Below are 57,399 nucleotides of genomic sequence, written 5' to 3'. Positions count from 1 at the left end.
CGAGCGGGGAGTGCGGTCTTCGGTCGTGCGGATCGCCAACATCGCGCACAGTACGACCGATCGGTCCGGCTTCCTCGTGCAGCTGATCGCGCTCGCGCAGGAGAAGGGCTACGTCGGCTACCCCGGCGACGGCGCGAACCTGTGGAACGCCGTGCACGTCCGCGATGTCGCCTCTTTGTTCCGCTTGGCGTTGGAGAAGGGGACGGCCGGTAAATATTGGCACGCGGTCGGGGAGGGGGCCATCCCGCTCCGCGAGATCGCCGAGGCCATCGGCAGCCGTCTGGGCCTGCCCGTCGTGAGCGTTCCCGCCGACGTACTGATGGTGCCGGGGTACTTCGGGTTCCTCGCGCACATGGTCACGCAGAACTATCCGGCGTCCAATCTCATCACCCGCCGGGCTCTGGGCTGGGAACCCGCCCACCCCGGCCTGCTCGCCGATGTGGACAACGGCCATTACTTCCCCGCCACCTGACGGCACGAACCCGCATCGCGACGAGTCCGGCCGATGACAAGGGTTCGGCTCTTCTGGAGGGACGGAATATGACGACTGTGGGATTCATCGGGAGCGGAAACATCGGCGGTGCCATCGCGCGGCTCGCCGTCGCGGCCGGGCACCAGGTCGTGCTCAGCAACTCGCGCGGTCCCGAAACGCTCGCGGACACGGTTGCGGAACTGGGTCCGCGGGCGTCCGCGGCGACGAGCCGGAAGGCCGCGGAGGCCGGTGACATCGTCGTGGTCACGGTGCCGGTCAGCGCCTTTCCCAGCCTGCCCGCCGCGCCACTGGCAGGGAAGACGGTCATCGACACGTGCAACTACGGCCCCGAGCGTGACGGGCGCATCCCCGAGCTCGACAGCACGTCGCTCACGTCGAGCGAGCTGCTGCTGCGGTACATCCCGGACGCCGTGCTCGTGAAAGCGTTCAACAACATCTTCTTCGAGCACCTGCTGTCCCTCGCCCGCCCGGCAGGGGCGGCGGACCGCTCGTACCTGCCGGTCGCCGGGGACTCCGCGTCGGCGAAGGAGACGGTGAACGAGTTCATCGGATCCCTCGGGTACGGCGTGGTGGACGCGGGACCGCTGGCCGATGGCTGGCGGCAGGCTACGGGCACGCCGGTGTGGGGGACCCCGTACGGGCCGTTCTCGGACGAGAAGGGACAACCGGCCGGCGAGGACGCCGTCCGCGCGGCACTGGCCACCGCAACGCGGTAGCCGTGAGCTGGCGCGGTCGCGGTACGGTCCGGTCGTGTCTGATTCCGGGTCTTGCTCCGGGTGCGCTTCCGGCCCGGACCGGGCTCACCCTCGGCCGGAGCCGGGCACCCGCACGTGCGCGCACCGGCCCGTGTCCGCGTCCACCTGCCACCCGGCGGCGCGCAGCGCGTCCGCGTAGGCGCCGATCTCCGCGGTGAACCACCCCCCGTCCTCCCGCTGCGAGCGTCGGGCCTGGCCGTGGTACACGTACAGGAGCCGCCCGCGCGGCTCCACGTAGAAGCCCCGGGGTTCCCCCACCGCCGTCCAGTCCACGGGCGCGTGCCCGGCCGCCTGCAACACGGCCACCGCCCGGAGCACCTCGGGGGGCGAGCCCTCCCACGCCGGTGTCCCCTGCCCGCCCCACCACTCCCTGCCCGGCGCCTCCACGGGCGCGGCCTCGCCCCGTGCCCGCCGCGCCAGGGCCGCGTCCAGCCCGGCGCGGGAGGCCAGGACCCCGCGCTGGATGCCGTACTCGTTCCCGGAGCGGTGCGCCAGCCCCTGGGACTCGCGCTCCTCCAGGTAGTCCAGGTGCTCGCGCAGCGCGGCCAGACCCGCCTGCGTGATGCGGAAGGCGTAGCCGCGGCTGGGGGGATCGCACGCGGCGAGGAGCCCGGTGTCGATCAGCCACTCCCGGCGCCGCCGGTCGCCGACGGAGGTGCGGTAGGCGAGGATGTGCGGTCTGGCGCCCAGGTCGTAGAGGTCGACGAAGCGGGCCGGGGTGAGGCGGCCGGGCATGGGGGTCTCCATCGTGTCGGGGTCGGTGGTGGGGCCTGCGCCCGGGTGCGGCGGAGGCGGCCACCGCCACCTTGGCCCGTCCCTCCGACAGTCCGCACCCGGCCCCGGTCCGCCCGGGAGGTCGGGGCTGCGCGGCCACGGTCGCAGGGTGTCCCGTGGAGCGCGGCACGGGGCGCCGGCGTGCGGACCGGCCTCCGGGAAGGCCGCACCGACCTCGTCGGGGAGACCTCCCACAGCCGGGATGGCTACTTCGTGTAGTTGTAGACGGTCGCGCGGGAGACGCCGAGCCGGTCGGCGATGAGCTGTGCGGAACTGCGGGTCTCGAAGAACCCCTCTCGATGCAGCTGCCGGACCAGTTCGCGCTTCTGGTCGCGGTTGAGGCCGCGGGGGGTGCTGGAGCGCTCGGCGGCGAAGGAGTCGATGGCCGACCGGAGTTCGCGGCCGGTGCGGTCGCGCAGCGTCTCCAGGCCCTCGCCCCGGTGTTCGACGCCGGTGGCGACGAGGTTGGCCAGGGTCAGCGCCAGCGGGGACAGCGTGCTCACATCCAGGTTCAGGCACAGGGCGGCGACGTAGCGCCCGTCGGCGTTCTTGATGCCGATCGAGGTGCTCTTGGCCGGGCGTCCGTCGGGGAACCTGTTGCTGTAGTTCTGGATGACGCTGGGGTAGTCGGGGTCCTCGATGCGGCGCAGCCCCAGTTCGGTGGCGGAGTCGCCGACCTGGCGCCCGGACAGGTTGTTCTCGATGGCGCGGATGGCGCTGTCGGGCCGGCGCAGGTCGTGCAGGACGACTTCGCACAGGCCCGGGAACATGCGCCCGACGGCGACGGCGATGCGCTCGGCCTCCCGTATGAGGTGCTCGTCCTCCTGATCGGGGTGTTCGTCGGTGGGATCGTCCTGGGAGGGGTGTGTCATCGCGCTCTCCTTTCCTGTCAGGGCTCAGTCGGCGGGCCCGGTGAACACCGAGGCCATCTTCTCGGTGGACTTCAGCCCCGCACCGGTGAGCACGACCACGGTCGTCTCGCCCGGCGCGATGTCGCCGGTCGCGACGAAGTGGTCGAGGGTCGCCGCGGCGACGCTGCTGGTCGGCTCGGCGTACAGGCCTCGCGCGCTCAGTGCGCGGACCGCGGCGTGGATCTGCGCTTCGGTGACGGCGCAGGCGGCGCCGTCGGAGCGGCGGATGGCCTCCACCGCCTCAGGCAGCCGGACCGGGTGGGCGATGGACGCGCCCTCGGCGATTGTCGGTACCCGCTCGCCGCGCTGGGCCGAATCGATGCCGTTGAACGTATCGGCGATGGTCGCCCAGTGCTCGGGCTGCCCGACGAACAGGCGCGGGCGCCTGTCGATCTGGCCGGCGCGGAGCAGCTCGCCGAAGGCGATGTCGCACCCGATGACGTTGCTGCCCGCCCCGGCCACCAGGACGACGTTGTCGGGTGCGGTGAAGCCGAGGGACTCCCACATCTCGTAGGCGATGGTCTTGGTGCCCTGGAGGAACATGGGGTGCCAGTTGTGGCTGGCGTAGGGGACCTGTTCCGACTGGCGGATCGCCTCGTCCGAGACCTCGTCGCGGGTGCCGCCCACGAGCTCGATCTCCGCTCCGTAGGCGCGGGCCTGGAGGATCTTGGCCTGCGAGGTGGCGGCGGGAACGATGATCCTGGCGCGGATGCCGGCAGCGGCGGCGTAGGCGGCCACCGCGGAACCGCCGTTGCCCGAACTGTCCTCCAGCACGCGGTCGACGCCGTGTGCCGCCAGGTGGGACATCATCACCGATACGCCCCGGTCCTTGAAGCTGGAGGTCGGGTTGAACCACTCCAGCTTGAAGTGGACGCGCCGACCGGCCCAGTCGACCGGGACCATCGGCGTGCACCCTTCGCCCAGGCTCACCCGGCGGGCGGCCGGGACGGGCAGGGCCGCGTGGTAGCGCCACAGGGAGCGTTCGGCGGTGTCGATCTGCTCCGGACGCAGGCCCGGCAGCGCGCTGACGGCGAGGGGGCCGCCGTCCTCGCCCCGCCAGCGGGGACCGTCCAGGGAGTAGCGCTTTCCGGACCGGTCGTACAGGTCGGGGGCGGTGGCGGCGGAGTGCTGTTCGGCGTTCATGGACGGTTCCGGCTTCTCCTGGTTCGGCGTGCCGTCGCCGGGTCTCACGACCCGGCAGGCACCCTGCCACTCCCATGTTAGAAGAAATTTCTAAATGTGAACTGAGAATCTAGATGTTCGTCGATGGGGTCCGGACAGCTCCGGCACGTGCTTGTACAGGGTCGAGCGGGACACCCAGAGCAGGCGGGCGATGGAGGCCACCGAGTTGTCGGGGCGGCTGAGCAGGTCGCGGGCGTGGCGGATCTGCTCGTCGTCCATGGCCGGAGGACGCCCGAGGCGGGTGCCTGCCGCGCGGGCCGCAGCCAGGCCCTCGCGGGTGCCCTCGACGATGAGTTCGCGGATGGACCCGGCCAGGGCGGCGAAGACGTGGAACACGAGCCTGCCGCCGGGGGCGGTGGTGTCCAGCGCTTCGTGCAGGGATCGGAAGCCCACCCCTGCGCGGCGCAGATCGCCCCCGAGGGTGATCAGATCCTGGAGCGAGTGGGCCAAGGGGGTCGTCGGGGATCGCGAGGGCGGTGCCCATCCCCGGGTGTACGAAAACGGTGCCTGCGGAGTAGATGAACACCCCGAGTTTCCGACACGTTTTTCCGCCACTTCGGGGTCCGGTCCGGCGCCCTCCGGGGTCGTTCCGGCCGACTGTCCGGAAAACGATCGTTCCTCGCCACCGACGAGCGTCGAGAACGCGGCTCTCCCCCCGTCCGCCCGGGCTGGCCAGGAGCGTCACCGTCGTTTGGCGGCTGGTGCCTCGTTCGTTAACGGCACCCCGCGTTCGGTGAAAGCGGTAAAGCGTTCATACAGGGCGATGGTCTGTGGGGGGCGGGGGCCGGGGGATCTGTCGCCGCCTCCACGTGGCCGGTGCGACGAGATCGAGCGCGGACGCCCGGCTCACGCGCGAGGCGGGGCCGACTCGACGGTGTTGGCCGTGGGTGTGGACGGGAAGCGGGCCGTGCCGAACAGGGGCGCCGCACTACGCACTTCACGCGGGAGACCTACCGGGTGGTGATCTCGGGCAGGGTGGCCGTGGCTGTCTTCTAGTCGATGCCCCAGAGCCGTGCGGTGCCGTCGTCGCTTCCGGTGGCGAGGGTGGTGCCGTCGTGGTTGAAGGCCACAGCGCGCACCCAGTCATCGTGGTGGAAGGTTTGGACGGGGGTGGGTCGGTTGGTGGTGGTGTCCCAGAGTCGTGCGGTGCCGCCGTAGCTGCCGTCGCCGCTTTCGGTGCCGGTGCCGGTGGCGAGGGTGGTGCCGTCGTGGTTGAAGGCCACAGCGCGCACCTGGCCGTCGTGGTCGAGGGTTTGGGTGGGGGTGGGTCGGTTGGTGGTGGTGTCCCAGAGTCGTGCGGTGCCGCCGTAGCTGCCGTCGCCGCTTTCGGTGCCGGTGCCGGTGGCGAGGGTGGTGCCGTCGTGGTTGAAGGCCACAGCGCGCACCTGGCCGTCGTGGTGGAAGGTTCGGACGGGGGTGGGTCGGTTGGTGGTGGTGTCCCAGAGTCGTGCGGTGCCGTCGTCGCTTCCGGTGGCGAGGGTGGTGCCGTCGTGGTTGAAGGCCACAGCGTTCACCCAGTCATCGTGGTGGAAGGTTCGGGTGAGGGTGGGTCGGTTGGTGGTGGTGTCCCAGAGTCGTGCGGTGCCGTCGTCGCTTCCGGTGGCGAGGGTGGTGCCGTCGTGGTTGAAGGCCACAGCGTTCACCCAGTCATCGTGGTGGAAGGTTCGGGTGAGGGTGGGCTGGCTGGTGGTGGTGTCCCAGAGCTGCGCGGTGCCGCCGTAGTTGCCGTCGACGGTTTCGGTGCCGGTGCCGGTGGCGAGGGTGGTGCCGTCCTGGTTGAGGGCCACAGCGAGCACCTGGCCGTCGTGGTGGAAGGTTTGGGTAGGGGTGGGTCGGTCGGTGGTGGTGTCCCAGAGCTGTAAGGTGCCGTCGTCGTTTCCGGTGACGAGAGTGGTGCCGTCGTGGCTGAAGGCCACAGCGTGCACAAACGCACCGATCGGTAGCACCATGTACCCATCGAAATGGAGCACCGAGGTCGTTCCCATGAGTAGCACCACCGTTGCGAGGGTGACCGCACCATGCAACCATCGGCGACCTTGAGAACCGGACCGCCGGCGAATGTCGAGCCAGCGGGGGATGACTCCTCGGGCCGGGGGTGGTCGGCGCTTTGAAGGCCATTGTTCGGCGAGGTGTGTGCGCAGCAGTTCATGGCGGAGCTGATAAGCAGGACCTACTTGACGAAGGACTCCTTTTTCGTGTGCTGTGCGCAGGAAGCGCATGAGGCGCCAGGGAAGCCTTCCTCGACAGGCGAGCCACAGTCGGGCGACCGTGTACGAAAACCATGCCGAGCCGGATCCCACAAGGACCACCGCCATGATTGCGAGCCCGACCACGCCACTTGTCACCCAATCGACAAGCGTAAGGTCGGTGATCCCCCAATCTTCGATGGTGATGTCGGCGTTCCGCCGATCGTCGATGGTGAGGTCGGCGTTCCGTCGATCTTCGTCAATGGTAAAAGCGAGGAACCCCAACGCAGTGAGGGCTCCGCTCGATAGCGCTGCTGTGAGGAGTGCTGTGCGATCACTGCGGAGTACAGACGCCGGAGAACTCGCCTTGCGCTCCTCTACGGGCGCTGCCAGCCATCGAACGATGCCCATGGGTATACCGATCATGGCGGCTGCGAATGCGTAAGGGGTAATATTAAACTCGTCGAGACCGTAACTCATTATCTCAAGCGTGACCCACAGTGCCGAGAATGACAGGCCCAATAACAACCCTGCCGTCAGGCTGGGCAGGAGGCGGCGTAAATTTGGTGTGCTGCTTTTTGGAGTTCCCGCGCGGAACCCCAGCAGGTTGATGACCAGTATCGCCTGACAGGCCAAGAGGGCGACAGGAATGGCACTCAACCATGCCTCGCTGTTGAACGTCCTCAGGTGAAAAATTGTTGTGGCGATAGTGACGGCGGCGTCGCCCAAAAAACTATGATCAGTCATCCTCGCCCCGAGGACCACAAGGATGCCGAGAGTGCAGAGGGCGGCGATCAGGAATTGGACTCCTGCAAGCGTGTCGCTGAGCGTGCTGAAACGGCCACGATGTGCCCTCGGCTGCTCGGATTCTTTTAGGGAGCGTACGGTACGCAAACCCCCCAAGAAGCCCACGGCGGCTCCCAGGGCGGCTCCCGCCCCGGTTGCGTAAGCCATAGATTCCCAAAAGACGCTCGTAGGGGTGATATACGAGTCCGTCGAACTGTGCGAGGCCGCAGTGATCCCGAGCAGAAGCGATCCACACAGCGTTGACACAAGGGTGATGAGCAAGAGGATCAGCCATCGTGGCACGGCTCGAGTCAGGTGCCACCATTCGAAGTCGGGGCCGCCTTGCTCATGCAGGTGGTTCGACAGGAACGACAGCCAGTATTGCGCCTTGTCGTGCTCGCCGGCGGTGAATACCGTAGGAAGGTATTTCTTGAGGAGATGGCTTGTTATCTCCGGCGTCGTCGTGAAACCGGTGAGCTCTTCAGGGGGACTGCTCGATGGCCGATAGATCGAACGGGCCAAGTTGATCATCAGTGGGGTCGACAGGGCATGGGCGAGTGGCCCGCGGGGTTCCCTGCGGATCCGATCGATGACCACACTCCAACGGTGTGAGTTCGCGACCTCCGGCTCCGTCAGATAGGCAGCGGTGTCTTCGACGCGGATGGGTTCGATGTCGACGACGGCGGCGTGCGCAAGGGCGCCACGGTCGTGGACGGCCTGTGCGAATTCGGCACTGCGGCAGGTCAATACCATCCGCAGACCGATTTCCGCGGCACGGTCGAGATCGGCCAGCGCTGTGCTCAACACGGAACGGGGCATCTCGTCCAACCCGTCCAATACCGGGACAATGCGACGGTCCAGGAGCAGGGCGGATACCTGGTCCGTGTTGAAGGTGCCGTTCGCGCCGAAGTCGAGGTAGTCCTCCGTTATTCGACGGACGCACCAATCCTCGATCCGCTCGGCCGGATCCCACCCTGCCACCGACAACAGGACCGGCACGGGACCCCGATCCGTGTCCTGCTCGATGACGGCCAAGGTGAACAAGGCCGCCAGAGTGCTCTTCCCCGCGCCCGGTGGCCCCAGTACCACCAACTGCCGACGTGACATGTCCTGGAACGCCGAGGCGAGAGCGTCCGCCGAGCTCAGGTCACCGACTGTTCGGACCAGTTCTCCTCGGATGGGGTCGGTATTGGGTCGCTCAGTATCTGAATATGCCCTCTCGACGGGACTCGAGGTCGGTCGCCATCGCAGATGAAGGGGCCGCGGTCGGTGTAAGCCCCGGTGGGACGTCTCGTTCCGCCATTGTGTTCGGACCTGGTTGCGCAAGCGGTTCAGTGCCGATTGGGGAGGGTCACTTCCGCGCGCTCTCTTCCACAGGACCCATATGACAACGAGGAGGACGGCGGTACCGAGCGCCACCACTCCAGCGGTGACCGCAAGGCGCTTCTCAGGGACGATGTTCCATGCGCCCACTGCCAGGGCGGTGGTGGCTGCAAAGGTGATCAGGGCACTTGTGGCAGGCCAGAAAAGACCGGGGCGATGGGGAGCGTGAAGGTGGATATCACCATGAATACTGCCGGTTTGTATCACATGGCCTGAAATAGTCCCTGCTGTCTCGTTGTGTATGGTTGGGCGAGAAGATGCCCGTTTGCTCGGCTCAGGCATCCACTGTTCCTCCATGTCGGCTGCGCTCAAAGGCTGAGATCAGTTCGAAAGCGACCATGAGCGGAACAAGACCGGTGTAACCACAACGGGAACGGAAAGACCGGGCCGTGGCGGCGGCCTCCGCCGCTGCGGTGGTGCCGCTGATCGTTGTCGCTTTGCCGGAGGTGTCCGGGCCTTTGCCGACGGTGAGTCCTTCACCGAACCACAGCGCGCCCCCCAGTACAGCCAGAGCCGTGTAGGTTGCCGCCCAATCCCGCTCCGTCTTGTCCATGTGACCGATTGTGGCGTGGAAGCCCCTGCCCGGTAAGGGGTTTCGGCGGTATCGGCCGCATCCGGCCTGTGGAGCTGAACGGGCGCGCGCGGAGGCGGCCATGGGGCCATGGCGGGCGGACGCGGGTGAGCAACCGCTGGTCGGCCGCGCTGCGTTCGGCGACCACGGCGGTATCGAATACGGGCCTGTCCAGGCCCGGCCGCCGCCCCGGCCCCCTCCACAGGAGGTCGACGCGGGCCCGGACCGCTTCGGCGGTCCGGGCCCGGTGAGCCCTTTGGTGGACCGCGACACCGGTATCGGCGCCGGTCGGACCCGAGACCAGGTCGGCTCGCCCCTGGGCGCGTGGCCGCGTACCGGGCGGCTCAGGCGAGCACCGGAACCCCTGAGCCCTCTGTCGCGGCCGGGTAGTCGGTGTACCCCTCCGCGCCTCCTCCGTACAGGTTCTCCGTCGGCGGCCCCGCGAGCGGAATGCCCTCGGCCAGGCGTGCGGGCAGGTCCGGGTTGGTCATGAACAGGCGGCCGAGGGCGACCACGTCCGCGTGTCCGTCCCGTACCAGCCGCGCCCCCTCGTCGGGACTGCTCGGGGTCGGGCCGTTCGTGTTGGCGACCAGGGTTCCCGACCAGCGTGTCCGCAGGTCCGCTATGGCTCCGTACCCGCCGTTCTCCAGCACGTGCAGGTAGGCGAGGCCCAGGGGGTCCAATGCGTCGACCAGCGCGCGGTAGGTGGTGCGCGCGTCGGCCTCGGCGAGCTGGTTCTCGGCGTTGTCCGGCGAGATGCGCAGGCCCACGCGGTCCGCGCCGACCTCGGCGGCGACCGCCTCGACGACCTCCGTCGCGAACCGCAGGCGGCCGGTGACCGAGCCGCCGTACCCGTCCGTGCGCAGGTTGGTGTTGTCGGCGATGAACTGCTGGATGAGGTAGCCGTTCGCGCCGTGGATCTCGACGCCGTCGAAGCCCGCCCGGATCGCACGCCGGGCCGCGGAGGCGAAGTCCCGCACCGTCCGGGCGATCTCACCGCCGGTCAGCTCACGCGGGGTCACGTGATCGAGCAGCCCGTCCCGGGTGAAGATCTGCTTCCCCGCGATGGCGACGGCCGAGGGGGCCACCGGCAGTTCGCCGTCCGGCAGCGTCAGCGGGTGCGTCATCCGTCCCACGTGCCACAGCTGGGCGAAGATCGTGCCACCCTCCGCGTGCACCGCGTCCGTCACCTCCCGCCAACCGCGCACCTGTGCGTCGGTCACCAGTCCCGGGATGCCGGGGCCGCCCTTGGCGAGCGCGTTGACGTACACGCCCTCGGTGATCAGCAGCCCGGCTCCGGAGCGCTGCCGGTAGTACGTCGCCGCGTGCGGGCTCGGCACCCCCGTCACGTCGTCGGCCCGGCCCCGTGTCATCGGGGCCATCGCCACCCGGTTCGCCAGTTCCAGCCGTCCCGCCCGGTACGGCTCCAGCAACTCCCGCATTTCCCCTCCCTCTTCCGGCATTCCCGTGTCCCGCACCCGTTCTGTCACGACCCCGGCGTTCATGCGGCGCTCCGGTCCAGCGCGATGACCTCGACCTCGATCTGCCAGTCGGGCTGGGCCAGTGAGACGACCTCGACGAGGGTGTCGGCGGGGTAGGGCTCGGACAGGAACTCGCCGCGCAGCGTGATCACGTGCGGGAGGTTCGTCGCCATGTCCCGTACGAAGATGCCGACCTTGACCACGTCCGTGAAGGCCAGGCCGGCCGCCTCCAGCACCCGTCCGACGTTCCTGAACGCCTGCCGCCCCTGCTCAAGGAACCCGCCCTCGACGGTCGTCCCGTCCTCCTCGAAGCCCGCCTGTCCGGACACGTACACGAAGCCCCCGGCCCGGACGGCCTGCGATATCCGGTACGGCGCGTACCAGTCCGGCGTGGTCGCGATCTTCTCGACGTGCCCCACGGTGGCCGCTCCCTCTTCGCTGGACATGCTTCTCCCCTGTCTCGGCGGTGCCCGGAACCGGGCCCCAACGATGGCGTTACGGAACGTTTCGTAACGCCTTGGAGGCTAGGTCATCCCGGGGCGGCTTGTCAAAACGAAACGTAACGTCACGCGCGCGGTAGGGTGTGGTCCATGACCTCTGCCCCGAACAGTGAACGGCGTAGCGAGCGCGCCCGCCGGGCGATCCTCGACGCGGCGTTCGACCTGGTGAGCCGCAAGGGCTTCGCGAAGGTGACCATCGAGGGCATCGCCGCCCAGGCCGGCGTGGGCAAGCCCACGATCTACCGCTGGTGGAGCTCCAAGGGCGCGGTGGTGCTGGAGGCGATGAACGAGGAGCTCGGCGACGACTTCTCCTTCCCCGACACCGGGGACATCGCCGCCGACCTCACGACCCAGATCACCGCGGTGAGCCAGCGACTGGTCACCGGCAGGATGAGCGAGGCCTTCAAGGGCGTCATGGCCGAGGCGCAGAACGACGCCGCGCTGATGAAGGCGTTCCGCGAGACGATCCTCGAGCCCAGCATCGCGGAGTGCCGTGCCCGCCTGGATTCCGCCGTCGCAGCCGGGCAGCTCCGCTCCGACGTGCCCACCGACGTGATGGTCGACCTCTTCTACGCGCCGGTCCACTACCGGCACTTCCTGGGCTTCGGCGACGACGCGGTCAGGCGCAGCGCCGATCTCGTCCAGGACGTCCTGCTCGGCCTGCGGCCGCGGACGGACGCGGGATGAACGGTCGGCGTCCGGCCGCTGTGCGTCGGGGCGAAGTGCCGCCAGGGGGTTGAAGCGGGTGCGCGCCGCCCGGGACGCTGCCTCCCCACCGCCGCCTTCCCGCCCAGCGCCGCGCCGGAAGGCGTACCGCCCACGGCGGAACACTTCCCCCATCGGGCCGTCCTCCCCGCCGGTCACCCCCCGCGCCATCCGCCGTCGTCCCATCTCGGTTCCCAGGACCATTCGTGAGGGGATCTCGAGGGAGGGTGAGACGGACGCCCGGGGGTTGCTCACGATAGGCGGATCCGTCTCCTCACGTGCTCGTGCGGAATGCGCATTCGGAGGAGGTCCGGCGACGCCGATGTCGGTTCCCTCCGGTGCCACCCGCGCGGTCTCACGAGCACGGAAGAGAACGGTCGGGGAACGAGACCCCACCGGCGGGAAGAAAGGTCGCCCCCCGGTGGTCGAGGTTTCTCTACCCGACCACTCCTACCAGGACCAGTGACGATCGCGGCCCGCTTTGTTTGACTTCCCCTGAGTGGGCGACAGGGCGCACCCGGGTCCTTCGACCCGCGCAAGCGATCGGAACATCGGCATGGGCAGAAACGGAGGACGCCGATCCTCGAAAAAGGGGATCGGCGTCCACGACCGGCCATACGGAAAAGAAAAGGGTGATCCGACGGTCCTGCGGATCACGGGACTGGCCAAGACCTACTCCCGGGGCGTCGTTCCCGTCCATGCCCTGCGAGGGGTGGACGTCGTCTTCCCCCGAGGGGGGTTCACCGCGATCATGGGTCCCTCCGGATCGGGGAAGAGCACCCTCCTGCACTGCGCGGCCGGGCTGGAGCGTCCCGACGCCGGGGCGGTGCTGGTGGAGGGCCGGGACATCACGGGCCTCTCCGAGAAGGCCCTGACACGGTTGCGCGCACGCGCGTTCGGCTTCGTGTTCCAGTCCTTCAACCTCCTGCCCGTGCTCGACGCGGAGGAGAACATCACCCTCGGGCAGCGCCTGGCCGGCCTGCCCACGGATAAGGCCCGCCTGGCCGAACTCGTGGACTCGCTCGGCCTGGAGGACCGCCTCCGGCACCGGCCCGCCGAACTGTCCGGAGGGCAGCAGCAGCGGGTCGCCGTGGCGCGTGCGCTGCTGCACCGGCCGAGCGTGCTCTTCGCGGACGAGCCCACCGGCAACCTCGACTCCCGCTCCGGCTCCCAGGTCCTGGAGGCTCTGCGGCGTGCGGTGTCCGAGCACGGCCAGACCGTCGTCATGGTCACCCACGACCCGGTGGCCGCGGCGCGCGCCGACCGGGTGCTCTTCCTCCGCGACGGCGGCATCGAGGACGAACTGCCCGACCCCGCCCCGGACACCGTGCTGGAGCGGATCAGGCGCTTGGAGTCCGTGTGATCAGGCTCGTGCTGCGGGGCGTGGCCGACCGGGCCCGCCCACTCGTCCTGTCCGTCCTGACCGTGGCCCTGGGGGCCGGGCTGGCCGTGGCCGCCCTGTCCCTGCAGGGTTCGGCCGACCGGGTGGCCGCCGAGGGGGCGGGTGTTCCCTGGCGGCTCTCGGAGCCGCCGATCGTCGTGGTGGCCGCCCCGGAGGACGCCGGCCTCACCGCGACGCCCTCCGGGGAGCCCGCGCGACTGCCCCCCGCGACCGTGGAAGCCCTGGCGGGGGTCCCCGGGGTCGCGGAGACGGAGGTGGAGGCGCCCTTCCCCGCCTACGTGGTGACCGACGAGCGCACGCTGGGGCACCAGACGCAGCGCTCCTGGGGGCACTCGTGGGCACTCGCCGAGGCCGAGCCCCTCACGCTCGCCCAGGGGCTGCCGCCCGGGGCGCAGGGGGAGGTGGCGCTCGACGCCGTGACCGCGGCCGACGCCGGTGTGGCCCCCGGTGACCGCACCCGGGTTCTCACCCCTGAGGGCACCGCCACGGTGCTCGTCACCGGGATCGTGGACCGCGACACGGCCGACGGGCGGGACAGGGGCGTCTTCTTCACGCCGGGCGAGGCCGCCGCGCGGGGCGGAGCCCCGGTCCTGGCGGCGGTCTGGCCGGGGGAGGGGACGGACCCCTCCCGGCTCGCCGAGGCGATCCGGCAGGAGCTCCCGCAGGTCAGCGTGTTGACCGGGGCCGAGCGGAGCGAGGCCCTCGCACCGGGCCGGACCGGCCGCGAGCTGGCCTCGGGCATGGGGCGGTTCCTGGGCACGGTGTCCGGACTCGTGCTGGCGGTGGCCGCCGTCATGGTCGCCGGCCTGCTCACCACGACGGTGCGCAACCGCGTCCGGGAATTCGCCCTGCTGCGCCTGGCCGGGGCCGCACCCGGGCTCGTGCGACGCCTGGTCCTCGGTGAGGCCCTGGTCCTGGGCGCCGTCGCCGCGGTGCTCTCGTGGGCGGCGGGTGCGCTTCTGGCGGTCCTCCTGGCCCGGTTCTTCGAGGCCATGGGTGTGCTCCCGCCGGGGTTCGAGCCGGAGGTGGGGCTGCCCGCGCTCGCCGCCGGAACGGTTCTGGCACTGGCCGTGCCGCTGCTGGCCTCCTGGGCGCCCGCGCGTGCGGCGGGGCGGACGGCGCCGGTCGAGGCCATGCGCGCGGCCCAGGTCGCTTCCGCGCCCCTGTCACGGGTGCGGGTCGCTCTCGGCGGGGCGGTCCTGGGCGGGGCCGTGGTGCTGTTCGTCGTGGCATGGGCCGCGTCGGGGAGCCGGGGGGCGGTGGTGGCGGCGCTCGCCGCCTCGATGGTCCTCGTCCTGGCGGCGGCCCTGCTCGCCCCGGTCCTCGTCCGGGGCGTGCTGCGCCTGGCGGGTCCGCTGACGTCGAGGGGGTCGGTGCCCTTCCTGGTGCACAGGGAGGCGTACGCCGACACGCGCCGGGTGGCGGGTGTGATGACGCCGCTCATGGTGACCACCGCCGTCGCCTGCCTGCTGCTGTTCCAGGGGCCGACCACGAGCGAGGCGCGCATGCACTCCTACGGGCAGCGCCTCGCCGCCGACCTGGTGGTGTCCGGGCCGGTGGGGGTCGGGCTTCCCGAGAGCGCTGCGGAAACAGCCGCCGGGGTTCCCGGGGTGTCCGCCGCAGGAGGGTTCCGGCAGACGGTCACGGCCGGCACCGGCGCCGCCCTGACGACCTACCTCGTCGACCCCGGGACCGTGGCGGACCTCTACCGGATCGACGCGGAAGAGGGTGCGTGGGAGGCGTTCGACGCCGACGGGGTCGCGCTCGACGCCGGGACGGCGGGGCAGGAGGGTTGGCGGGTGGGCGACACCGTCACGCTCTCCGGGCCCGACGGGCAGCCGATCCGGGCCCGGGTGGCGGTTCTCTACGAGGCGGGGCTCGACTTCCCCGAGGTCCTGCTCCCTCGACAGGTGCTCGCCCCCCGGATGCTGGACGCGATGGAGAGCGCCGTCTACGTCACGCTGGACCCCGGGGCCGACCCCGCCGCGGTCGCGCGCCTGCTGGAGGGGGCGATCGACGCCGGTCCCGGAATCCTGGTCACCGACCGGCCCGGACACCTGGCCGACGTGGCGGCCCAGGGGGAGGGCGACGACTGGATCACCTACCTGATGGTGGCCATGGTGGCGGGATTCGCCGGGATCGGCGCGGTCAACACACTCGTCGTCTCCGTGGCGGCGAGGGCGGGGAACTTCTCCCTGTTGCGCCTGGTGGGGGCCTCCAGGGGACAGGTAGCGGGCATGGTCGCCGCCGAGGCGCTGGCGGTGTCGTCGGCGGCGGTGGCCCTGGGGACCGCGGCCGCGCTGGCCGGGCTCGCGGCCTCCGGGTACGCCTTCACCAGTGACACGGTGGTCCTGTCCGTCGCCCCGGGTCGGTACGCCCTCCTCGCCTCGGCGGTCCTGGCGCTGGGCCTGGCGGCGAACCTGGCGCCGGTCGCCGCGGCCCTGCGTGCCCGGCCCCTGCACGTGGTGTCCGCCACCGGATGAGGTACCACCGCCCGGACGCGGCGACCGGGCCGGTCGGGCGCTCCCGGCCGGCCCGGCGGGGGCGGGTACGCACGGGGAACCCCTGTGCTCCTCGGAGGGCTGCTGCGACCTGCTGGGGGACACGTCGGCCGTCCACGGCCGCCGAGCCCGCGCAAGGGGCGCGGGCGCCGGTGCGGCCGGGACCGCGCCGGGCGGTTCAGGGGTTGTCGACGAGCCCCGTGAGCACCCGGCGCACCACCCGCTCGAACAGGGTGTGCGTGTCCTGGGGCGCTTCGGAGCCGGGACCGTCCGCCAGCGCGGCCAGCAGGAGCGGATGCCGTTCCGCGGTCGCCGCGGAGGCCAGGTGGGAGGCGTGCGCCCGTCGGGGGTCGGCGGGCGCGTTCCGGCGCTGGAGCTCGGTGCGGGCGAACAGGGTGACCAGCCCGTTCAGCACCCCGACGGTCTCCAACCGGGCGGGGGAGGACAGCGGCGTCGGCGCCAGTGCGCGCAGCGCGTACTCCAGGTAGTCCATGCCCCGGGGGCCCACTGCGGGTTCCGCGGGCAGGTCGAGCAGCCAGGGGTGGCGCAGGTGGACCTGCTTGGCGCGGACGGCGAGGGCGGCCAGGTCCTCGACCGGGTCCCCGCTCAAGGGGACGCCGAGGTCGATCTCCCCGGCGGCGGCGTCCGCCATGAGGTCGAGGAGGTCGTCCCGGGTGGACATGTAGCGGTACAGCGAGGCCGGTCCCGTGCCGAGCTGTCCGGCCACCTGGCGCATGGACACCGCCGCGAGGCCGCCCCCGTCCGCCAGCCCGATCGCGGCGGCGGTGATCTGTGCCCGGCTGCGCTCTGGCGCGGGACCGCGTGCACCCCGTTCGGGGCGGTTCCACACGGTCGTCGGTTCCTCGGCCATCGGTCCCCGTTCCACTCCTGTTGCGACGCCCCCTACCCTAATACTGAGAACACTGATCGCAGTATTGTGAGGAGTGGGAGCATGGACCGACGACCGTGGACACCGACCCGGTGGGCACGCAACGGCGACGTCCGACTGGCCTGCGACACGTGGGCCGGCGCGGACGGGAACGAACCGCTCCTGCTCGTCATGGGCATGGGCGTCAGCCGGCGGTGGTGGCCGGACGGCCTGTGCCGGATCTTGGCCGACCACGGCTTCTCGGTCGCCCGCTACGACCACCGCGACGCGGGCGAGTCCACGCACCTGCCGCCGACGAGGACCCGCCTGCCCGCCACCGCACTCCTGGGCAGACGCGGCGAGGCCTACACGGCCGAGGACATGGCCGACGACGCCGTCGCCGTGCTCGACGAGCTCGGCTGGGAGGCGGCGCACCTGCTCGGTGTGTCCCTCGGCGGCGCCGTGGCGCAACGCGTCGCGATCCGCCACCCGGACCGTGTCCGCACCCTGACCTCGATGTCGGCGGTCCCCGCGGACGCGGCGGGACTGGGCGTCCTGCGCTACATCCGCGTCCCCGCCGTCGCCGGGCTCAGCCGGATGCGCTATCCCGACACCGAGGAGGGCACCGTCCGGGCAGGCCTGGCCATCGCCCGGTTCTGCGCCTCACCCGCCCAGCCCTTCGACGAGCGGGAGGAGCGGGCGAAGGCCGAACGCCTCGCCGACTCCGGCACCCGCGACACCCGGGCGCAGAGCCGTCAGATCGGAGCCCAGTGGCACGGCCCGGCGATCAGCACGATCACGGCCCCCACACTGGTGCTGCACGGCCGGGACGACCCCCTGATCCGGCCGAACGCCGCCGCCGCGATCGCCTCCCGCGTCCCCGGCGCACGCCTGGTCGTCCTGCCGGGTGTCGGACACGACATCCCCGCACCGGTGTGGCGCACCGTCGCCGCAGAGGTCCGCGCACTCGCCGACGGCTCACCGGAGCGAGCGAACCGGGGAGAGTGACACCACGGTCCACAACCGGGACGTGTGAGCGGGTGAGGGGGCCGGAGCGTCGACGACCGGTCTTGCGCGGGAGCGGTGACGCCTCCGGCGCCGACCCCTGGGGGCCGGCGCCGGAGGCCGGTGACCGCAGATCCGGTGGCCCGGTCAGAAGCGGTCGACCAGGAGCTGCCCGTCGGCGGCGCGCTGGCCCGCCAGGCCGCCGCCGTAGTTGGCCTCGACCCGCGCGCGCTCGGAGGCGTTGGGGGCGCGGACGGTGCAGTTCACACCGCCGGTGGAGCCCGACATCAGCGACGAGCACGGGCCGGGCTTGACGTCGGGCAGGCCCAGGCTGTGGCCGAGCTCGTGCGCGGCGATGCGCACCGCGTCGTAGCCCTGGGCGGTGCCCTGGCGGCCCATCCAGACGGTGACCTGCCCGCCCGGGCGCACCGGGCCCAGGTGGGCGCGGGGCCAGCCGTCGTCGGCGATGATGCGGATCTCGGCCCGCCGCCCGGCGGGGGCCGGCTCCAGGCGGACGTTGTTGACGCTGGAGTTCCATACGCCCACGGCCGAGGCGACGGCGGAGGCGTACTCCGCGGACTGGCTCGCGTCGTAGTACAGGGTGGTCTGGCGCAGGGGCTGGACCTGCTCCGCGGGTTCCGCGGAGGCCGGTACGGCGCCCACCAGCGTCAGCGCCAGGGCGCTCAGCGCGATGAGGAGGGGTGTGAGGATGCGTCTCAGCATGGGGGTCTCCCTGGGGTGAGGGTGCTGATCTCTCTGGTGACCCGGTGAGGTCGCCCTGATGCTATGTGTAGTGCCGTGTCGCCACAAGACGGGCAGAACGTCTGATTGCGGCGCGGCGCACCGGCGCGGAGGGCCGGGGCGGGGGAGCCGGCTTCGCCGTGGCGGGGCAACGCCTCGTTGCCCCGTCGGGGAGCCCTGCCGGAGGCGCGGCGGCGTCGCGGGGCGGGAGTCGGGGCCGACGCCGGGCCCGCGGGCACCTCCTCGGCCGTCGCGCAGCGGAGTACCGCCTGGTGGCAAAGTCGCTGTGGCCTACGTTCATGATATTAAAAATCATTATCAAAACCGTAGGGGTCGCATCGACCCTCGCCCTGGCCGGGTGCGCCACGGCGCCCGCCCCCGCGACCGACTCCACGGCGGCAGCGGAAGGGGGCGCGCCCCCCTACCCCCTCAGTATCGAGAACTGCGACGCCGAGGTGACCGTCGAACAGGTTCCCAAGCGCGCGGTCTCCCTGAACCAGTCGGCCACCGAGATCATGATCCGCCTCGGCCTCGCCGCCCGCATGGCGGGCACCTCCTACGAAACAGTTCCCGTCCCGAGCGACATCGCCGACACCCACGAGGGCATCCCCCTGTTTGCGGACCACACCCTGGTGAACCTGACGCCTCACCGGGTGGTGCTCATGTCGGACCAGGGGAACACGGTCACGCTCGGGCGCTGCGAGCAGCCCGCTCGCGTGACCACGGCCCGGGTGAGAATCTCCCCGCCCGGCCACCCGTGGACCATGGTTCACGAACGTCCACTGGGCTCTATCGATCTGCCCGAGCGCACGGCCTCATGGCTCGTGGTGGCCCGTGTTGTCGCTGCCCGGAAACCTCGGGGCACCTCAGCCCGGCCGGACAGGCCACCTGGCCGCCTGCGGTGTCGATGCGAAAGTCGTCGCTGGTGAACCCACCAGGGACTACCGAACGCAGCGGCGGGGGCTTGAGCACCTGCCCGTGACCGGCCTCTTCCAGGTGTTCACGCAGGTCCGCGGTGCCGTAGGCGGTATCGCCCAACACCTGGACCGGCTCGGCCTCCTCGGCCAGCAGGTCCTCGGCGACCCTGGCCTCGTGGTTGTCGGCCCCGCAGCCGCTGGTGAGGGCGACCTCGGTGAACAGGCCGCTCTCCGGTTCGACGGCGACGTGGCCCTTGTACCCCGCCTGGTGCCGGGTGCGGTTCTTATGGATGTGCCTGGCCTCGGGGTCCACCGTGGAGACCAATCGAGATCCTCGCGCAGCTCTTCTACAGCGGCCAGATCTACGCGTCCATGATCGCGGAACCGAGCCGAGAAATCAGATACTTAACGAAGTACTACTAGATGGGAATGTTGTTTCCCCTCGTAGGGGCGATGAGGACCGTCCAGATTAAGGCCGCCGGGGAGCACGAAGGCACGTTGCTACCCCTCGTAGGGGCGATGAGGACTGGTGATGCGGGTGTGGGTCCAGCCGTTGGGCAGCTGTTGCTATCCCTCGTAGGGGCGATGAGGACAGCCGGGGCCGGATCACGACCAGGAGCAGGACCAGGGGTTGCTACCCCTCGTAGGGGCGATGAGGACGGCGGGCCGATGGCCGGGCAGACGCTCCCGGTGGACGTTGCTACCCCTCGTAGGGGCGATGAGGACTTCAGGGCAGGCCGGTCCGGGCCCCCACCACACCGTTGTTACCCCTCGTAGGGGCGATGAGGACCTGGAGGAAGTGCGCGCCCTGGTCGCCGCCGAGCCGTTGTTACCCCTCGTAGGGGCGATGAGGACTCGTCGACGGGCTGCGCACCCGCCTGGCCGCCCTGTTGTTACCCCTCGTAGGGGCGATGAGGACCTGGGCGCGTTGTGCCAGCAGCGCCCCGCGGCAAGTTGTTACCCCTCGTAGGGGCGATGAGGACTCGGCGTCATGCTCGGGGTGTTCGGCGATGTGCGCGGGTTGTTACCCCTCGTAGGGGCGATGAGGACTCGCGATCCAGGCGGACGCGACCGCCGTCGGCATGTTGTTACCCCTCGTAGGGGCGATGAGGACCACCCGCCCGCACCGCGCCGAGACCCGCCTGGCCGAGTTGTTTCCCCTCGTAGGGGCGATGAGGACGGCATACCCGCGCCGTCCAGGCGGTGGGACACGGGTTGCTACCCCTCGTAGGGGCGATGAGGACCGTGTGGGCGGGGTCGGCACTCACCCCGACCGGGCAGTTGCTACCCCTCGTAGGGGCGATGAGGACACCCGCAGTACTCCTCGCGGACCCCGGTGGCCTCGTGTTGTTACCCCTCGTAGGGGCGATGAGGACCTGACCCTGGCGCTGGCAGCGCCCACCCTGGCCGGTTGTTACCCCTCGTAGGAGCGATGAGGACCTCCAGGAGATCCGGGACACCCAGGACTACCACAAGTTGTTACCCCTCGTAGGGGCGATGAGGACCCCCCGGGTGCGGCTACCGGTTCGACGAGGGCGGGTTGCTACCCCTCGTAGGGGCGATGAGGCTTCGGAAGATCGCTGGGGAGGAGGCGTGACCGTGTGTTGCTACCTCTCATAGGGGCGATAAGGATGCCTACGTGGGTGAACCCCACCAGTGGCGGTGGGTGTTGTTACCCCTCGTAGGGGCGATGAGGACACCCGCAGTACTCCTCGCGGACCCCGGTGGCCTCGTGTTGTTACCCCTCGTAGGGGCGATGAGGACGGGGAGCCGTGGGACACGTAGTGGACGACGTCGCGTTGCTACCCCTCGTAGGGTCGATGATGACCTGCGCGACGGCGTCGCCGAGGCGCTGACCGCCTAGTTGTTACCCCTCGTAGGAGCGATGAGGACGACGGGGGGCCGTCCGGGTGTCGGGTGCTTCCCCCGGTTGTTACCCCTCGTAGGAGCGATGAGGACATTCTGTCAGTGAGATGGTCGCTCGGCGCGCCGTGTTGCTACCCCTCGTAGGGGCGATGAGGACCGCCACGGGGCGCGACTACGAGCCGCTGCTCAGCACGTTGCTACCCCTCGTAGGGGCGATGAGGACCTCGAGCCGCTGGTGAGGGCCAACGCGATCATCGTGTTGCTACCCCTCGTAGGGGCGATGAGGGCGCTCGGCTTGGCCGACCGCGTCGAGGAGCTGCCAGGGTTGCTACCCCTTGTAGGGGCCCACACCAAGGCGATGCAGGGACCGGGGACCATGGGTGCGCCGGGTCTTGGGGTAGTGCGGGATCGCGCCCTGGGCGTCGACGCCGACCTGGCGGAGCCGGTAGGAGTAGTGCACGGCTTGGGCTTCGTCTGCCGCGGTGGCGTGGGAGGAGGACTTGATCTCGTGGACCCACAGGTTGCCGTCCAGGTCGTCCAGGCGTGCCGAGCCCAGGTCGGCGGGGTGGGCTCGGCGGTAGGAGGTCTCGTGGACCGCCTCGCCGAGTTGGACGGTGGAGCTGGTGGCTTCGGGGCGAAAGCCCCGGGCGTACAGCCATAGCTGGCGGGGGCAGTGGTAGAGGTACTTCATGGGCACCCCTCCGACATCTTCGACGCCGATCACAGGATCGCTCCGGGCTGGTAGGAGCCCGTGCTGGATGTTGACCTGATCGCGGTGAGTCCACGGTCGGCTTTGTACTCGGCGTCGATGACCAGGACCTTGAGCTTGTGGTCCCAGGTACCCAGGAATCGGGCGTAGTGGGGGAGCGGGATCAGGTACTGCGAGGCCAGCAACCGCCCGGTCCCCGGTTCCTCGTTTGCTGCCTTCTCGAAGAGTGCGTCTTCGTAGTCCTGCCGGTCCTTGGCGAGGATGCCGTCCACGCCGTCGAACATCTTGTCGAAGGCTTTGGAGAGCTCGGATGTGTCGTTCAGAGGCTGTTCAAAGCCCAGGAAGTAGTCCTGGAAGTTCGCGGCGGACTCTTCCACCTGGGCTTGCCACGCATCGCCCCAGGAGCTTGTGTAGATCTCGTCGAGCCACGTGGTGAACAATCGCTCGTCCAGCTCCTGGCCGTCGTCGCGGGCCAGGATGTCCCAGCTCAGCTTGGTGGGCTCGGCATCGTAGACCTTGTCGGCGAACTCGGGTCCGCTCCTGCCGCGCGGGGCGTAGTGGGCTTGGTGCACGATGACCGGCGCCGGTCCTTCCAGGGCGCCGACGCGGTTGACGCGTCCGAAGCGCTGCAGGAGCGCTTCCAGGGGTGCGGCGGAGGTGTGCAGGACGTCGAAGTCCACGTCCAGGGACACCTCGACCACCTGGGTGGCCACCAGCAGCCCGGGGCGGCGGGGTGTGATTTTGGTGCCGAACCGGTCCCGGATGGCCTTTTCGATCCTGCTGCGGTCGCCGGTCCTGAACCGGGAGTGCAGGAGCAGGGCGGCGTCGTCGCCGTGGAGTTCCTTGGCCAAGGGAGCCAGCTGGTCGTAGAGGTTCCAGGCGTCGGCGACGTTGTTGGCGATCACGGCCACGCTCTGCCCCGCGCGCAACGCGTCCCTGATCTGCTCCACGCTCGTGGGGTCGGTCAGGTGTTCCTGGCGCAGGTACAGACGGTGGCGACGCGGCCAGGCGTAGTCGGCGTCGGGCTCCACCAGCTCCACCCGGTGGTTTTCGCCAAGAGTCTCCCGAATGGTGTCCAGGAGCCGGTCGGGCAGGGTCGCGGAGATGACGCCGATGCGCCCGCCGAGGTTAGCCCACTGGCGCATCATTGCCAGGATCATGCCGAGGCGTACGGGTTCGTAGGCGTGGAGTTCGTCGAAGACGAACACCGAGTTGGCGCTGTCGATGAGGGTGGCCGCGTGCGCGGTACCTCCCAGAGCTCCGCGCAGGAGCTGGTAGGGGGTGGTGACGCGCACGAGCTCCCGGAACAGGCGACTGGCGTTGGCCTGGGCGACAGCCCGGGAGGCCCGTCGGCGTTCCTGGCCGGCATCGCCCAGCTGGTGCTCGTCGCAGGAGGCGGTGGACAGGTAGAAACTCGCCGCGCGGGAGTGGACCACACCGACCTGGTCCTGGCCCAGCACTTGGCGCAGGCGCGTGGCCATGGCGTTGATCGAGGCGAGGTAGGGCAGCGAGTAGAACAGGCGGGGTGTGCCGCCTGTGCCGGCGGCCAGGTCGTGGGTGTGGGTGTGGGACCACAGCAGGGCGGCTTCGGTCTTGCCCTGCCCGGTGGGAGCACGGAGGACCATGTGCGTGGTGGTGGCCTCGGCCCGTTCCTGGTGGGGGTAGGCGCTGTTGCCCCTGCCGGCCAGTTCCAGGCGCAGCCGCCTGGGGTAGTCGGCGCCGACCAGGGGGTGGTCGGTGAGCAGTGGGCTGTGGGCGGAGGCCACGTGGTCGGCCAGGGTGACGGCCCCCTGGAGCAGGGCGGCGGTCAGCCCGGCCCGCTCATCAGGGCTCTCCCCGTGCTCCCACTTCTTGAGGATGCGGTCCAGCATCCGGTGCGTGGCCTGGGCCAGGTCGGACTGGTCGACGGGTGCGGGTGCGGGCGCCGAGGCGCGTGCGGCCAACCAGGCGGCGAGGGCGTTGGCGGAAGCGGTGTCCACGGGCCCGAAGCTGTCCTGCACCTGCTGGGGGTCGGTCAGGGTGAGCTGTTCATTGCGGATGGACCCCTCACCTCCGGCCAGGGGCCGGTGGTGGGTGAGTACTCCGAGTCCGACCCAGGTGCGTTCCTCTTCCGGTAGGTGGGCGAGGACGTGCTCGACGAAGGCGAGCGAGTAGATCTCGTGCCTTTTCCCCCACGGTTGGGCGGGAGGGGGGTTTCCCACCATGGTCTGGAACCCGTTCGGGATTTTCCCGGCGTCGTGGAACAAGCACGCCAACCGTGCCCAGGTCCAGAAGCGCTCGTCCATCCCGGGCAGGGCGCCGACGCGGGCGCGCAGCAGGTCCAGGGCCCGGGTGGTGGCCTGGAGGTGGGTGGTCAGCGCCTCCCCTGGCTGGGGAGGTCGGATGCGCTTGTCGAGGCTCTTGGCCCAGATGTGCGGCAGCTCGACCTGTTCCTCGGCACTCGCGCGGGGGTGGACCGGGGGCAGGGGCACGACTGCCTGACCGCCGTCGGTGCGCAAGGAGGAGTCGACCTTCGCGGCGCTGCCCTTGGGGGCGTAGCGGTAGGTGCCCCACTGGATGCGGGAGCGGTCGGGGCTGATCGCGTGCGGCATCCGCACCTGCATCCCCGAGGTGGACGCCTCTGCCGGCAGCAGGGCATGTCCCTGGGAACCCGCGCCCGCGTGGAGGGTGATGCGGCGGGTGCGGGCCGAGGCCAGGTCCTGGCTGCGGCCCAGGCGCAGCGGCCACACCGGCCGGCGCAGAGCCCGCTCCCACAGGTCCAGATGGTTCAGCACCCACACCGTGAGCGTCGTGTCGGCGAGGAACTCGTGGTCCTTGGGGGTGGCGTCCCGCCTCTTGCCTTCGGCGTCCAAGGGGTGGAAGGTCTCCAGGTCCACCCCCTTGCCCCGGGCGGTGAAGGCCATGGCGATGCGGGTGTCCGCGGGCATGCGGTCCCAGCCGCCCACCGCCGCGGCCAGCAGGCCCGCGACGGTGGACGGCGGGGGGCAGGGCAGGGTGACCTGCACACCCGAGTACAGGGGGTTGCGGAAGGAGGCCACCGGGGCGGTGACCGTGATCTCCAGAGCGGCGGTCATACGGCCGGGTCCTCGAACCAGGCGTCGCGCTGACCAGACTCGATCTCCTTGGCCAGGGTCCCCAGGACGGTGCGCGGGTGGTCGATCACCACACGCCCGGCCGTGATGTGCTCGACCAGGTCGTCACGGACCTGCTCGCGCTGGGCTCCGAGGAACCCCGGCGCCCAGCCGATGTGGACGGGCCCGTCCAGCTCATCGGCCCAGGCCCGCATCTCCTCGGCGAAGACCGCCACGTCGAAGAACACGCCCTGCGGCCCGGTGGCCAGCACACGGGTGAAGGGGTTGTTGCCCCCCTTGAGGGGGGCCAGGAGCACGAAGGAAGGGGCACGGTCGCCGTAGTGCAGGGCGCGGCTGGCCCCACCCTGGACCTGGGCCAGGGTGCGCAGCAACACAGCGGCCCGGCGTCGGCGCTCCTGGATCGGCAGACGCAGCGACCCGACGCCGCGCAGCACGTACTCGTCGGCGCCGGCGTTGACGGCCTCTTCGGCTGCGGCCGGGGACAAGGCTCGGCGCAGGCCCCCTCCGTCCTGTTCGAAGGTGCCCACCCGTGGCAGGTCCAACAGCACGTCCCCGGCCATCTCGGCGGTGTAGTGCTCGTGTTCGTGGATGACCGGGTCGGCGTCCGCCGGGAAGCCGCGGCTCATCGTGCCGAAGTCGGTGCTGATGCGCTTGGATGCCAGCGAGACGAGGGTGCCGGTGGCCAGGACGGTGTCACGCTGGTAGTTCTCTTTCTTGATCGCGACCATGTAGCCGAACAGGTCGTCGTCCAGGTGCAGGTCCGGGCGTCCCGCGGTATAGGCCTGCTGCTTCTTGCCGGTGCCGGACCGGGTGACCGGGGAGCGCTTCTCGGTCGCGGGCAGCGAGTCGCGCCACCACCGGCGCAGCGCCTGCGCGGAGATGTAGGGGACGCGTTCACCGCGTCCGATGGTCAGGTACTTGACCTTGGCCGTGTTGTCCTCGCCGCGGCCGTTGTTGGGGGCGCCGGCGGTGATGTCCAGGGCGATCTTGCCCACCAGGTAGGTCATCAGTTGTTCTCCGCATCCAGGTCGGTGTCGGGAATGAGGTCGTCGGTGGACACGTCGTCGTGGTCGCGTCCGCGCCAGGAGGGTTTGAGTTCGTGCAGGTGGTTGAGCACGCCGATGAACAACAGGTCGCGGTGGAGGAAGACCCGGTCCTCGGCGTCGAAGAGCAGCCGCCACTGGCGCTCGGTGATGAACGGCTCGGCTTCCTGGGTGCGCAGGGTGCGGTCGACGGAGGCGCGCTGCAGCCAGGCGCGCAGGGTGGCGAGCTTCTTGCGGGCCTGGAGGAACTTCTTCAGTTCCTTGTCGTCCTCGGTGTTGAGGGCCCGGGCGATGCGTGCGGCGAGTTGGTTGATCTGGTCCAAGTCGGTGGTGGACACCTGGAGCACCTTCGTGGCGTAGGAGGAGCATGTGGCGGAAAGCAGCGGGGTCTGGGCGCAGATACCGTCCTTGCCCAGGGCGCGTTCGCGCAGGAAGTGGGCGACGGTGGGAATCACCCGCTCGGGCAGGTCGAAGAGGTTGCGGGCGAGCATGGACCGGCCGGGCACCCTCTCCCAGCGGTGGGCACGCCCCAACCAGAGCAAGGACGGCTTGGGCAGGTCGCGGATCCACTCCGTGGCGGGCTGGTCCATGGCGTGCACCGCCAGCTCCTGCTCCTTGTTGCTGTTGGTGAAGACCATCAGCTCCACCCCCTCGGTCACCGTCTCCTCATAGCCCCGCAGACTGCTCAGCGCGGCGAGCTGGCGGGCGTAGGAGGGACGTTCGCCCGCCGGGGCGCCGGCCACGGCCTGGCGCCGGGTCCGGTCGACCTGGAACTTGGTGAGCGCGCGGAGCAGGTTGTCGTCCCAGCTGTGCAGTGCCGTCGCCCGCCCGCCACCGATCGCGCACCCGTAGGGCAGCGCGTAGAAGCTCAGCAGGCAGCCCCGGCACAGCGCCATCCCCTCATGGGTGGGGATCGTGGTGTTGCGGTAGGAGGAACTCTCCAGCAGCGGAACGTCGACCTTGCCGTAGAACCCGCAGGCCGGGTGGTCGCACAGCACACATCGGGCGTCCAGGACGGTGTCGGCCTCGGACAGGTCGCGCCACTGGGCGAGCTTGTCCTTGAGGTCCTGCCCCAGAAGGGACTTGCGGTTGGTGGTGTTGATGGGGCAGTTGGGCCAGAACAGGTAGCTGGTTCCCAGCCAGAACCCCCCGGGTTCCTTGCTCGTCGCGACGGTGGTGGTGCGGCCCAGGTCGCGGGTCATGTTCGCGTTCGCCGCTCGCAGGTCCTGCTCTGTCAGCTCCAAGGGGTGGGCGAGCTGCTTCAGCTTCACCGGCTTGCGGTGCACGAGCGAGGACAGCGCGAACGCACCCACCCGCTGGAGAGGGTGTGCGGTCAACCGCACACTGAGCCCGGTGGTTGTGGTGCTCACGCGACCACCCACCCGAAACCCGCGGAGTTGGCCTGGCCCAGACCCCAGCTCCAGATACACCGCAGGGTTTCCGGGGCACCGTGGACCTCGGCTTCCACGGCGGCTCCGGGCTTGCGGCCCTTGCCCACGGCGAAGCTGCGTTTGGGCCCCACCCAGGTGATGGCCTGCACGCTGACGTCGGGGTCAGTCCCCACCGTCAGAGCCTTACGGCGCAGGTTGGACTCGAAGTAGGCGGGGAACTCCGGTTCGGTCGGCAGCACCCACGCCTGCCGGGTGGTGCGCTCCCCGTACTCGTCATGCCCGGAACCCTTCATCACCACGGGGGTGGAGGTCCTGAACACCGCCTTGCCGGAGGCGAAGTCCGGCGGGGGAACGACATCGACCGAGTCGACCCGCAGCGCTACACCACCCCAGTCCACGACTGTCTGCCCAGCCAGTCCTTTGGCCCCGCCTTCGACAATCTCTGGAAGGGGACTGCCGAACTCCAGGACACCGACCCCGCCCGCCGCGTACTGGCCGCGCTTGCGCCGAGCCGACGGAAATGTCGGAGCGCTGTGTCCGAAGGGGGTCATACCGGTCTCTCCCCAACCGCGTTCGTGCAGTTGGGCGCCGACCTCAGGGGCACCGCGCGAAAGTAGCTCGTAGATCAGGCCGCGGCCTGGGCGAAGCACGTTCTCCCAGTCCAGGGATGTGGCAGCCGTGCGGACCGTCATTCGAAGACGCATGGGTCACCTCCTCCGCTTTTCGGAATCATCTTTGAGCACCGTAGAGAGAGCTGGTGACAGTGCAGGCTTGAGAGTTCCGTTTTTGGCCAAGTCAGGACAATTGTTCGGTTTTCCTGTGAGAGTCGGGCCAGTGTGGTAGCTGGCACGGCAGGGGGTGCGGCTGTGTGGCTATCCCTTCTTGTCTGGAATGCCTTCTTCTGTGAATTTTACGTTCACTACTTCCGTGTCTATCTTTTTCGGACTTTTCGACCAGAAATACCAAAAACCACGCTGCTCTGAAGAGCGTTCGATCTGGAACTGTATGCCCCGTTGACTCCGCTCCTGAGGCTCCTCCGTCACGTGAACTCCCCAAGTCGTTAAGAAAATGACTTTACTGTCGATCGGTGATGTGATCATAGCCCACTTGGGCAACAGGAAGGGCGAGCGCTAAGCGCTCGCCCTCCACCCTCACAGGGGAATTATATATAATAGGACATTGTAGACATTTGCTTAAATTTCTACCCCTTGCAAGGGTTGATGACGGGGGTTGATAAGCGGACCCTCCACTACCCTACGTGGCTGTGCTCCGCAGGGGGATGAAAATGAGGGGCCCTGCTGTTTCCGGGTAGGCTTTGAACCGCCTATCTCATACGGCCAGTCGCATCTCCTGATGCGCCTCAAGGTGCCGTGGCGTGATCGCTTCGCATCGGCTACTCCTCCTCGGTCCGGGGCAGCAGCCCCATCAGCTCGTCCAGGTCCCCATCCGGCTCCCACAACCCCCGGTACCGGTATCGGCCCGCTTCCCACCCGTACTCGTGGGTCTCACCCAGTCCCGACCCCACAGGAGGCGGCGGGGCCTGGGCGGCGACCTGGAGCACCTCGGGCACACGCCCCTCCTGAGGCGCTCCGGCGGGGGCTGGAGGCAAAGCCATACGTTGCTTATGGCAACGACCGTAGAGGGCGCGGACCCGGCCCGTGCCGGGTTCGGCCGCGGCGGCCAGCGACCACTTCGACGGTTCGGCCCTGCGGGGCGCTGTCGCGCTGCCACACTGGCTCCGGGGGTCCGCCGACGGGTCCGCCGCGGAGGCGGACCGGCGGACGCGCTCGACCCGGACGGGTCGCTCAGGAGCGCGAAGCCCCGGTGAGGGTGCAGTCCGGCTGCGCCAGGTCCAGCTCAGATCCGGTGGTCAGGCAGTCCGTGACCATGTGCACCTGCTGGCCGTAGGCGCGGCCCTGCCCGAAGGTGACGTTCCCGTCCCCGTCCACCTCACAGGGGTTGTTGTCGGTGCACTCCTCGCCGTCCCGGTTGTGGGTGTTGTGGACCCCCACCACCGTGGAGCCGTCGGGGGCCAGCAGCGCCGAACCGGACATGCCCGGAAAGACATCGCAGCCCTCGCCCGAGGCGTAGCGGATCGCACCGTCCTGCTCGTAGCCGCCCTCGCGCAGGTGCGGGACCACGGCTTCGGCCGAGCACTCCAGCCGGGTGTGGGGGACGAGCATGCTGAGCGGATCGCCCGCGCGCACGGGTTCGGAGGCCAGTTCGAGGACCTTGGCCCCCTCCGACTCCAGCTGCCCGTAGGTCGTGTCCAGGCGGTAGAGGGCGACGTCGGTGCCGGTCATCGTCGCGTACACCAGGCGCTCCAGCCGTGCGGTGGCCTGCGGGTAGCCCCGGGGGTCGCCGACGTGCACCTCGCCGTCGGCCGGGCGGTCGACCAGCGCGCTTCCCGGGGCGGGCCGCTCCTCCTGCACGCAGTGGCCGTTGGTCAGCATGAGCGCGGGGTCCTCCGGCAGCGAGGAGGCGGTGCGCACCACCGACCCCGCGCAGCCGCCCAGGTACGCCGCCCCCTCCACGTCCGGGATCTCGTCGTCGGCGGGCACGTCGGTGCCGTCGACGATGCCGTCGATCCACGCGGTGTGCAGGGTGGCGTCGGTGAACCAGACCGGGGCGCCGTCCCCGCTCGGGCCGCTGACCACGCCGGCCACGGCCCACTCACCGTCCTCGCGGACCAGCGCGGGCCCACCCGAGTCCATGTTGGCCGCGTTGACGCTGCCGTCGCGGCTGCCGATGCACAGTTCGTCGGTGCGGTCCGTGATCCCGCACGCCGAGGCCGGCTGGACCACGGTGTCGGCCTCGTGCAACCGGTTCGGGTAGCACGCCGGGTCGTCGCTGTCGTCGCAGGTCATGCCCCAGCCCAGGAGCCTGGCCGGTGAGCCCTCCGCCGGGGTGCTCCGGGCGATCCGCACGGGTTCGGCCTCGACCGGGGCGGCCAGGTGCATCAGCGCCAGGTCCCTGCCCCAGAAGCCGCCCTCGTCGTTGCTGGTCGCCAGCCGGTAGTAGTGGTCGACCTCGGCCACCTCGCCCCCGGAGGTGCTGTCCAGCGACCCGATCCGGACCTTCCAGCCCTGGGGGACGCCCACCTTCGCGTTGGTCGGGTTCTTGCCGGCGCAGTGGCTGGCGGTCAGCACCCACTGGGGGGCCAGGAGCAGGACGCCGCATCCGTGGCCGTCCTCGCGCGGGGGAGCGGGATAGGAGGGTTGGAACGAGCCCATGAAGGAGTAGGCGCGGGTGGACTCGGTGCCGCCCACGATCGCCTGCGCCGGGACCGCGGTGAACAGGGGTACGGCGAGCGCGCACAGAGCGCCGAGCAGGAGGAGTTGTCTACGCATGCGCCGGACCGTACTCGGCCCCGTGTTGCGCAAATGTGTGGTGCCGCGCCGCAGCGGAGGCGTCCGCCGGAGGCGCTCCGGCCCCCGGCCCGAACCTCGCGGCCGGGGCGGCGGCTCAGGTGTGCGCAGCCGTGGCCCGGAGGCCGGCGAGCACCACGCCGACGATGCGCTCCGCGTCCGCGCGGGTGAACGTGCGCATGCCGCGGTTGACGATGAGGTGCACCGGGCCGGAGATCATCTCGCCGAGGAAGGAACTCTCGACCGGGGGGAGCTCGCCCCGCTCCACGGCGGTGTCCACCCGCCGCTGCATGGCGGCCACGCGCTGGTCGAGGATCCTGGTCAGCGCCTGGACGGTGGGGCCCTGGCGGGCGGGTTGGACGGCCTGTTCGAGGGTCCGGCCGAACGGCGTCTCCAGACCGCCGGCGAGGGCCTCCAGGAAGTCCACCAGGTCCCGGTGGATGTCGCCGGTGTCGGCGACCGAGGCGAGGTCCTCGGCGTAGCGCAGCAGGGCTTCGACCACCAGCTCCTCGCGGTCGGGCCAGTTGCGGTAGACGCTGGTCTTGTGCACGCCGGCGAACTCGGCGACCTCCTCGTAGCGGAAGCCCGTGATGCCGTCGCGCGCCACGAGCTCGGCGGTCGCGGCGAGGATCTGCGCCCTCACCCGCGCGTTGCGGCCACCGGGGCGCCGTGCGGTCGGTCGGACGGTGTTTCCCTCGGCCATCGCCGCGCCCACCTCCTGGTCCTCTGCTCGGGTGCCGATTGTCGCCCGGCGCGGCGTTGCGGTGCAAGCCGGTCGTCGGTAAGCTCTCTAAAAGCAACTGATTGTTTCTTTAGTGTCGGCGGGCTGCCGTGGCAGCGGCCCGGACGACGACCGCCCTGCTCCGCGGTTCGCACACCCACCCCAGCGAAACCTGGAGCGCACACGTGAACATCCTCGTCTCCGGAGCCGGTGTCGCAGGGCTCGCCTGCGCACTCGGACTCGGCGCCCGCGGCCACGACGTCACCCTCGTCGAGTACGCCCACCACCTCCGGCTCACAGGAACACCCGTCGACATCCGCGGTGACGCGATCGAGGCCGCGGACAGGATGGGACTGCTCGCCACGATCCGGAAGCAGCGGATCCGGATGTCCGAGCTCGCCCAGTTCGTCGACAGCGCGGGCGAGCCGGTGGCCCCGCTCCCGCTGGCGCAGATCAACGACTCCGACGACGACATCGAACTCCTCCGCGAGGACCTCGTGCGCATCCTCGCCGACGCGCTCCCGGACACCGCGGCGATCCGCTTCGGCGACTCGATCCAGACACTGGCCGACGACGGAAGCGGCGTCGACGTGCGTTTCGCCTCGGGCCGCACCGGCCGGTACGACCTGGTGCTCGGCGCCGACGGCCAGCACTCCGCCGTCCGCCGGCTCGTGTTCGGACCCGAGAAGGACCACCTGCGGCACCTCGGCGTCTACTTCGCCCTCGCCGACCTCCCCGCCGAGGCCCACACCGGGGGCATCAACCCGATCCACAACGTCCCCGGCCGGATGGCGGGCATCTTCCGGTACAAGGGCAGGGCCGTCGCGGTCTTCCAGTTCCGCTCGGACCCGATCGACCACGACCACCGCGACCCGGACGCCCAGAAGAAGATCCTCCTCGACGCCTTCGCCGGCCACCGGTCGTGGCGGATCCCGGAACTGCTCGACGCCGCCCGCGCCGACCCCGGTTTCTACCTCACCTCCGCGAGCCAGATCCACCTGCCCTCCTGGCACCGCGGCCGCGTCGCCCTCGTCGGGGACGCCGGGTACAGCCCCGCCTACCTGTCCGGCCGGGGCACCTCGCTCGCGCTCACCGGCGCCCGCTTCCTCGCCGAGGAACTCGAACGGAGCGGCGGCGACCACACCGCCGCGTTCGCCCGGTACGAGGCCCGGCAGCGCCCCTACGTCACCTTCGCCCAGGGCCGCGTCCACAGCGGCCGCGACCGCATGCTGCCCGCCACCTGGGAAGACATCGCCGCCCGCAACGAGGCGCTGCGCGCCTCCGGCGCCGGCGCCCCCTGAAACCGGCGCGGGACGACCGGCGCCCGGGGGCACCGCTCCCGGACCGGCCCCGCCGCCCGCGCCTCGTGCCCTCCGCCGGGCCCCCGCCCCCATGCACTGGAGAGAACCCACAGTGAAAGACACGCCGGCAACGCCCGCCCCGGGCGCCCAGGAGCACCGCTGGAGCAAGCGGCTCCTCCTCTGGGCGGCCGTCCTCACCCTCGCCAACGTCCTGGCCGACGTGGCCATCGGCTCGCCCATGATGGTCCTGCCCCAGCTGCTGGCCCACTTCGACACCGACCAGGCCGCATGGCTGAACGCGAGCGCGATGCTGGCCGGGGCCCTCTGGTCGCCGCTGCTCGCGAAGAGCTCCGACATCTTCGGGCAGCGCCGGGTACTCGTCGCCACCCTGCTCCTGGCCTGCGCGGGAGCGCTGGTCTGCCTCGCCGCCCCCAACGTGTGGGTCTTCCTGGCGGGGCGCTTCCTCCAAGGCGCCGCCTTCGCCGCCGTCTTCATCACGGTGGCCCTCGTCCGCCAGATCTGCACCCCGGGTGTGGCGATGGCCGTGGTCGGGATCGTGACGTCCGGCTCCGCGGTCGTCGGCATCGCCGAGCCGTTCCTGATGCAGCCGGTCATCGAGGTGTTCGGCCACCGCAGCGTGTTCGTCGCGGCGGCGCTGCTCGCCGCGGCGGCCGCGCTCTGCGTGCGCTCCTTCATCCCGGAGTCGCCGATCCGCGGCACCGGTCGGATCGACGTGGGCGGGGCGCTCCTGCTCGGCGGCGGCCTCGGCGCGGTACTCGCCTACATCAGCCTCGGAAGTGACCTCGGATGGCTGTCCGGGGGCACGGTCGCGCTGCTGGCGGCCGGAACCGCCGCGCTGACCGGCTGGGCGTTCCTCGCACTGCGGGTCGAGGAGCCCGTCATCGACATCCGTGCCCTCAGCCGCCCGATCCTGCTCACGCTGCTGGCCCTGGTCCTGGCGGCGGGATCCTTCCGCAGCATGCTCCAGCTGACGGGGATCATCGCCCAGGTGCCCCCCGACCTGGGGCTCGGTTACGGGCTGGGCCACGGGGAGGCGGTCGCCGTGCTGCTCGCCGCGCCCAACCTCGGCATCGTCGTCGGCGGCACGTGCGCCGGATGGATCGCGGGGCGGTTCGGCCCCGCACTGCCCCTCCTCGGCGGCATCGCCGTCGGGGCGGTGGCGACCTTCGCGATGCTGGCGGGGGTGTCGGTGCTCCCGGTCGCGATCGCCTGCGGAGCCATGGTCGGCATGGCCGCCGGCGCGATCGGCGCCTCCGGCTACAACCTGGCGACCGGCATCGAGGCGCCCGAGCGGCAGGGCACGGTCGCCGGACTGGTGTCGGTCGTGCTCGCCCTCGGCTCGGTCGTCTTCAACTTCGCCGGGGGAGAGGTGCTCAAGGCGACCCAGATCGCCGGGACCTCGGCCGACGGCGCCCCTGTGAGCACGGCGGCCGGCGTGTACCTCTACGTCGCCATGGCGGGGGTGCTCTTCGTCCTCGCCGCGGTGCCCGCGACCATGCTGGTACGCAACCGGACCGCAGCGCCGGCCGCGCCCGAGGGGGCGGAGGGTTCGGGTTCTCCCGCGGTCGGCCGGTAGCCCGGGGGCGGAGCGGCACGGCCCGTCGCCGCTGCTGGCAGAACCTTCGTGGCGGACGGCCGGGCCGTCCCGCGCTCCCCCGTCGACGCTCGGCCGACATCACGCATACAGGCCCATCAGCTCAGGAACGGGTTGGAAGACAATGGCGGGATTCGCCGAAAGGCTTCTTGGCATGGCCGGCATCGGTCCACCCTTCTCGTGCGACGAGGACGAGTGGGGTGCGGTCGAGCGCCATGTCGGATCCCCTCTGCCACAGGACTGCAAGATGAACTCGTCCGCACGTGAAAACCTCAGGACCGGCGCTGTCTCCCTCGTGCCGGGAACTTGAACGAACTCTGGCCTGGGCGCGGTCCCGTGTGGCGGGGAGGTATACGTGAAGCGGTCACCACTACGCGAGAGAACTCCGCCCGTATTCGGTGGCCTCGCATGTGAGAACCGTGAGCTACTCGGTCAGGGCCGACGAGATTCTCAGGACCGTGTCGGCCCTCCTCGCGTCAGTGCCGCCTCCCACCAGCTCATCAGAGCCGTTCCGGAGCCGGGCCCGGCAACGGAGAAGCACCCTGGGGCCGCAGCCCGTCGAAGAGGATGGTGAGGTGACGCCGCCATGAATCTGGAGTTTGTTCCGTCCGGAGACCGACCGTGTGGACGAGAGCGCAGAGAATCAGAAGGATATCGGACCCGGTGACGTCAGAACGGATTCCACCGGCTTCCTGGGCGCGGTCGACCAAAGCATTGGTTCTCGCATGCAGCTGATTCCGACACTCGGTCACTGTTGAATCTCCTTCGGTGACCGCCTGCAAGAACACAAGATCCTGGTGCTGCAACTGTTCTGCCGCCACAGTCAGGAACTCCAGCAACGCACCCGTGGGATCAGCGGATTCCAGCAGATTTCCCGCGACGGCGCCGAGCGAGACGAAATGACCGCCGACGACCACGGCGACCAGTTCCTCCTTCGTGGCGAAGTGTCGAAAGACGGTCCCCTTCGCCACGCCCGCACGGCGAGCGATATCCGCGATCGAGGCATCCATGCCCCGCTTGGCGAACTCCTCCTCTGCGGCAGCGAGGAGTAGTTCTCGGTTTCGCGCCGCGTCTGAGCGCAGTGAACGGGCAGACAGGGTCATGCACGCCATCCTAGCAAGTTGACCAGGCGGTCATCTTGTGGTCCACTGTCGGCTTAAGATGACCGATCGGTCATGTTCTTCCTCGCCGGGCAGCCCCGCAAGCCCAGATCGGACAAGGACCCCATGCAGCTACAAGGATCCACAGCCCTCGTCACCGGCACCAACAGCGGGCTGGGTCGCCACTTCGCCATCGAGCTCCTGCGTCGCGGGGCGAAGGTCTATGCCACGGCCCGCCGCCCGGAGCTTGTCGATATCCCCGGTGCCGAGGTGCTCTATACCGACATCACCGACCAAACGTCCGTCGAAGCCGCCGCCGAGGTCGCCACCGACGTCGACCTGCTGATCAACAACGGTGCCTACACGGGAATCGGAAACCTTGTCAGCGGAGACCTCGATGTAGTCCGGCAGCTCATGGAATCGCACTACTTCGGCACACTTTCCATGATCCGAGCGTTCGCCCCCGTGCTGGTCGGCAATGGTGGCGGTGCCATCCTCAACGTCCTGTCAGCGGTGGCTTGGACCACCGTCGAGAGCAACACCGCCCTCGCCGCCGCCAAATCCGCGCAGTGGGGACTTACCAACGGTGTGCGGGTGGAGTTGGCGCCCCAAGGGACCCTGGTGGCCGCCTTCGTCCCCGGGCTCGTGGCCAGCGAAACCCTGAAAGAAGCCATGAAGGCTTCCGGGTTCGCTCTCCCCGAGGATCCGATGATCGAACCGGACTACCTCGTTCGACTGGCACTGGACGGAATCGAGGCAGGGGAGGTCGAGATCCTTGACCGCTTCGGAGCCGCAGCGAAGGCAACCCTCTCGGGTCCTCCGCGCACCTTCGACCTGACAGCGCTGGCATAGCTATGGCATAGGTATAACCCCCTGGGTGTCGCGACGGGAACACCGGAGTGCGAGGTCCTGCCCGCCCATTTTCGCGGACGGCCGCTGTTCGGTGAGGAACGGGGCCGGTGAGGAACGGGGCCGGTGAGGTGTGGTCGGATGGACTGTGCCGGGTGCCCGGAGCGGGGTGTTCCGTGGTACGTCGAGGGGATTTCATGAACCATCTGCAGTGGATGAAGGACAGATTTCCCGGGGCCGAGTCAGGGGAAGGCCCTGCTGACTGGAACGCCTTGGAATCGGAATCCGGGATCTCCTTTCCCGAGGACTACAAGGCTCTGCACGATTATTTCGGACCCTTCGCCCTGGATGACGGCTTTGCTGTCCTGGGTCCTGCCGCCATCGCGCGGGTCCGTGCGGGGGACCGGGAGGATCTGGGGCGGGCGACCGGGGGGAAGGCCGGTTTCTTCAGCGGCAGCGGGGTCGGGTTCACCCGCCTGGAGATCGAGGGTGAGTTCATCCACTTCGACGACCTGCTGAGATTCGGAACGACCGACGTGGCCTACAGCCTGTATTGGCACACCTCCTCGGACGACCCTCGGAAGTGGGGGATCGTGGTGGGAGATGCAAGCCGGTGGTACGTGTTCGACACGGGGATCACCGAATTCCTCGTCTCCATGCTCTCGAGGAACCTGTCCTGTCCTCCGCTGGTCCAGGACGACTGGCCCGATGAGAACACGGAGCTCTCTCCTCTCCGGTGACGCGTGGACCCCGGGGGCTCGGCGGGCGGGTGGAGCCCGCGGACCGGGGAGCACCGGGACCGGGCGGTGCGGGGCGTCCGGCCGAGAGCGGCGGGGCCGGGCACGGGCGTCGCCGCCGGTCGAACGGGCGCGACCACCCCCGAGAGGACGGCTGCGGGGGTGGTCGCGGGTCGGTGTGGGCACGTCCGCGTCGAACGGTCGTCCGGGGCGGGGCCGGTCTCCCAGGCTGTCGGCCTTCGTGCCGAACCCGCCGGGACGGCCTCGTCACACGCGATGGAGGGCGCCGGTCTCCCCTCGGCCGATCAGCTTGTCGAGGGTGATCGGCAGGTCGCGGACCCGGATGCCGGTGGCGTTGAAGACCGCGTTCCCGACCGCGGCGGCGCTGCCCACGGTGCCGAGCTCGCCGAGACCGCGAGCCCCTGTGGCACTGAAGGCGGTGTCGGAGTAGTCGAGCCACGTCACGTCGATCGGTGGGACGTCGGCGTTCACGGCCACCAGGTAGTCGCCCAGGTTCCCCGCGGCGAAGCGCCCGCTCTCCTCCACCGGGTTCGCCTCCAGCAGCGCGCCCCCGATGCCGAAGACGACGGCGCCGACGAACTGGCTGCGCGCCGTGCGGGCGCTGAGCACCCGTCCGACGTCGAAGACGCTCGTGAACCGGCTGACCCGGGGTTCGCCGGTGAAGCGGTTGACCCGTACTTCGCAGAAGTGCGCGCCGAAGCCGTGCGCTGCGAGCCGCGCGGCGGAGGGCTCGGCCACCGGTGTCGTGGCCTCGACCGCGGGCAGCCGGGCCATCCCGAGCAGCTCGGCGAACGAGGCCGAGTCCGCGCCCGCCTCGACCCGCCCCTCCCGGTAGGTCAGGGCGGACGGGTCGAGCCCCCGGAAGGGCGACCCCTCCGTCCGGACGGCCAGGTCCAGCAGGGCGGCGATCAGTACCCGCGAGGTCGACTGGATCGCCGGGGCCAGGGCGCCGGCGGCGCGGGAACCGGCCGCGGGGGCGCTCGCGGGCAGGGCGGAGTCGCCCAGCTCGGCCGTCACCCGTTCGATCGGCACACCGAGCGCGTCGGAGGCGACGATCGAGGCCACCGTGTACGTTCCGGTCCCGATGTCGGGCGTCGAGGCCGACACCACGACGGTTCCGGAGTCGCGCAGCTGCATCCGCACCGGCCACGGTTCCGCGTGCGCGGGGTAGACCGCGCTCGCCATGCCGACGCCGACCAGCCAGTCGCCGTCGACGCGGGAGCCGGGGACCGGGTCCCGGTCCTCCCAGCCGAAGCGTTCGGCCCCGATGCGGTAGCACTCGTCGAGGCGCTTGCTCGTCCACGCCTGCCCGCTGCTGGGCACGGTCGTCGTGTAGTTGCGCAGCCTCAGCTCGAGCGGGTCCATGTCCAGGGCGACGGCGAGCTCGTCCATCGCGGTCTCGAGCGCGAACGCGCCCGGCGCCTCGTTCGGTGCCCGCATCGCCCACGTGGGCGGGGTGTCCATGGTGACCAGCCGCTGGTCGATCGCCAGGTTGCGGGTGCGGTAGAGGACGCCGGTCGTCTCCGTCGCGGGGATCTCGGGCCAGCCGCCGACAGCGGGCAACTCGGCGGCGCTCTCGTGGGACACCGCGTTGAGCGTGCCGTCCCGGTCGGCGCCGAGCCGGACCCGCTGGGTCATCATCGGCCGGTGCCCGGACAGCACGATGCTCTGCTCCCGGGTGAGGGCGAGCCGGACGGGGCGGGCGAGCTCCCGGGCCGCCACCGCGGCGAGCGCGGCCTCGCTCCAGACCGGCACCCGGCTCCCGAAGCCCCCGCCGACGAAGGGGCTGACCACCCGGACCCGGTCCGGGGGGATCCCGATGCGGGTCGCGAGCAGCATGGCGTACATCTGGGGTGCCTGAGAACCCGAGTAGACGGTGAGGTCGTCGCCCTGCCACACCGCCGTGATGCCGTGCGGTTCCATCGCGACATGGCTCTGCGCCTCCTGTTCCACGGTCGTCTCCACCACGACCGCGCTCGCCCGGAGCGCGTCGTCGATCGTGTCGACGCCCGGCGCGAGCAGGGTCGGGTTGGGCGACGGACCGTCCGGCGACATGCCGGGCGAGGGCAGGCCCGGAAGCCCTGCGGAGAGGGAGGTCCGGGCCGGCGCTTCCTCGTACTCGACGGTGACCCGTGCGGCCGCGTCCCGGGCCTGTTCCGCGGTCTCCGCCACCACCAGGCCGATGATCTGCCCGCGGAAGCGCACCTCCCGGTCCTGCAGCGGCGCGTAGTTCTCGCCGAAGCCGGGCGCGGCGTGGATCGGCAGCGGAGCGAGCGGGGTGTAGACCGCGATCACGCCCGGTTGTCTCCGGGCCTCGTCGACGTGCATCGCCCGGACACGGCCGCGGGCGATCGCGCTCACCACGACGTGGGCGGCGGCGGCGCGGTCGACGGGGTGGTCGGCCGTGTAGCGCGCGGCGCCGGTCACCTTGAGCCGACCGTCGACGCGGGCGACGTCACTTCCGATCGGGGTGTTCACGACCGGCCTCCCAGGGCGACGAGGGCGCGCACGAGCGTGCGGCGGAGCAGGGCCGGCTTGAACATGTTGTGGGGGAGCGTGTGTGCGCCCTCGCCCGCCGGTGCGGCGGCCGCCTCGTACGTCGCGAGGGCGGCCGGCCTGCCGACGAGCGCCCGTTCCACCGCCTCCAGCCGCCAGGGGCGGGTGCCCACCCCGCCGGCGGCGACGCGTGCGTCGCGGATCGTGCCGCGGTCGATGTCGAGCGCGACGGCGACGGACGCCAGGGCGAACTCGTACGACCGGCGGTCCCGGATCTTGAGGTAGGCCGACCTGGACGCCCAGGGCAGCGGCGGCACGGTCAGCCCGGTGAGCAGCTCGCCGGCCCGCAGCTCGTTCTCGACCTGTGGGGTGTGGCCGGGCAGCCGGTAGAAGTCCGCCAGCGCGACGGTGCGCTTCTCCCGGAGGCTCTCCAGGTGCACCCGGGCGTCGAGGGCGACGAGTGCCACCGCGACGTCGCTCGGGTGCGTGGCGACGCACGCGTCGCTCGTGCCCAGCACCGCGTGCATACGGTTGTGACCGGTCAGCGCGGCGCAGCCGCTGCCGGGCTCGCGCTTGTTGCAGGTTGTCGTCAGGTCGCGGAAGTAGCCGCACCGCGTGCGTTGCAGCAGGTTGCCGCCCATGCTCGCCATGTTCCTGATCTGCGGTGAGGCGCTGAGCTCGAGTGCCTGGCTGATCATCGGGTACCGGGAGCGGACGTCCTGGTGGTCCGCGACGTCGCTCATCCGCTCCAGTGCGCCCACGTGCAGACCGCCGCGATCGACGGTGATACCGCGCAGTGGCAGCCGGTTGATGTCCACCACGCGGGAAGGGGTCATCAGCTCGAGCTTCATCAGGTCCACCAGGGTGGTGCCGCCCGCGAGGAAGGCGCTGGCCTCGTGGGCGTCGCCCAGGGCCGCACCGACCGACCGGGGGCGGGTGAAGTCGTAGGGGCGCATCAGCCCACCTTCCCGCGGACGGACCTGACGGCGTCCACGATGAACGGGTACGCGCTGCACCGGCAGATGTTGCCCGACATGTGCTCCCTGATCTCCTCGTCCGAGCCGGTCCGTCCCTCCTCGACCAGGGACACCGCCGACATGATCTGTCCGGGGGTGCAGAAACCGCACTGGAAGCCGTCGTGGTCGATGAAGGCCTGCTGCACGGGGTGCAGCTCGTCGCCGTCGGCCAGACCCTCGATCGACGTGACCCGGGCGCCGTCCAGGGCCGCTGCCAACGTCAGGCACGACAGCACCCGCCTGCCGTCGACCTGGACGGTGCACGCACCGCACTGGCCGCGGTCGCAGCCCTTCTTGGTGCCGGTCAGCGCGAGCCGGTCGCGCAGGGTGTCGAGCAGGGTCGCCCGCGGGTCGGTCTCCATCCGGACCCGGCTGCCGTTCACCCGCAGGCTCACCTCGACCGGGTTCTCGCCGACGGATTCCACGGTCGCGGTCGGGGCGTTCTCGGCCACGGTCGGCACGGCGCCCGCCGCCGCTGTGGCCGTACCGGCGCTACCGGGGTACTGCGGGCGGGACGTCCCTGGCCCAGGGCGCGGACGTTCTCGCGATGGATCGGTGGGAGGCATGGCGACTCCTGACGTGCGGGCCTGTGCGAATACCGGAAAGGCGGGGCGGGGGAACCGCCGGCCGTGCGGGGAGGTGGCGATGGCGTCCATGCTGGCGGCTCGGGGAAACCTCAGCCAGGACTCACCGATCCCCCTTTCGGGGGAACCTTCGCGGGATCGGGCGTTCGACCGTGCGGCGGTACGGGCGATCGCCCCATTGCGGGTGGCCGCGTCCCTGCGAGCCCCCACCGTCATCCGCGTCGCCTCCCGCCCTCTCCATCGCGGAAGCCGCCATCACCTGCCGTGTCCTGTACACCAGCGTGGATGACCGCAGCGGACCGGGAGCAGGGTATTCGAGCGGCGGGCAAGTACATCAAGGGCGGCGCTTCGAATACATCAGGACCGACGCAGGAAACGACTGGCAGAGCTGGTTTTGCGGAAATCTGCCTGGAATTCGTTCCGGAGTCTATATTCGCCGGAATTTTTCAGGCTGCTGAAAACCCCAATCCTCGGGCGGCGGGATCGGAGCCATCGTCCATCTCTGAAGGGGAGGAAGGCAGGGGCTGTCGAGCCTTGGCCGTCCTGATATGGGCCTGGTTCTCTCGAAGCTGCGGCGAGGGGCAACGAGGGAGCCAGGTAAGCCCGAAAGGGGCTATGGGTGAACCGAGGCGGGCAGCCCGGTCGGCCTCGCGTGGGTGTCGTACTTCTGGAAACGAGCATTTCCGGGCACGGGCTGCCGGGGTGGCTTCTGGAAACACGCATTGCAGGGGCCGCGCCCCCGGGGGAGTCCCCCGGGGGCGCGGGAGGGGTCAGACCCCGAACGCGGCGGGGTAGCCGATGGTGCCGGTCGGGACGGGGCGGGCACCGTCCAGGGCCATGGCCATCATGGCCTCGTCGGGAACCTCGAAGGGCGCCCGGATACCGAAGCGGGAGGCCGGGGTGAAGCCGAACCGCGGGTAGTAGTCGGCATGGCCCAGGACGAGGACGAGGTTCTCGCCCATGGCCCGGGCGGCGCCCAGGGCCGCGCGAATCGCGGCCGAACCGGCCCCGGTGCGCTGGGCGGAGGGCACCACCGCGCACGGGGCCAGGGCGAGGGCGGGCTCGCCGTCGACGTGGCAGCGGCTGAGCAGTGCGTACCCGACCGGAGTGCCCTCAGCGGTCGTGGTGACCATCGACAGGCCCTCGATCCACGCCCGGGGGTCGGCGCGCAGGGCGTCGACGATGTCGGCCTCGGCGGCGGTGGGGAAGGCCGCCAGGAGGATGTCGCGGATGGCGGGGATGTCGTCGGTGGTCTCGGGGCGGGTGGTCCAGGTGGTCATGGTTCCGTTCTCGGTGTCGTCGTGGGGGCGGAGCAGGTAGGTGGCGTAGTCGTAGTCGCTGCCGTACCGGCGCCGCATGTCGATCTCTGCCCGGTGTGCGGCCAGTGCCTCCGGCATGCCGGGGTGCTGCGGGTCCGCTCGGGTGATGCGCTGGGTGAGGGGCGTGTAGTACTCGTCCCACCAGTCGCTCTCGGGCAGCGGCCAGTGCGCGAGCACCTCATAGCCGGCCGCCCGCGCGGCGGCGGCGTTGGCGGCGTGGGTGCGCAGCGGGTAGGCCGCCTCCCAGTAGGCGCGCGCGGCAGCTGCCGGATCGGGGCCGGTCCATTCGATCTCGGTGAGGGCCAGGACGCCGTCGGGAGCCAGCAGGCGTCGCCAGGAGCGCAGGGCACGGTCGAAGCCGATGGTGTACACCGACCCCTCGGCCCAGATCAGGTCGAAGCTGTGATCGGGGACGGGAAGCGTGTCCATCGAGCAGTTGAGGACCCTGACCTGTTCGCCCAGGCCCCGGCGGGCCGACTCGGCAGCGAGGCTGTCCAGGAACGGCTGGTGCAGGTCGACCGCGAGCACGCGGGCGCCGGCCTCTTCGGCGAGCAGCAGGGCGGCGCGGCCGGGGCCGCAGCCCGCGTCGAGCACCTGCGGGTGCTCGGGCAAAGGACCGGCCGCCCTGAGCAGGCGGCGCGTGGTGGCGTCCGACCCCGGGCCCTGCCGGGGCAGGTCGTGGTGCAGGGACAGGAGCGCCTGCGTCACCGGGTCGTCGCCGGCGCCCTGGTGGGTGTTGTCGGTGTCCTTCACTGCTGGCGCTCCCGGAACCGGTAGGTGGCACGCAGGTGCCGGGTGATGTCCTTCTTGTCGGCTTCGCGGCCGGCGCGCAACCGCGCGTCGGTGCGGGAGGCGGCGTAGGCGTTCTCCCGGAGTAGCCGGTGGTAGCTGTCCAGACGGCGGTGGGGGATCTCTCCCGCCGCGACGGCTGCCAGCACCGCGCAGCCCGGTTCACTCGTGTGGGAGCAGTCGGCGAACCGGCACTCCTGGGCGAGGTGTTCGATCTCGGCGAAGGTCTGTTCCAGGCCGCCCTGGGCGTCGTGCAGGCCGATCGCCCGCAGGCCGGGGGTGTCCAGCAGCACGCCCCCGCCGGGCAGCGGGAGCAGCTCCCGCCAGGACGTGGTGTGCCGTCCCTTGCCGTCCGCTTCGCGCACGGCGCCGGTGGCCAGCAGGTCCTGGCCCAGCAGCCGGTTGCCCAGGGTGGACTTGCCCGCCCCGGAGGGGCCGAGCAGCACGATGGTGCCGTCGAGGACGGCGGTCAGGACGTCCAGGCCCTGCCCGGTCCGGGCACTGGTGACCAGCACGTCCACACCGGCGGCCACCTGTGACACCTGTTCCTGCGCCGAGGGCAGGTCCGCGCACGCGTCGGCCTTGGTCAGGACCACGACAGGTTGGGCGCCGCTTTCCCATGCCAGGGCGAGCATGCGTTCGGTGCGGCCGTGCTTGAGCGGTGCGGCCAGGGAGACCGTCACCACGACGGTGTCGACGTTGGCGGCCAGGAGCTGGCCGTGCGAGGTCCGTGAGGCCGAGGCGCGCACCAGGGTGGTGCGCCGCTCCAGGACCTCGTGCAGGACCGGTGCGGCGCCGGTGAGGGGATGCAGGGCCGCCCAGTCACCGGTACACGGTGCCGTCAGCGGATCGCTCTGGTCCGCGGCGCCGGGGAGGTCCGCGCGGACGGTTCCGGTGTCGGTGACGGCTTCGCACGAGCCGCGGTCGGCCCGGACGATGCGGGCCGGGATCAGCCCGTCGGCGCGATAGGGGGCGAAGGCGCGCTCGCACGCCTGGTCCCAGCCGTAGTCCGCCAGGGAGTACGGCTGAGCATGATGCGAAAGGGATGGAGACAACGTAGAGACCCTAGAAAAGGGGCCCCGATGAGCACGGAGTACCGCCTCCTGTGAGCCGTCAGGGCTCCGACAGGGGGATCAGCGTCAGGTCAGACCGGGGCCCGGGACGTGAGGATGGTCCAACGGGCGCTGCACAGGGCAGCGGCCTTCACCGCAGACATCAACTCACCTCCCATTTCTGGTCCCGCAGCCGACCGGATTGTCTCTGCGCCGGTAATGGTAGCACGAAGGCGAGAAGCCCCGACCTGTCGCGCGGGGACTCGCCTGACCGGGCCATCACACGGGGTCACCGCGAGGCGGAGCCGGTACATGCCAGAGCCTCCGGTAAAACCGGAACGGGACAGAGGGATCGACAGCTGACCGGTACGGGGGTCACGGCCGGGGACCACCGGCCCGGCACGGCCGTGAGGGGGCAAGCGCAGACGGGTCCGTGCCTGTGCCGCGGCCGGGACGGGGTCGGCTACAGGGGCTCCAGGGCGGCGGAGGTCATGACCGCCGCGTACACGACACACACCAGGGCCAGGAGCAGCGTGCCCACGATGCGGGTGCCGCGGCGCGTACGGTACCCCTCCAGCACCAGCATCATGTACAGGAACGACACCGGCAGGGCGGCGTAGAGCAGGTACAGGGCGATGGACAGCAGCGGCCCGTCCCAGGGGTGCGCGCCGTTGGCCGTGGCCATGTACGCACCCATGACCAGGACGAAGGCGCCGCCTCCCAGTACGACAACCCCGACGGCCCACAGGGGGAACGCGAGCCAGGGGTGACGGTCCAGGAAGGCGGCCGGTTCGGTGTATGCCATGCGCCCATTCTGGCCAGGGGCGCGGCCACGCACATGAGTAGCCGTACCCGGGTGCCGCGGCCCTCTGCCTCGGCGGAGCCGGGCGTGCGGTCCGCGTGAGGCGACGCGTCTACGCGCCGGGCCCGCGCGGGCACGCGGGCGGTGGCAGAGGGGGACCGCCCACCGCGGAGCGCCGGGCGCGGTGCCCGGCGTCCGGTCCACCGCGGGCTCAGGAGCAGTTCTCCTCGCACGGCCAGACCGGCTCGCCGTCCACGTCCACGACCTGCCGCTCGCCCACCGTCACGTCGGACCTCACCTGGGCACGCAGGACACGGAGTTCCCCGCCGCAGGAGACGTCGCTGGAGGAGATCGTGGCGCTGACGGTGACGGTCTCCTCGTCCTCCTGCACCACCCTGGCGAAGACCTGTCTTCCGGTACAGGCGCCCGGAACGACGTAGAGCGCGAACCCGGAACCGTCCTGGCTGTACCCGCTGATGCGCCCCTGGTCGGAGGCCGCTGTGGTCAGGCGATGGGTGTCGGGGTCGGCGTCGGCCGGCTCGAGCTCCCCGGCCGGGGGCGAGGGGGAGCGCTCCTGACGTGGAGAGGCGGAGTCCGAGCCGGACAGGTCGAAGGCCTGCACCCACGCCACCAGACAGAGCACGACCATCACCACCGCGCCCAGCCGGTAGAGCGAGAAAGCGGTGTCGCTGGGCTCGTTGGCCTCGGGATCGCGGTAGGCCCAGGCCCTGACGTACCAGTGCACTCGGGGTTTGACGGCGACCAGGACGAACCATCCGAGGGGAAGGAGCAGGAACAGGTGCATCAGGTTCATGGGACCTCCAGGGGACAGGGCTGTCAGGGGTTCGAGGCGCGAGGTGAGGGGGCCCGCGTTCGCGTGGGGACCCCGGTCATGGGGGTGCGCCGATCTGCCGGTGGGCAGAGGGGCCGCGACGACGATAGTGGGGAGCGCCGACCGGGACGCATCGTGAGCGCCCGGCCGGTGGCGGACAGGAACCCTTGCCGGCAAGGCGTTCCCGTGTCACCGCGGGATGGTAGAAGGGATCTGTCCATGACCCGGCCCGAGCCCTCGAACCGCGCTCGCGCGGTCGGACAGGCGATCGTTGCGACACGGCCGCCGCCGATGCGCGAGCGGCTTCCCCCGACCACCCCGTTGAACGAGCACGCAGAGGTGTCGATGTTTGAAGACCTGGTGAAGGACGGTGTGGCCGTGGTGGTCAACGCCATGGCGACCGACGCATGGCCGCTCGCCCGTGACGGGGTGGTGCGGCTCTTCCGGAGGAAGGGGGAGGAGGAACAGCAGGCCGTTGCCAGGCGCCTGGACGAGGACGCGGGGCTGCTGGCCCGAAGCGACGCCGACACCGCACTCGAACTGCGTACCGGCCTCGCGCCGCACTGGCGGGTCCGGCTGCGTCTGCTACTCGAACAGAACCCGGAGATCGCGGAGGAGCTCCGGGCCCTGGAGGCGGAGATCCGGAACGCCACGGGTCAGGCGCCCCAGACGGTCCAGAACAACACGGCCAGGGACGGAGGCCAGGTCTTCGGAGCGCTCCACGGCAACGTCATCGTCCACCAGCTGCCCCCGGACCCGGGACGGCCCGAAGGCCGGGGCACCGAAGGGCCGCTGGATGGATGAGGAAGGCCGGGACCGGCACTCCGCCGCCGACCGTGTCCCCCCGGTGCGGCAGGTCGTCAGCGCCGAGAACGGCGGCTACGCCTACGCGGTCGCCCACGGCGACATGCACGTCAACCAGCAGTCGGGCCCCGTCTACCTGCTCCACGAACACCGCCGCCCGACAGCGCCCGAGGAGGGAGGCCCGCTCGAACGCCCCGGCCACCTGCTCGACGCCCGGTCCAGGGTCGTCGGCTTCACCGGCCGCGCGGACGAACTCGCCGACGTCACCGCCTGGAGGGACGCCGACGGCCCCCGGGTCTCGGCGCTGTGGGTCCACGGCCCCGGCGGGCAGGGCAAGACGCGGCTGGCCATGGAGTGTGCCGACCGCGGGCTCGACGACGGGTGGAAGGTGGTCACGGCCGTCCACGGCGCCGGGGCGGTCTCGACCGACCACGCAGGGCAGGATCTCGGCCTCCGGGGGGCCAGGGGGCTGCTCCTGGTGGTCGACTACGCCGACCGCTGGCCGCTCACGCACCTGAACTGGCTTCTCAGCAACTCTCTGCTGCACGCGGAGGTGCCCACCCGGCTGCTGTTGCTCGCACGGTCGACGGCCATGTGGAGCCCGGTCCGGCACAGCCTGGAGAAGGCGTTCCACGCCCGCACGCGGAGTCTGGCACTCCCACCCGTCCGGAACGGCGCCTCTCAACGCGAGGAGATGTTCACCGCCGCCCGGGACTCCTTCGCGCGCCGCTACGGGGTGTCCGACCCCTCTGCCGTTCCGGCGCCTGCCAGGATCGGCGATCCGGAATTCGGTTCGGTCCTCACCCTGCACATGGCCGCCCTGGTGGCTGTGGACGCCCACGTCCACGGGGTCAGGCCGCCCGAGGACGCCGTAGGGCTGTCGACCTACCTCCTGGACCGTGAAAGGGAGCACTGGACACGCCTGTACGAGAACGCCGCCGCGGGCCTGGACTACGCGACGGCACCGGGGACCATGCACCGGTCGGTCTTCACGGCCGCGCTCACCGGGGCCCTGCCCTACTCCCAGGGCGTGACCGTCGCCGACCGCCTCGGTTTTCCCGATCCGCACCGACTCCTGGCCGACCACAGCGTCTGCTATCCGCCCGCGGAGCCGGAGAAGGTACTCGAACCGCTCTATCCGGACCGCTTCGCCGAGGACCTGCTGGCGGTCGCCCTGCCAGGGCACGGCATCCCGGAGCACCCGCCCTCGCCCTGGGGGCGGCACACGGTGGACCTCCTCGTCGACACGGCCGCCCCCGACCGGCGCCCGACCTATCTGCCGCGCGCGTTGACCTTCCTGGTGGCGGCGGCCGCGCCCGACCGGTGGCCCCATGTCGCGGGCCACGTCGAAGACCTGTTGGGACGCGATCCCGCGCTCGCGACCTCCGGCGGCGGCGAGTGCCTCGCGGGGCTGGCGCTCCTGGACCTCTCCCTGGAGACGCTGGAGTCCGTCGAGGCATGCTTCCCGGACCACCGCCGGATCGACCTGGACGCCGGTATCGCCGCGCTGGGCAAGCGCATCGCGGGTGAACGCCTGCAGAGGATCGACGATCCGGCGGAGGAGGCACGCGAGTACCGCCTGCTCGGCCTGAGGATGTCCCGGGCAGGCCGCCACGAGGAGGCCCTGGTGGTGACGGAGAGGGCGGTCGACCTCCACCGGACCCTCGCCGCGGAGGACGCCCGCGCCCACGAACCCGAACTGGCCCGTTCCCTGACCCAGTCGGCTCGGCACCACATGGACCTGGGGAACTGGAGGGAGGCCTTGAGCGCCGGCGAGGAGGCCGTGAGGATCCACCGGGAGCTGCCCGCCGACGACATGAGTGCTCGCGCCTCCGACTTCGCCACGGCGCTGAGCCAGACCGCCGACCTGGTCGTGCTCGACCGGCGGTGGGACGACGCGCTGTCCCACCAGCTGGAAGCGGTCCGGCTCCTGCGCGCCCGCACGGTTCCCGAAGGCTCCTTGGAGGAGGCGGAGCTGGGGAACGCCCTCAACGACCTGGGGGTTCTCCTGGAGACCCTCGGGCGCTGGGACGAGGCGATCGTCGTCCTGGAGGAGGCCATCGGGATCCTCCGCCGTTCCGTCGAGCTCCGTCCCGGTGTCCACGAACCCGAGCTGGCCCGCCTCCTGAACTCCTACGCGTCCGTGCTGCACTTCCTTCGCGAGTCCCAGGAGAGCGTGCGGTGGTTCGAGGAGGCCGGCCAGGTCATGCGGGAGCTCGAGCGGGTCAACCCCGAGGCCTTCGCCGCCGACCTGGCCGCGGTGCTCGGAAACCTGTCGACGACGCTGCGGCGTGTCGACCGGTGCTCGGAGGCCGCCGCGCTGGCGGCGGAATCGGCCGAACGGTACCGGCGACTGGCGACGGCCCGGCCTTCCCTGTACCGGCGAAGGTACGCGGACGCCCTGACCCACCAGGCCGACTGCCTCGCCCACCGCAAGCACTGGCACGAGGCGGTCCTGGTCAAGCGCGAGGCCAGGGAGCACTTCTGGCGGGCGGGGCTGGAGGGGGCGATCGACCCGACACTGATCAGCAGGGTGGAGGCTGCCGAGCACGTCCGCAGGGCCGATCTCCTGCGCAGGGACCAGCCGAGCTGGGCCCCGGAGGACCACTGGATCATGCTCCTGGACCAGGAAGAGGTCTGGAAGGGCAAGGACGGGGTCGTCCGCCAGATCTCGGAGATGGACCACTCCCACCGGAGGAACGTGCTGCGGTTCATCCTCTCCCAGCCCCAGGGGATCTTCGAGACCCTGATCCGGACCGAGAGCGACCAGCCCGAGGACTGGCGTCCGGACGACACCCCCGAGACGTGGCTCGTCCGCCGCCCCCTGGTCCGGGCTCTGGACCGTCTCGTGAACGGGGGCCCCGGCTGACGGGTGGACCTGCTCCGCATCGACGAGCTGGGCTGCACGGAGCTGGACCGGCGCGGGCCGAGCCGCTGCGGGCCGACCCAGGACCCGTCCCTCGGCGAAGGTCGCAGCCGCATCCGACGCATCCCCGTTCGGTGACCCGCCGGAGCGCTTCGGTCAGGCCGGCCGGTCGATGACGTCGTGGAGGTAGCGGACGGCAAGCCGTTCGGCGGTGCGGCGGTGGTCGAGGGCGGCTCCGGTGTCGTCGCGCCAGCGTCGGTAGAGGTCGACCGTGGCGAGGATGGCCCGGCCGGCCTCGTGGGCGTCGTGACCGCAGAGTGTCGCCCGCAGCTCCCGGGCCTCGTCCGGTGCGACGGATTCGAGGTGGCGGACGCCGCGGGACGGCGCTCCCGCGCGCTGCGCGGCCAACGGGCCCAGCACGGCATCCCGCAGGTAGCCGAGAAAACCGATGACCTCGAACAACTCTCCGCGGCCGAGCTTCGCGGCACCGTAGTGCACCCATATCCAGAACCGGTCCTCGATCCACTGGAGGTCGAGCGGATCGGTCGCGAGCGGGTGCGCCGCGAGGACGTCGGCCAGGTCGCCGTTCCGGTCCCACAGGATGGCGGGGTCCTCGACGCGCTCGGCGAAGTCGCGGACCCGCACGAACTTGAAGTCGACATGGAGAAGAGGCGGGCCGACAAGAGTGATGATCAGACGGGGTTCGCCGACGTGCTCCCCGGTGAATCCCGCCACGAGGTCGGTCCACGAGCCGATCAGAGCGAGGCGCTCGGCCATGACGGAGTCGAACGCCTCGTCCTCGACGGCCACGACCAGATCGACGTCGGAGTAGATGTCGGACAGTCCTCCCGCGATCGAACCCGCGACGGCCACGCCGGCAATTCTCGGCTCCTGCCGCATCCCGGGAAGCACATCGTCGAGGAAGCGGCGGTGCGGGGAGGGCATGTCCATGGAGTTCCTTCCGGCGCGAACAAAGTTTTCGAACGTATCACACCGTTCGGCAGGGGTTTCGCAGGCGGTATCCGGTGAGCGCCGCCGGGTCACGACGGCCTGCACCGTTGCGGCGCTTCAGGCGCCCGGCCTCACTTCGGGGCGGTTCTCGGCGAGCCCCCAGGCGTCCGCCAGTGTGCTCCGGATATGTTCTCCAGGCGGGACAGGGAAGCGAAGCCCGGCGCGGCCACGTGGACCTCCCACCCGGAGTCGGGATCGACCTCGACGATCTCCGCGAGCGCACCGTCGCCCAGGAAGATCCTGCAGCCCGGCACCGGCCACTTCCAGGCGCCGAACGCGACTTCTTCCATGGGGGAGAGGATCTCCGGCAACGCTTCGTCGGGAACCGCGGGCGCCCACGTCCTGGCGGCGGCGCCGAAGGCGGCTTCTCTGACGGTGTTGTGGACGAGAAAGTCCGCGATCCGTTCCGGGTTCCTCTCCACGGGGTCGTATTCCTCGGCATCGAAGACGCTGTCCGGCTCGTCCGGGTCGATGCACCAGCGCCAGTCGGCCGTCGAGTCCACCATGAAAACGGCCTTGCCGTCGGCGGGAAGAATTTTCTCGGGTGGAATCATCGACGTCGTGTGGGTGATCCGGGTGTCCCACCGGCGGGCCAGAGTGTGCCAATCCTTCAGCGGACCGGGGAGCCAGTCGCAGGAATCGGGAAGCGGTGCCGCGCGTCTGCTGGGCGCGCCGTACCAGGTGTGCAGGAACTCGGTCAGGTCGATGGTCCCGGGATCGATCACACGGTCATTCTCCCGTGGGAGTCGACGGTTCATGGCGTCGTGCCGAGAGCGCAGATCACGGGGTTGACCGTGGACATGGGGCGGATGCCCCCTCCCCGGGCGGGAGCGGGGCCGCAGACAGCGGTGCGCGGGCGGCCGCCGTCCGGGCGCTCACTGCATCAGCTCGGTGTGCGGGTGCTCCGGGTCCGCCGGGCAGATGTAGAGCTGCTGTCTGTAGCCGCTGGCGATCTGGACCGCGGTCGGCATCCTCGGGTCGGGGCAACCGGGGCGTTGGGACGACACAGCGGTCAGGTCCTCGTGCGGAACCCAGGTCTGGTCTCTGCTGTCCCATTCGAACGTGGCGACGGTCAGGAGCGGGTCCATCCCGGTGCCGCAGGCGGGGCAGAACCGGGGAACGGGGTCCGTGGGGCCCCACGGAGCCCAGCCGCCGACCTTCCAGCCGGGAGCCACGGACAACTCGTCCTGGTAGAACTCCTCCGGGGCGGGCGCGTAGGACCTGTCCGGGGCGGCGCCGGCCGCCTCCCACGTGCTCCACCGCCCCAGCAGCTCCTGCAGGTCCTTGCCCAACTCCAGGAGATGGGGGTACTCGGTGACCTGCTCCGGCTCGATCAGGCACGGCTCGGGCAGGTAGCCCGGGTACTGCACCGCCGCCGGTTCCGGGGGTGCGGTGCGGACGCCGGTGACCGCGGCCGAGGACCGCCAGACCAGCGCGGTCCTGGGCATGAACGTGTCCGGTGGGTGGTCGAAGGGGCACCACAGCACCTGGAGCAGGTCCGCCCCCGCCGGGGCGGGCAGGTCGGGCACGTCGCGCGCGTACAGTTGCGCGAGCGGCAGCATCGCCACCGAACCGTGGTGCGGCGCGATCGGTGGGCTCGTGAGCGGATAGGCCCGGGACTCCAGCTGCCCGAGCGTCTTCTGCTCCTGCGGGGTCCTGTTCCTGCCGCGCACGGCGGCGCGTAGCCGTTCCAGTCTCAGGTCCACCAGGGACATGTCCAACGCGAAGCCCCGCTCGTGGGGCCCGTCGCAGTACGGCCACGGCTCGCTGGTCGGCCACAGCAGCGGACCGCCGATCGAACTGTCGGGGACGGACGGCGATCCGGGGTAGGGGTGCAACCGGGTCGTGGTGCGCGCCAGCGGCGCCAGTCGGGGGACGACAGCGGTGATGTCGACCGGTCGCGGGGGTGTGGTGCGGGGCATGCCGGCTCTCTGCGGGACAGGTCGGTCCCGGAGGCCGGTCCACCTGCGGTCCCGGCGTTCCGGACGACGACTGCGCTGAACGGCGGTCGGGTTGTTCCGCCGGAGGGCCCGACAGTAGCGGCCACCGGTGACAAGGCCCGGGGCGGTGTCCTGCTGATCACACGTTGCGTGCAGGCACACTCGGCTTCCGACCACCCTGACCGCGGAGCTGCTCATCCCTGCCCGCGCCCGGAGCCGGTCGAGGAGGAGGGCTCCTCCGCCGTTGCGGTGCGGTTCCCCGGAGTGCTTCCAGAAGCGCCGTTGGCCGTCTCTCGGCCTGGTCCGACCGGATGCCTGGCCCCGGGCCGTGACTTCGGGGGAGCGCTCAGGCCGGCGCGATCCGCATGACCGCGCTGTCGCCGCTCACGTCCACCACCTCCAGGACGAGGTCGTTGAGGCCGACCTGCGCGCCGGGTCCGCCGGTCGCCTGTCCCGTGGCCGCGCCGCCGGGGCCGAACGTCCCCTGCAGGCTGCTGTCGCAGGGCGCGGAGTCGCTGTTCTGGCAGCCGAAGGACACCTCGCCCGCGGTGCTGGTCATCGTCAACGCCAACGACCCGTCCGTGATCGAGTCGATCGTGAGGGTGTCGATGGCGAACTCCGGGTCGAGGTCGACCTCTGCCGGTGCGGTCACCTCCACCTCGCAGTCGCCGTCGGAGCAGGCGGCCAGATCGGTGCCGTCGGACGGTGCGACCGGGGAGGGGGAAGCCGACGGGGAGGTGGAGGGGCTGGTCGGGGGCGTTGACGGGACGCCGGCCGACGGGACCTCTTCAGGGGGCTGAGCCGGCCCGCCGCAGCCCGCCAGGGTCAGTACGACCGCGGACGCACAGAGGGCGGATAAGGCGACCGAGCGGGACGGAACGGGTGCTTTCGGTGATGTCATGGAGCCATTGTTCCCGTGCACCCTGCCCCCTGACAGGAGAATCGGTGAACCGGCAGGGGTGCGTTTGGTCGGGGCCGGAGGGTCCTGGCGTGTGTGTCGAAGGTGGATCACATCGTCGTGGCGAGTTCAACGAGGTGCCCGGCTGTGCCGGCGGGATCGACGAGCTGGTGGAGGTGCGCGCCGGGCAGGCGCGCCACGCGCCAGCCGCGTTCACGCGCCTTGGCGGCAAGGCCGTCGTAGGCAGGGCTGAACTGCAAGTAGGAACAGGGATGATCGTCCCAGGAGTCGGGAACCGGGATGTGCTGCTCGTAGTAGGACAGCGGCAGGGTGGGCTGCTCCTCGGTGACGGTCCGCCGCACCAGCGGATCGGGGAACATGGGGGCGATGTCCGCCTCGTCCCACCAGTCGGTCCAGCGTGGCAGCCTGCCGTTCGCAGCCATCGGGCGGAGGAACTCCAGCACCTCGGGTGGGGCGACGGGTATCGGCCCGATCCGTGCCGGCAGTGCGGCATCGACGAAGACCGAACCGGTCACCGGGTGGTCGAGGCTCGAGCGGATCACCGGGAGGAACAAGCCTGCGTTGCTGTGTGCCACCAGAGTGACGGGACTGCCGGCCGGGACCTGCCGCAGGTCGTCGCGGACGGCCTCCGCGATCCGGGGCCAGAAGGGCGGAGCACCGGCGCCGATGCGCAGGAGGGACGGCACCCGTACCCGGTATCCCGCCGCTGTCAGGTGTTCGGCCACAGGTTGCCAGGTGGAGGGACCCACGGACGGGCTGTGCACGAGAACGAAGATCGGCTGCATGCGACGATCCTGTCCCCTGTGCCATGGGAGCCGCGACCGTGTCGGCCGACAGCAGAACGCCTGGTTCCGGCCAAGCCCGTGTCCGGCCGTTCACAGCCATGCGTCGACGGCCGGGACAAGGACGGCCGCCTCGTATCGGACCGCGGGCCCGTCGTAGAGCGTGGCCACCGCGCGGTGCCTCTCGAGGCGGTCGGTTCCGCACTCGACCGCATGGCGCTCGCGGTGGTCGTCCGGGTCGAGACGCGGCGGCCGGCCGCCGCGGGAGCCGAGTTTCCCGCGGTTGCGCGCCTGGTCGGCCTTGCTCAGGGGAGCGCCTCGGGGATCGGCGTCGGGCCGTCGTAGAAGTTCACGGTCTGCCGGACGCCGGCGTTCGCGGTGATGACGTGGGCGATCACCTCGGCGACGTTGTCCCGGGAGGTGCGGCCCTCGTCGCCCGGCGGTCGTCCGTCGATCGTGCCGTCGGCGTCCGCGAGCCGGATCTTCCCCGTCGCCGGTTCGAGGGTGAGGTTCCCGGGGCCGAGGATCGTGAAGTCCAGGTCGGTCCCCCTCAGGTGCGCGTCGGCGTCGTGCTTGGCCTTCGCGTAGGCGTAGAAGGGGTTGTCCGGGTCGATCCTGTCCACATCGACCCCGGCTCCCGCGTAGGACACGATGACGAAGCGCCTGACGCCCGCCTTCTCGGCGGCCCTCATCGCGCGGACGGCCGCCTCGTAGTCGACCCTGGCGGTGCGTGCGGGGTCGCCCCCGCCCGCGCCGGCGGCGAACACCACAGCCCGCGCGCCGTCGAAGGCCTCCGCGAGCGCCTCGACGTCCGCCCGCTCGATGTCGAGCACGACGGGGTTGCCTCCCGCGGCTTCGACATCGGCGCTCTGGGCGGGGTCCCGGATGACCGAGTCGACGGAACAGCCCGCGCTCGTGAGCTTGGGTGCGGTGAGCAGGGCGACCTTGCCGTGGCCGCCCAGGACGACCACGCGCTCGGCATCCGACATGAGCGCCTCCTTGTGTACCGATGTCGAGGCCGGATGTTCCCGGCCGGCGACTCCTGGTGCCACAAAGTATCCGCTCCCCGGTTCTCTCCCTCCGGACCATCCTGGAGCAGGGCGAAGTCATCCGTAAGTTTTACGGGCATGACGTCCGGTGACGCCGGCAGTGCCCCTCGGCCTCACGTGAGGCCGAGGGCGCCCACGGACACGACGGCCGACGTGGTGAGCAGGCCGAGGACGATGTGTTCGTAGCGGGTGTGGCCGAAGCGGTGGAAGGCCCGGGTGCCCACGGCCTGCCCCAGGAGCGCGGCGCCGACGAGCGGCAGCCACAGGGGGTAGACCTCCCAGGCGCCCGTGAACAGGAGCGCCGCGACGCTGAGGGGCAGGCGCACCAGGGAGAGGGTGACGAGGGTGTCGCGCATGGTGTGCGGGGTCAGGCCCCGGTGGACGAGGTAGTAGACGCTGGGCGGCCCTCCGAGGGACGTCGAGGTGCTGAGCGCCCCGGACAGGAGGCCCGCAGGGGCCGCCCAGACCGGGTTCAGGACGGCGCCGTTCTCGCGCGAGAGGACCCTGAGGACCACCGCCGCGATGACCACGCACGCGACGAACACCTGGAGCCCGAGCGCGGGCAGCGCCGTGAGCAGCCAGGCCCCGAGGAGCATTCCCGGGGCCGACCACAGCGCGAGGGCGCACGTCTCGCGCACCTCCGGCCGCGGCACGCCCCGCCGCATCGCCAGGATGGCGATGTCGCAGGCGGTACCGGTGATCATGATGGTCGAGACGGCTTGGGGGCCGCCCAGCGCCGCCGCGAGCAGCGGGGCGCTGAGCAGCGCGAAGCCGAACCCGGACAGGGACTGGACGGCCGCGCTGAACAGGATCAGCGCGAACAGCCCCGCGAACAGGGCGGCGTCATCGGGAGGGGGCACCTGTGCTCCGCTCGTATCCGCAGTCGGCCAGCAGGTCCCCCGCGACGCTCTCGTACTGTGCCGTCCTCGTGTGTCCGAGCTCGCGGCGGAAGCGGCCTACGGAGTTCTGTGTGAGCCGCGCCTTGGTCTTCTCGGCGGCGGGGTGGGACCACGGGTTCCGGTGGAGGGGGTGCTCCAGCTCGTGGTGGCGGACCATGCGCGCCGACCACGCGATGCCCAGGAAGTCGCACATCCGGCGGGTGACCGCCTCGGGGGAGGCGACGAGGTCCTCGTAGCGCACCTCGAGGTAGCGGCCGGACGGGGCCCGGTGGCGTGCGAAGGAGATGATCTCCACCCAGTCCCGGGCCGCGGTCTCGACGTCCTTGTGGCCCCAGTCGGGCACCGTGTGGAGGTGGGAGGTGATGACGTCCCTGCCGTCGCGGACGATGTGGATGAAACGCGCCCGCGGCCAGATCCTGGCGAACTCGTCCACGTCCCTGATCTTGCGCTGCAGCTTGATGCCCCACGTCCGCGCGCCCTGCGCGCGTGCGCGGGCCTCGCTGAGGACCCTGATCAGCTCGCACCGCTGCGGGAGCGTGACGAGGTTGCCCCCGTCCCTGTCGAGCCGGGCGCGGATCGCCCCGGCCAGCTCGGCGTAGCCGATGCCGAACCGTTCGCACTGCTTGACGAAATGGGCCGCGTCGTACCAGTACGGGTCCCCGCTGGAGGTGCCGGGGCCCACCGCCCGCGGGTCGCGCGACCGGACCAGCTCGATCGCCTCCAGGACGTGCGTGCCGAGGTTGGGGGGTTCGACGAAGTCGAGTTCGGGCCCCACGCACAGGTCGGGGTGGGAGTTGAGGACGATGCTGAGCAGCGTGGTGCCGGAGCGGTTCTCCCCGCCGAGCAGGACGGGGTTCATCGGAGCGCTCCCTTCTCACGGGCGGGTTTCACCTGAGCGGCGACCTTGGCCGTCCACCACAGGTCCGCCACCGAGGGGGTGGCGCGGAAGGCGTCGGCGCAGAAGTCGGCGAACGGCTCCCAGGGTGCGTCGTCGGGGGTCTCGAAGGGGTTCGCGGGGCCGGTCGCGGCCGCCCCCTCCGCGAGCGTGCGGGCCGTGCGGACGGCGAGGGCCACATGGTCGTCGGTCACCCCGGCCCCCGGCAGGATGGTCCCCCCGCTGCCCAGGAAGAGTCCGGCGTCGAGCATCGTCCGGTAGAAGCCGCCGGCGAGGTCGCCGGTGGCGAAGACCAGGTGGAGGATCCCGTCGTCCCACGCCGCGCACGCCGGGTAGCCGGCGGCGGAGAACACCTCGTTGAGCCCGGCCC

At 70.8% G+C, this 57,399-nt stretch carries 48 protein-coding genes and 1 pseudogene (2 of these 49 running past the window's edge); 12 read left to right on the top strand and 37 right to left on the bottom strand.

Annotated features, from left to right (window positions below):
• A protein-coding gene (locus tag ACQPYD_RS18830; RefSeq protein ID WP_433696897.1) for an SDR family oxidoreductase crosses the window boundary here: on the top strand, positions 1-472 show its 3' portion. Its footprint begins 464 nt before the window's first position; only the last 472 of its 936 coding nucleotides appear in the window; the start codon falls outside the window, past its left edge; the stop codon is at positions 470-472.
• 68 nt (positions 473-540) lie between these two features.
• On the top strand, positions 541-1,209 hold the full coding sequence (locus ACQPYD_RS18825; RefSeq protein WP_433696896.1) for an NADPH-dependent F420 reductase: 669 nt from the start codon (positions 541-543) through the stop codon (positions 1,207-1,209).
• Positions 1,210-1,293: 84 nt separating this feature from the next.
• Here the strand turns inward: ACQPYD_RS18825 and ACQPYD_RS18820 are convergent, their stop codons facing one another.
• The 8 genes from ACQPYD_RS18820 to ACQPYD_RS18785 all read right to left on the bottom strand — a co-directional run bounded on the left by ACQPYD_RS18820 (position 1,294) and on the right by ACQPYD_RS18785 (position 10,968).
• Positions 1,294-1,983, bottom strand: a complete 690-nt coding sequence (locus ACQPYD_RS18820) for a hypothetical protein (protein ID WP_433696895.1) — start codon at positions 1,981-1,983, stop codon at positions 1,294-1,296.
• A 245-nt stretch (positions 1,984-2,228) separates the two neighbouring features.
• Positions 2,229-2,894, bottom strand: a complete 666-nt coding sequence (locus ACQPYD_RS18815) for a helix-turn-helix transcriptional regulator (RefSeq protein ID WP_433696894.1) — start codon at positions 2,892-2,894, stop codon at positions 2,229-2,231.
• Positions 2,895-2,918: 24 nt separating this feature from the next.
• Positions 2,919-4,076 carry a threonine synthase gene (locus tag ACQPYD_RS18810; RefSeq protein ID WP_433696893.1) on the bottom strand — a complete coding sequence of 386 codons (1,158 nt, stop codon included), beginning with the start codon at positions 4,074-4,076 and terminating at the stop codon, positions 2,919-2,921.
• Between the two features lie 90 nt (positions 4,077-4,166).
• Entirely contained in the window at positions 4,167-4,565 is a 399-nt protein-coding gene (locus ACQPYD_RS18805) for a recombinase family protein (RefSeq protein ID WP_433696892.1), read from the bottom strand.
• A gap of 542 nt (positions 4,566-5,107) precedes the next feature.
• The gene (locus ACQPYD_RS18800; RefSeq protein WP_433696891.1) at positions 5,108-8,131 is read right to left on the bottom strand and encodes a hypothetical protein; all 3,024 of its coding nucleotides are present in this window, start codon (positions 8,129-8,131) and stop codon (positions 5,108-5,110) included.
• A 613-nt stretch (positions 8,132-8,744) separates the two neighbouring features.
• A complete protein-coding gene (locus tag ACQPYD_RS18795; protein WP_433696890.1) occupies positions 8,745-9,023 on the bottom strand; it encodes a hypothetical protein in 279 nt (92 codons plus the stop codon).
• 362 nt (positions 9,024-9,385) lie between these two features.
• Positions 9,386-10,483, bottom strand: coding sequence for an alkene reductase (locus ACQPYD_RS18790; protein WP_433696889.1), 1,098 nt, complete (start codon positions 10,481-10,483; stop codon positions 9,386-9,388).
• A gap of 59 nt (positions 10,484-10,542) precedes the next feature.
• A complete protein-coding gene (locus ACQPYD_RS18785) occupies positions 10,543-10,968 on the bottom strand; it encodes a RidA family protein (RefSeq protein WP_433696888.1) in 426 nt (141 codons plus the stop codon).
• 144 nt (positions 10,969-11,112) lie between these two features.
• On the opposite strand from ACQPYD_RS18785, the gene ACQPYD_RS18780 reads away from it, so the two are divergent.
• From ACQPYD_RS18780 to ACQPYD_RS18770, 3 genes are all read left to right on the top strand, one after another.
• Complete coding sequence (locus ACQPYD_RS18780; protein ID WP_433696887.1) at positions 11,113-11,709, top strand: TetR/AcrR family transcriptional regulator; 597 nt, start codon at positions 11,113-11,115, stop codon at positions 11,707-11,709.
• A gap of 568 nt (positions 11,710-12,277) precedes the next feature.
• Positions 12,278-13,090, top strand: coding sequence for an ABC transporter ATP-binding protein (locus ACQPYD_RS18775; RefSeq protein WP_433702087.1), 813 nt, complete (start codon positions 12,278-12,280; stop codon positions 13,088-13,090).
• Positions 13,087-15,612 carry an ABC transporter permease gene (locus ACQPYD_RS18770; protein ID WP_433696886.1) on the top strand — a complete coding sequence of 842 codons (2,526 nt, stop codon included), beginning with the start codon at positions 13,087-13,089 and terminating at the stop codon, positions 15,610-15,612. Before ACQPYD_RS18775 ends, ACQPYD_RS18770 begins: the two co-directional genes overlap by 4 nt.
• 196 nt (positions 15,613-15,808) lie before the next feature.
• Here ACQPYD_RS18770 and ACQPYD_RS18765 read toward each other — a convergent pair whose 3' ends face one another.
• A complete protein-coding gene (locus ACQPYD_RS18765; protein ID WP_433696885.1) occupies positions 15,809-16,501 on the bottom strand; it encodes a TetR/AcrR family transcriptional regulator in 693 nt (230 codons plus the stop codon).
• Positions 16,502-16,582: 81 nt separating this feature from the next.
• On the opposite strand from ACQPYD_RS18765, the gene ACQPYD_RS18760 reads away from it, so the two are divergent.
• Positions 16,583-17,506, top strand: coding sequence for an alpha/beta fold hydrolase (locus ACQPYD_RS18760; RefSeq protein WP_433696884.1), 924 nt, complete (start codon positions 16,583-16,585; stop codon positions 17,504-17,506).
• Positions 17,507-17,650: 144 nt separating this feature from the next.
• Here the strand turns inward: ACQPYD_RS18760 and ACQPYD_RS18755 are convergent, their stop codons facing one another.
• The 10 genes from ACQPYD_RS18755 to ACQPYD_RS18710 form a co-directional block, all read right to left on the bottom strand.
• Entirely contained in the window at positions 17,651-18,226 is a 576-nt protein-coding gene (locus tag ACQPYD_RS18755; protein WP_433696883.1) for a snapalysin family zinc-dependent metalloprotease, read from the bottom strand.
• 807 nt (positions 18,227-19,033) lie between these two features.
• Entirely contained in the window at positions 19,034-19,486 is a 453-nt protein-coding gene (locus ACQPYD_RS18750) for a transposase (protein WP_412759592.1), read from the bottom strand.
• A 1,869-nt stretch (positions 19,487-21,355) separates the two neighbouring features.
• On the bottom strand, positions 21,356-21,718 hold the full coding sequence (locus ACQPYD_RS18745; RefSeq protein WP_344177949.1) for a Dna2/Cas4 domain-containing protein: 363 nt from the start codon (positions 21,716-21,718) through the stop codon (positions 21,356-21,358).
• Between the two features lie 29 nt (positions 21,719-21,747).
• The gene (gene cas3 / locus ACQPYD_RS18740) at positions 21,748-24,810 is read right to left on the bottom strand and encodes a CRISPR-associated helicase Cas3' (protein WP_433696882.1); all 3,063 of its coding nucleotides are present in this window, start codon (positions 24,808-24,810) and stop codon (positions 21,748-21,750) included.
• The gene (gene cas7i, locus ACQPYD_RS18735; protein WP_344177954.1) at positions 24,807-25,835 is read right to left on the bottom strand and encodes a type I-B CRISPR-associated protein Cas7/Cst2/DevR; all 1,029 of its coding nucleotides are present in this window, start codon (positions 25,833-25,835) and stop codon (positions 24,807-24,809) included. The genes cas3 and cas7i overlap by 4 nt, the downstream gene beginning before the upstream one ends.
• Positions 25,835-27,208, bottom strand: coding sequence for a hypothetical protein (locus ACQPYD_RS18730; RefSeq protein WP_433696881.1), 1,374 nt, complete (start codon positions 27,206-27,208; stop codon positions 25,835-25,837). Before ACQPYD_RS18730 ends, cas7i begins: the two co-directional genes overlap by 1 nt.
• A gap of 29 nt (positions 27,209-27,237) precedes the next feature.
• On the bottom strand, positions 27,238-27,660 hold the full coding sequence (locus ACQPYD_RS18725) for a CRISPR-associated endoribonuclease Cas6 (RefSeq protein WP_433696880.1): 423 nt from the start codon (positions 27,658-27,660) through the stop codon (positions 27,238-27,240).
• 995 nt (positions 27,661-28,655) lie between these two features.
• The gene (locus ACQPYD_RS18720) at positions 28,656-28,832 is read right to left on the bottom strand and encodes a hypothetical protein (RefSeq protein WP_352986431.1); all 177 of its coding nucleotides are present in this window, start codon (positions 28,830-28,832) and stop codon (positions 28,656-28,658) included.
• 235 nt (positions 28,833-29,067) lie between these two features.
• Positions 29,068-30,612: a trypsin-like serine protease gene (locus tag ACQPYD_RS18715; RefSeq protein WP_433696879.1), complete on the bottom strand. Its 1,545-nt coding sequence runs from the start codon at positions 30,610-30,612 to the stop codon at positions 29,068-29,070.
• 115 nt (positions 30,613-30,727) lie between these two features.
• Complete coding sequence (locus ACQPYD_RS18710) at positions 30,728-31,333, bottom strand: TetR/AcrR family transcriptional regulator (protein ID WP_267944893.1); 606 nt, start codon at positions 31,331-31,333, stop codon at positions 30,728-30,730.
• Positions 31,334-31,536: 203 nt separating this feature from the next.
• On the opposite strand from ACQPYD_RS18710, the gene ACQPYD_RS18705 reads away from it, so the two are divergent.
• On the top strand, positions 31,537-32,652 hold the full coding sequence (locus ACQPYD_RS18705) for an FAD-dependent monooxygenase (protein WP_433696878.1): 1,116 nt from the start codon (positions 31,537-31,539) through the stop codon (positions 32,650-32,652).
• Between the two features lie 112 nt (positions 32,653-32,764).
• Entirely contained in the window at positions 32,765-34,249 is a 1,485-nt protein-coding gene (locus ACQPYD_RS18700) for an MFS transporter (RefSeq protein WP_433696877.1), read from the top strand.
• 518 nt (positions 34,250-34,767) lie between these two features.
• Here ACQPYD_RS18700 and ACQPYD_RS18695 read toward each other — a convergent pair.
• Positions 34,768-35,370, bottom strand: a complete 603-nt coding sequence (locus ACQPYD_RS18695) for a TetR/AcrR family transcriptional regulator (RefSeq protein WP_344177972.1) — start codon at positions 35,368-35,370, stop codon at positions 34,768-34,770.
• A 72-nt stretch (positions 35,371-35,442) separates the two neighbouring features.
• Between ACQPYD_RS18695 and ACQPYD_RS18690 the strand changes: the two genes are divergently transcribed.
• Both ACQPYD_RS18690 and ACQPYD_RS18685 read left to right on the top strand, forming a co-directional pair.
• On the top strand, positions 35,443-36,219 hold the full coding sequence (locus tag ACQPYD_RS18690) for an SDR family NAD(P)-dependent oxidoreductase (RefSeq protein WP_433696876.1): 777 nt from the start codon (positions 35,443-35,445) through the stop codon (positions 36,217-36,219).
• Positions 36,220-36,413: 194 nt separating this feature from the next.
• Positions 36,414-36,956, top strand: coding sequence for a hypothetical protein (locus ACQPYD_RS18685; protein WP_433696875.1), 543 nt, complete (start codon positions 36,414-36,416; stop codon positions 36,954-36,956).
• A 264-nt stretch (positions 36,957-37,220) separates the two neighbouring features.
• On the opposite strand, the gene ACQPYD_RS18680 is transcribed toward ACQPYD_RS18685, so the two are convergent.
• From ACQPYD_RS18680 to ACQPYD_RS18645, 8 genes and pseudogenes are all read right to left on the bottom strand, one after another.
• Entirely contained in the window at positions 37,221-39,452 is a 2,232-nt protein-coding gene (locus tag ACQPYD_RS18680; RefSeq protein ID WP_433696874.1) for a xanthine dehydrogenase family protein molybdopterin-binding subunit, read from the bottom strand.
• Positions 39,449-40,426 (bottom strand): FAD binding domain-containing protein, encoded by a 978-nt coding sequence (locus ACQPYD_RS18675; RefSeq protein WP_344177981.1) that lies wholly within the window; start codon positions 40,424-40,426, stop codon positions 39,449-39,451. Before ACQPYD_RS18675 ends, ACQPYD_RS18680 begins: the two co-directional genes overlap by 4 nt.
• Entirely contained in the window at positions 40,426-40,848 is a 423-nt protein-coding gene (locus tag ACQPYD_RS18670) for a (2Fe-2S)-binding protein (protein WP_378554867.1), read from the bottom strand. The genes ACQPYD_RS18675 and ACQPYD_RS18670 overlap by 1 nt, the downstream gene beginning before the upstream one ends.
• A 992-nt stretch (positions 40,849-41,840) precedes the next feature.
• A complete protein-coding gene (locus ACQPYD_RS18665) occupies positions 41,841-42,350 on the bottom strand; it encodes a GNAT family N-acetyltransferase (protein WP_344178158.1) in 510 nt (169 codons plus the stop codon).
• 267 nt (positions 42,351-42,617) lie between these two features.
• Positions 42,618-43,097: pseudogene (locus ACQPYD_RS18660) on the bottom strand (SAM-dependent methyltransferase); the annotation flags it as partial.
• A 41-nt stretch (positions 43,098-43,138) separates the two neighbouring features.
• Entirely contained in the window at positions 43,139-44,233 is a 1,095-nt protein-coding gene (gene rsgA / locus ACQPYD_RS18655; RefSeq protein WP_433696873.1) for a ribosome small subunit-dependent GTPase A, read from the bottom strand.
• A 460-nt stretch (positions 44,234-44,693) separates the two neighbouring features.
• Positions 44,694-45,035, bottom strand: a complete 342-nt coding sequence (locus ACQPYD_RS18650) for a hypothetical protein (RefSeq protein ID WP_344177987.1) — start codon at positions 45,033-45,035, stop codon at positions 44,694-44,696.
• Positions 45,036-45,243: 208 nt separating this feature from the next.
• A complete protein-coding gene (locus tag ACQPYD_RS18645; protein ID WP_433696872.1) occupies positions 45,244-45,846 on the bottom strand; it encodes a hypothetical protein in 603 nt (200 codons plus the stop codon).
• A gap of 237 nt (positions 45,847-46,083) precedes the next feature.
• On the opposite strand from ACQPYD_RS18645, the gene ACQPYD_RS18640 reads away from it, so the two are divergent.
• Positions 46,084-46,668, top strand: coding sequence for a hypothetical protein (locus tag ACQPYD_RS18640; protein WP_433696871.1), 585 nt, complete (start codon positions 46,084-46,086; stop codon positions 46,666-46,668).
• The gene (locus ACQPYD_RS18635) at positions 46,661-49,537 is read left to right on the top strand and encodes a tetratricopeptide repeat protein (RefSeq protein WP_433696870.1); all 2,877 of its coding nucleotides are present in this window, start codon (positions 46,661-46,663) and stop codon (positions 49,535-49,537) included. The genes ACQPYD_RS18640 and ACQPYD_RS18635 overlap by 8 nt, the downstream gene beginning before the upstream one ends.
• A 153-nt stretch (positions 49,538-49,690) precedes the next feature.
• On the opposite strand, the gene ACQPYD_RS18630 is transcribed toward ACQPYD_RS18635, so the two are convergent.
• From ACQPYD_RS18630 to ACQPYD_RS18590, 9 genes are all read right to left on the bottom strand, one after another.
• Positions 49,691-50,485, bottom strand: coding sequence for a nucleotidyltransferase domain-containing protein (locus ACQPYD_RS18630; protein WP_267944882.1), 795 nt, complete (start codon positions 50,483-50,485; stop codon positions 49,691-49,693).
• Between the two features lie 131 nt (positions 50,486-50,616).
• Positions 50,617-51,270, bottom strand: a complete 654-nt coding sequence (locus tag ACQPYD_RS18625) for a hypothetical protein (RefSeq protein ID WP_433696869.1) — start codon at positions 51,268-51,270, stop codon at positions 50,617-50,619.
• 150 nt (positions 51,271-51,420) lie between these two features.
• Positions 51,421-52,467 (bottom strand): hypothetical protein, encoded by a 1,047-nt coding sequence (locus ACQPYD_RS18620; protein WP_433696868.1) that lies wholly within the window; start codon positions 52,465-52,467, stop codon positions 51,421-51,423.
• Positions 52,468-52,831: 364 nt separating this feature from the next.
• On the bottom strand, positions 52,832-53,137 hold the full coding sequence (locus tag ACQPYD_RS18615; protein WP_352986457.1) for a hypothetical protein: 306 nt from the start codon (positions 53,135-53,137) through the stop codon (positions 52,832-52,834).
• A gap of 356 nt (positions 53,138-53,493) precedes the next feature.
• Positions 53,494-54,189, bottom strand: a complete 696-nt coding sequence (locus ACQPYD_RS18610; RefSeq protein WP_433696867.1) for an alpha/beta hydrolase — start codon at positions 54,187-54,189, stop codon at positions 53,494-53,496.
• 302 nt (positions 54,190-54,491) lie between these two features.
• A complete protein-coding gene (locus ACQPYD_RS18605; protein WP_433696866.1) occupies positions 54,492-55,175 on the bottom strand; it encodes an NAD(P)H-binding protein in 684 nt (227 codons plus the stop codon).
• A gap of 173 nt (positions 55,176-55,348) precedes the next feature.
• Positions 55,349-56,095, bottom strand: a complete 747-nt coding sequence (locus ACQPYD_RS18600; protein ID WP_433696865.1) for a sulfite exporter TauE/SafE family protein — start codon at positions 56,093-56,095, stop codon at positions 55,349-55,351.
• Positions 56,079-56,993, bottom strand: a complete 915-nt coding sequence (locus tag ACQPYD_RS18595) for a sulfotransferase family protein (protein ID WP_267944872.1) — start codon at positions 56,991-56,993, stop codon at positions 56,079-56,081. The genes ACQPYD_RS18600 and ACQPYD_RS18595 overlap by 17 nt, the downstream gene beginning before the upstream one ends.
• Positions 56,990-57,399, bottom strand: the final stretch of a protein-coding gene (locus ACQPYD_RS18590) for an aminotransferase class III-fold pyridoxal phosphate-dependent enzyme (RefSeq protein WP_433696864.1). 898 nt of this gene lie beyond the right edge of the window; only the last 410 of its 1,308 coding nucleotides appear in the window; its start codon lies off the right edge, out of view; the stop codon is at positions 56,990-56,992. The genes ACQPYD_RS18595 and ACQPYD_RS18590 overlap by 4 nt, the downstream gene beginning before the upstream one ends.

The organism is Nocardiopsis sp. CA-288880 (assembly GCF_050955985.1).
GTDB lineage: Bacteria > Actinomycetota > Actinomycetes > Streptosporangiales > Streptosporangiaceae > Nocardiopsis > Nocardiopsis tropica.
The sequence above is the reverse complement of the archived record's forward strand: the minus strand, read 5'-3'. Positions and strand labels throughout refer to the sequence as shown.

What these genes read in the sequence shown, in the direction of transcription:
- ACQPYD_RS18825 (WP_433696896.1), top strand. Translation starts at nt 541, where the DNA reads ATGACGACTGTGGGATTCATCGGGAGCGGAAACATCGGCGGTGCCATC.
- ACQPYD_RS18820 (WP_433696895.1), bottom strand. Translation starts at nt 1,983, where the DNA reads ATGCCCGGCCGCCTCACCCCGGCCCGCTTCGTCGACCTCTACGACCTG.
- ACQPYD_RS18815 (WP_433696894.1), bottom strand. Translation starts at nt 2,894, where the DNA reads ATGACACACCCCTCCCAGGACGATCCCACCGACGAACACCCCGATCAG.
- ACQPYD_RS18810 (WP_433696893.1), bottom strand. Translation starts at nt 4,076, where the DNA reads ATGAACGCCGAACAGCACTCCGCCGCCACCGCCCCCGACCTGTACGAC.
- ACQPYD_RS18795 (WP_433696890.1), bottom strand. Translation starts at nt 9,023, where the DNA reads ATGGACAAGACGGAGCGGGATTGGGCGGCAACCTACACGGCTCTGGCT.
- ACQPYD_RS18790 (WP_433696889.1), bottom strand. Translation starts at nt 10,483, where the DNA reads ATGCGGGAGTTGCTGGAGCCGTACCGGGCGGGACGGCTGGAACTGGCG.
- ACQPYD_RS18785 (WP_433696888.1), bottom strand. Translation starts at nt 10,968, where the DNA reads ATGTCCAGCGAAGAGGGAGCGGCCACCGTGGGGCACGTCGAGAAGATC.
- ACQPYD_RS18780 (WP_433696887.1), top strand. Translation starts at nt 11,113, where the DNA reads ATGACCTCTGCCCCGAACAGTGAACGGCGTAGCGAGCGCGCCCGCCGG.
- ACQPYD_RS18765 (WP_433696885.1), bottom strand. Translation starts at nt 16,501, where the DNA reads ATGGCCGAGGAACCGACGACCGTGTGGAACCGCCCCGAACGGGGTGCA.
- ACQPYD_RS18760 (WP_433696884.1), top strand. Translation starts at nt 16,583, where the DNA reads ATGGACCGACGACCGTGGACACCGACCCGGTGGGCACGCAACGGCGAC.
- ACQPYD_RS18755 (WP_433696883.1), bottom strand. Translation starts at nt 18,226, where the DNA reads ATGCTGAGACGCATCCTCACACCCCTCCTCATCGCGCTGAGCGCCCTG.
- ACQPYD_RS18745 (WP_344177949.1), bottom strand. Translation starts at nt 21,718, where the DNA reads ATGAAGTACCTCTACCACTGCCCCCGCCAGCTATGGCTGTACGCCCGG.
- cas3 (WP_433696882.1), bottom strand. Translation starts at nt 24,810, where the DNA reads ATGACCGCCGCTCTGGAGATCACGGTCACCGCCCCGGTGGCCTCCTTC.
- cas7i (WP_344177954.1), bottom strand. Translation starts at nt 25,835, where the DNA reads ATGACCTACCTGGTGGGCAAGATCGCCCTGGACATCACCGCCGGCGCC.
- ACQPYD_RS18715 (WP_433696879.1), bottom strand. Translation starts at nt 30,612, where the DNA reads ATGCGTAGACAACTCCTCCTGCTCGGCGCTCTGTGCGCGCTCGCCGTA.
- ACQPYD_RS18710 (WP_267944893.1), bottom strand. Translation starts at nt 31,333, where the DNA reads ATGGCCGAGGGAAACACCGTCCGACCGACCGCACGGCGCCCCGGTGGC.
- ACQPYD_RS18695 (WP_344177972.1), bottom strand. Translation starts at nt 35,370, where the DNA reads ATGACCCTGTCTGCCCGTTCACTGCGCTCAGACGCGGCGCGAAACCGA.
- ACQPYD_RS18690 (WP_433696876.1), top strand. Translation starts at nt 35,443, where the DNA reads ATGTTCTTCCTCGCCGGGCAGCCCCGCAAGCCCAGATCGGACAAGGAC.
- ACQPYD_RS18685 (WP_433696875.1), top strand. Translation starts at nt 36,414, where the DNA reads ATGAACCATCTGCAGTGGATGAAGGACAGATTTCCCGGGGCCGAGTCA.
- ACQPYD_RS18675 (WP_344177981.1), bottom strand. Translation starts at nt 40,426, where the DNA reads ATGCGCCCCTACGACTTCACCCGCCCCCGGTCGGTCGGTGCGGCCCTG.
- ACQPYD_RS18670 (WP_378554867.1), bottom strand. Translation starts at nt 40,848, where the DNA reads ATGGAGACCGACCCGCGGGCGACCCTGCTCGACACCCTGCGCGACCGG.
- ACQPYD_RS18665 (WP_344178158.1), bottom strand. Translation starts at nt 42,350, where the DNA reads ATGACCACCTGGACCACCCGCCCCGAGACCACCGACGACATCCCCGCC.
- ACQPYD_RS18650 (WP_344177987.1), bottom strand. Translation starts at nt 45,035, where the DNA reads ATGGCATACACCGAACCGGCCGCCTTCCTGGACCGTCACCCCTGGCTC.
- ACQPYD_RS18645 (WP_433696872.1), bottom strand. Translation starts at nt 45,846, where the DNA reads ATGAACCTGATGCACCTGTTCCTGCTCCTTCCCCTCGGATGGTTCGTC.
- ACQPYD_RS18640 (WP_433696871.1), top strand. Translation starts at nt 46,084, where the DNA reads ATGACCCGGCCCGAGCCCTCGAACCGCGCTCGCGCGGTCGGACAGGCG.
- ACQPYD_RS18635 (WP_433696870.1), top strand. Translation starts at nt 46,661, where the DNA reads ATGGATGAGGAAGGCCGGGACCGGCACTCCGCCGCCGACCGTGTCCCC.
- ACQPYD_RS18630 (WP_267944882.1), bottom strand. Translation starts at nt 50,485, where the DNA reads ATGGACATGCCCTCCCCGCACCGCCGCTTCCTCGACGATGTGCTTCCC.
- ACQPYD_RS18620 (WP_433696868.1), bottom strand. Translation starts at nt 52,467, where the DNA reads ATGCCCCGCACCACACCCCCGCGACCGGTCGACATCACCGCTGTCGTC.
- ACQPYD_RS18610 (WP_433696867.1), bottom strand. Translation starts at nt 54,189, where the DNA reads ATGCAGCCGATCTTCGTTCTCGTGCACAGCCCGTCCGTGGGTCCCTCC.
- ACQPYD_RS18605 (WP_433696866.1), bottom strand. Translation starts at nt 55,175, where the DNA reads ATGTCGGATGCCGAGCGCGTGGTCGTCCTGGGCGGCCACGGCAAGGTC.
- ACQPYD_RS18595 (WP_267944872.1), bottom strand. Translation starts at nt 56,993, where the DNA reads ATGAACCCCGTCCTGCTCGGCGGGGAGAACCGCTCCGGCACCACGCTG.